Genomic DNA, 57671 nt, shown 5'->3' with positions numbered 1-57671 from the left:
AAATGCAGGAAAATGGTCCATCAGAAAAGAAAAAAACCGGGAACTCCCGGCTTTTTGCTGCAAATCATCAGTAAAAATTATTTTGGCGTAGGGTCGCTGACAAACCCCAGCTTCTGTACACCAGCATTTTGTGCGTAGGCCATCACCTCAGCCAGCACCTGGTAACGTGTTTCCTTATCGGCACGGATATGCAGCTCTGGTTGGGGCTCCCTATCACCGACCTCGTGCAGTTTCACATTCATCTCTTCCAGTGTCACCACTTCGTCATTCCAGTATATGGCACCTGCATTATCAATCGCCACATCGATGATATCCGGCTTTTCCGGCGATGGCTGGCTGGTTGCCTGCGGCAAATCGATCTTGACCGCATGCGTCAACAAGGGGGCGGTAATGATGAAGATCACCAGCAAAACCAACATCACATCCACAAGCGGTGTGGTGTTGATCTCTGACATGGGGCGGGAGTTACCCTCCCCGCCTCCGACTCCACCGCCCGTGATCATGCTGTCACCTCTTTCAGCTTGGCACCAGTGCGCACTGCCGCTGCTCCCGCTGTGGTCTTACTGCTGGGATTCAGCGGTGCGCCAGTGGTCAACAGGATATGCAAATCATTGGCAAAGCCTTCCACCTCACCCAGGATCACGCGGTTGCGGCGCACCAGCGCGTTGTATGCCAATACCGCAGGAATCGCCACTGCCAGGCCCAGCGCCGTCATGATCAACGCCTCACCCACAGGGCCGGCTACCTTGTCCAGGGTTGCCTGGCCACTTTGACTGATGCTAGCCAGGGCATGGTAAATACCCCAAACCGTACCAAACAAGCCGACAAACGGTGCCACGCTGCCAACCGACGCCAGCATGGTCAGGCCGTAATCCATACGCTCGCTTTCAGCGGAAATCTGGCGGCGCATTGCGCGGGCAATGAACTCATCCTTGTTACAGGCCTCTTCCACATTGCTTGCAACATGCGTCTGGTGATGCTCTGCCGCATCTATTGCCTGATTGGCCACACGGGAAACCAGGGTTTCGCCACTATTGTGACGCAATGCCGCTTCAAGCGAAGGCGCTTGCCAGAAATGGTTGCTGTATTCGCGGTTGGCGCTGCGAATGGTCAACGCCTGGTAAAACTTGACTACCATGAGATACCAGCTTGCCACCGACATAAACACGAGCACAACTGCAACCAGGATGGAAACTGGACCACCGTCCAGAATGAAGTCCAAACTGTTAAATTCGTATGCATTTTCCATATTGCACTAATCCTATATATAAAAAGTATGACTAACCTGGTTGAACTTGCTAATCCGCAATGGTGAACCGAACCGGAGCGATTACGGATACCTTCATCGGCTTGTTATTACGCTTGTACGGATTGAACCGGGATTTCTTGGCGGCCTCTATGGCAGCCTTGTCCAGTCGCTCAGAACCACTGCTGGTTTCAATCTGGATAGTCTCGGGTATTCCGGCTTCAGAAATCAGCATTCGCAACATCACTACGCCCTGCTCCCCTAACCGTCGCGACATGGCAGGATATACAGGCAGTTCCTGATGCAGGTACGACACGCCGCTGATCGGAACCTCGGGAATGGGCTGCTCTTTGGGCTCAGGCGGCTTGACTGGCTCAATTCGCTCAGCCACGACAGGCACATCGTTTACCGGCGCCTGTGATGGAGCCTGCTTGATATCTTGCGGCTGTGGCTCGGAAATCTCTTCCGTTACCTCCTGCACCGGCTCCTCAGGCTGCGGCGCCTCTATTGGCACCGGCTTATCCACTACTTTTGGCTTGGGTTTCGGCTTAGGCTTGGGTTCAGGAGGCTTAGGCTGCGGCTGAGGTTCCGGCTCGGTAATCGCGACTTCAGGGATAGGCTCTGGACTTTGCACCAAACTCACCATGATGGGTGGTGCTGCATCTTCCTGATGCGGTTCCCTGGTAGAGGCAACGATCAAGGCAGTAAAAACGGCAGCATGGATTACTACAGTAGCAACCAATGCCTTGGCAGAAAAATCATGCGTGTCTTGTTCGCGGGAAACCCGTTTTGGAACTAAACTGCGAGTTGGTTTTTGACTCAATTGCCCCTCAACATATTGCTTTCCTGAAAGGCGTGCAAGCGAAGACTCAATGGACATTTTTGATGCTGGTAGTAAATTGGCTGTGAGATTTATTTGCGCTATATATTGCCAGTCGGGCAGCCGCTTCCTGAATCATTTCAGCAAGTGAATTGAATGCATGTTCCTCCAGCCTCAAGCTCAATGCGCCGACTTCAACTTCCGCAACATTACATTCTTCACAGTACAGCACCCTGCATCCATCGCCTCCAGCAAGGACTACACGCCTACAATTGTTTGCTGTTTTCATCGTTATCCCGCTCGTTGTTTGACTTCTACGCATGGTATGCAGTCAATATTGACGCAAGGCCAGCTTGCCCTACGCAAGAGCGAAAAATGATAACTATTCTCATATATACAGTCAAGAATAATACGCATTCTAGCAGCTAATTAAACGCGATTCTTATTATTTTTAGCATATGCATCCGCTCGACACCCCAAGCATGTCAGTACAAAAAAAAAGGCCGCATATGCGGCCTTTTCGATGCTGTCAGGATTACAGACGGTTAGCGTAGTACTCAACAACCTGTTGTACATCAACAGGGAATGGTACATCTTCCGCTGCTGGCAGGTGTGCTACCTTGGCTTGCTGGCCCTGCTCAGCCCAGGATATCCATTCTGGACGGGTCAAAGGCAGGTTAGCCAATGTTTCAATCACGATAGGCAGCTTGGTGCTGTTGGATTTCAGGGAGATTTCATCACCCACGCGCAGGCGGATGGATGGAATGTTCACGGACTTGCCGTTCAGCAGGACATGGCGGTGTGAAACCAGTTGGCGCGCCGCGGCGATAGTAGGTGCAAAACCTGCACGGAACACAACGTTGTCGAGACGGCGTTCCAGCAGTTGCAAAAGCGTTTCGCCAGTAGGGGACTTGCCCTTACGTGCATCCACCACCAGGCGGCGCAATTGCTTTTCGGACAGGCCATAGTTGAAACGCAGCTTTTGCTTTTCTTGCAGCTTGACACCGAAATCGGACTTCTTGCGGCGAGTAGCCTTGGCACCGTGCTGACCCGGAGGGGTAGGACGTGCTTCAATGCTCTTGCGTGACAAGCCAGGCAGATCAATACCAAGTGCGCGCATTACTTTAAGACGGGGGCCGGTAAATCTAGACATACTTTAAAACTCCTTTAATTGGTTTGATCAGGCTGGCCTGATAAATATTTTCCTGCATCTGCACTGCCAGGGCGTTAACCCAAGCCTGAAGATGGATAGCTTAGACGCTATCACCATGCAATTGCATGGCATACCTGCAAACTACTCAGATCCCATTGTGGCCGAAAAACACCTAACCACAATCGAGAAGCCGCGGATTATACAATAAAAAACCGGCATTGACCAAACTGGCGATCAATACCGGTTTTTCAGGTGATTTTGATACTTACTGCGCGAGCAAGGCATTCACCCGGCGCACGAAGGCGGCCGGGTCTTGCAGCTGTCCGCCCTCGGCCAACAAGGCCTGATCGAACAGCAAATGCGCCCAGTCGGAAAACTTGCCATCGTCCTGCACGCCAGCCAGGCGCTGCACAATCGCATGTTGCGGGTTGATTTCCAGCACAGGCTTGCTTTCCGGCGTTTTCTGGCCGGCTGCCTTGAGCAGGCGCTCCAGGTTGCCGGAAAGATCATGCGCCCCTGCCACCAGGCACGCAGGAGAATCGGTCAGGCGATGCGTGACGCGCACTTCCTTGACGCTTTCGCCCAAACTGCCCTGGATTTTTTCCACCAACGACTTGTATTCATCCTCGGTCTTTTTCTGCTGCTCCTTTTCGGCCTCGTCTTCCAGCTTGCCCAGATCCAGGTCGCCCTTGGCCACGGATTGCAGTTTCTTGCCGTCAAACTCGGTAAGGCTACCCAACAGCCACTCGTCCACGCGGTCGGAAAGCAGCAGCACTTCTATGCCCTTCTTGCGGAAGATTTCCAGGTGCGGACTATGCTGAGCGGCGGCAAAGCTATCGGCAGTAATATAGTAGATGGCTTCCTGGCCTTCCTTCATGCGGCCGATGTAATCCTTGAAGGAAACCACTTGCGCGTCGCTGTCGGCATGGGTGCTGGCAAAGCGCAGCAGACCGGCGATTTTTTCCTTGTTGGCAAAGTCTTCGCCTGGCCCCTCCTTGAGCACGCGGCCGAATTCGTTCCAGAACTTGGCATAGTCTTCCGGCTTGTTTTCCGCCAGGTCTTCAAGCAGACCCAGCACTTTCTTCACGGAACCTGCCTTGATCGCATCAATGTCCTTGGAATGCTGGAGAATTTCACGCGAGACGTTGAGTGGCAGGTCTGCGCTGTCGATCACGCCGCGCACGAAACGCAGGTATTGCGGCATCAGCTGTTCGGCGTCATCCATGATGAACACACGCTTCACATACAGTTTGATGCCATGCTGGCGCTCACGGTCGTAAAGGTCGAACGGCGCCTTGGCCGGAATATAAAGCAGGGAAATATATTCTTGCTTGCCTTCCACACGGTTGTGGCTCCAGACAAGCGGGTTCTCGAAATCGTGGGAAACGTGCTTATAGAATTCCTGGTATTCCTCTTCCGAGATTTCGCTCTTGCTGCGCGCCCAGAGCGCGGAAGCCTTGTTGACAGTTTCATCCTCGTCGGTCACTACCTGCTCGCCGTCCTTCCATTCGGACTTCTTCATGACGATGGGCAGGGTGATATGGTCGGAATACTTGCGGATAATGGACTTGAGCTTCCAGTCGTTGAGGAATTCGTCTTCGCCTTCGCGCAGGTGCAGCACGATATCGGTGCCCCGGCTGGCTTTTTCCACATTTTCCAGCGTGTAATCGCCCTCGCCCGCTGATTCCCAGCGCACCGCCTCGCTGCTGCCTGCGCGACGTGTCGTCAGCGTCACTTTATCCGCAATGATGAAGGCGGAATAAAAACCGACGCCGAACTGGCCGATCAGGTTGGCATCCTTGGCCTGGTCGCCGGTCAGGGACTGGAAGAATTCTCTGGTGCCGGACTTGGCGATGGTGCCGATGTTATTGATCACCTCTTCGCGGCTCATGCCGATGCCGTTATCGGCAATAGTCACGGTACGCGCGTCTTTGTCGAAGCTGACGCGTATCTTCAGCTCGCTGTCGCCTTCATAGAGGCCGTTGTTAGCCAACGCCTCGAAGCGCAGCTTGTCCGACGCATCGCTCGCATTGGAAATCAGTTCGCGCAGCACAATCTCCTTGTTGCTGTAGAGCGAGTGGATCATCAGTTGCAGCAATTGTTTGACTTCTGCCTGGAAGCCCAGCGTTTCTTTTTGCAGGGTCTCTGTGGACATAACTTAACTCCCGTTATTCATTGGAAAACAATGTTGCGGATATGGGGCTGCCTGGCTGGATTTCAAGCCCCTTCCATAGCTCCGGCTACCGAATTGATCAATTCAAATGTAAAATACAAATAAAAACATAAAGATAATATTTGTCATGCTGTCGCTTGAGGGGATACCCACCTGACACCTTGACAAGGGAGCATTCAAAAACGATGAAATACACCAGCAGCCTGTTGGCGCTGCTTGCTGCCTGCGGCACCAGCCAAGCAGATACCGCAATTCAGCCAGAGCACGACGAACAAGAAATCCACGAGCTTGAAGTCACCAGCGTTACCGCAAGAAGACGGCTGGAAAAAGAGCAGGATGTCCCCGCCGCAGTTTCCGTGGTCAAGGGAGAGCAACTTGAGGCAAGCAGGATTTATCAATTGCAGGACTTGCCGCAACTCATGCCCAGCCTCACAGCGCAATTTCTGCAACCGCGCCAGTCCAGTATTGCCATTCGCGGCATCGGCAACAACCCCGCCAATGAAGGGCTGGAAGGCAGTGCCGGTATTTATCTCGATAACGTATTCCTTGGCCGCCCCGGCCTGGCCGTGTTCGACCTGCTGGATATCGAGCAGGTCGACCTGCTGCGCGGTCCGCAGGGCACGCTGTTCGGCAAGAACACCACTGCCGGCGTGCTCAACATCACCACCCGCAAACCCGTTTTCAGGCCGGAATATTCGGTTGAAGCCAGTTACGGTTCACGCGACTATGAGCAATACAAGGTCATGCTCAACCAGCCAGTCAATGAGATGGCGGCTTTTCGCATCTCTGCCTATAAAACCCATGACGACGGTTGGGTCAAAAACACCTACGACGGCAAGAACCTCAATGAAATCAACCGCACCGGCGTACGCGGGCAGTTGCTGCTGAAACCCAGCGCGTCATTCAACCTGCGCCTGATTGCCGAACACAATGAGGAAGACTCCAGCGTTGGCGCCCTGGTGCCTTACAGCTATGGGCCATGGACACCCAATTCATTTATATTCGCAGGCATACATCCAATAACAGGCCAACCAGTTTTTGCCCCTGACAATTCCCGTAATCTGCCTGCTGGCACCCCAGGCTCCAATGCCACCGATGGTTTGAGCCATGCCAATAACCTGGGCGCAAGCAACCGCAATTACGACCCTAAGGACTATAAGGTCACAGTGGATGGCAAGCAAAGAACGCGCGCCAAGCAAGATGCACTCTCTGCCGAGGCCAACTGGGACTTGAACGGCTACATCCTCACCTCGATTACTGCCTGGCGCCAATGGGAATTCCAGCCGGACAACGACTTGGACCGCACGGACCTTTATGCGGTAAACGGCGGCGTCGATGTGAGGCACAAGCAATATTCGCAGGAAATCCGGTTTGCTTCGCCTTTGAGCGATGTGTTCGACTATGTGGCAGGCGCTTATTACTATTACCAGGATGTCTCCAACCATGAGCAATACGTAACCGGCCCGGATGCATTTGCCCTGACCACCATTTATCCCGACAATTCGGCATTTTCCGGGTCGGGCTACGCCAAGACCCACAGCTACGCACTTTTCGGCCAAGTTACCTGGCACCTGACAGAAAAATTCGACCTGACCGCAGGCCTGCGGGCCACGCTGGAGAAAAAAGAAGCGAGAGTGGTGCAAAACCAGATTACTCCGCTACCGCCGCTCCTCCACCCTTTACTCGACCATTACGATACCGGTGTGCAACGCCAGAAGGATGAAAGCCTTTCCAGCCTGCTGACTGCGAGCTATTGGCTGAATGATCATGTGCTTGGCTACGCCACCTACTCAGCCAGCGAGAAATCCGGCGGCTTCAATATCAATGGCGTAGCTTCTCCCGGCGCGGTGCTGGGCGCGGCTGCCTTGAACATAGACCCGGAAAAAGCCAGGAACCTGGAGCTTGGCATCAAGTCCAGTTGGCTGGACCAGCGCGTTATCGCCAATGCCAGCCTGTTCCTGACCAAGGTCAGTGATTACCAGGCAAGCACTGGGGCTTCCATCAACGGCACTTATACCGGCCTCCTGACCAATGCGGGCGACCTGACCAGCAAGGGTGTGGAATTCGACCTGCGCGCCCTGGTGAACAAGCACCTGAGCCTGGGCTTGAATGGCGCTTATACCGATGCCACTTTTGATCGCGGCACAGCGCCCACCCCTGCCGAAGAATTTGACGGCCCAGGCGGCACCGTCAACAGCGGTTACGGAAAAGGCACCCGCAGCATCGCTGGCAACCAGGTCAACGGCGCTTCTCGCTGGACCCTGAGCAGCAATGCAAACCTGCGCTGGAATGTGGCCGATAACCTGGAGCATTACGGTACAGTCCAGTACAGCTGGCGCTCTGAAAGCTATGGTGACGTCAACAATTCCGAATATTCAAAGATTGCCGGATACGGCATCCTCAATTTCAGCACCGGCCTGCGCGTAACCAACGGAAAACACCGCTGGGATTTGTCCTTATGGGCCAGGAACTTGCTGGATAAGCGCTATTTCCTTGGTGTCACCAATGCAGGCAGCAACCTCTATGTCGGTTCGGCTGGTCAGCCGCGCACGATTGGAGCCAGCCTGCGCTACGACTTTTAGAGCGGCTAACAACACTCTGCCTTTACCACTTACTGCCTGCGACAGAACGCCTAGCCAGGATCGCTTCGCTGAGAGTTGTTGGCCGCTCTTAGCCGTTCTGTCTACACGGCGACCTCTGGCAGGAAATAACCGTGAATGAAAAGATCAACCGCAGACCTGACCAATTCAACCCTTGCTTCAGGCCCCGGCAGAGTTGCCTCGTCACGCAGCAAATAATAATGGCCGGAAACACATAACTGCACAAACTGGATGGTGACAGCCCTGACATCGGAGAATCGCACCAATCCTTTCTGCTTGAGCTGCTCTAGATAACGTTCTATCGGTGTCCGCGTCTGGTTCATCACCTGGTCTACCAGCTTGGACAACCCTTCGACCCGGTCAACCTCTGCGACAATCATGCGGCTGAACTTCACATTGTCATGATTGAACCATTGCTCGGCCATGAAACAGCCTATGTCAAACAATGCTTGCCTGGGCGGCTTATTGGTGTTGGTAGCTGCAGTCAATGCGTCTATATACCTAGCGACATATTTGTTGATCACCGCCATGAACAAGGTGTTTTTATTGGAAAATTGGCGATAAATTGTCAGCTTCGAGACGCCCGCAGCTTTTGCAATGCCCTCGATACTGGCACCTTGCAGGCCTTTCTCCAGAAAAGACGCTGATGCCACGTCCAGGATATGCTGACCAAGCTGTTCCGAAGCTTGCTTGGTGGGTCTGCCAACAATCGCCTTGCTATTCATCCTGTTCCATTCAATTGAGTTTGCAATCGGCAAGGCCTGCATTATGCCACTCCTGTATAACACCCGCCTTTTCCTGTGCCGCGCTTTATTATTCAAAAATAGAATATCAATATTTTAAATAAGTATTTTTCATTCTAAAAAAGATAGGTTAGATTGCGCTGATTAAGTAAACGTTATCGTTCACTTAAATGCAACCCTTTTTTATGCATATTGCACTGTTGCCAAGATGTAGGCACATCGCAACAGGGCAGCACACAAGGACAGTATGGCAACCCAGAAAAGACAAATTAAACTAGGTGCATTCCTGCAAAGTGTGGGACACCACCTGGCCGCATGGCGTCATCCGGACGTGAACCCCGCCGACGCCACCAGCCTAACCCACCTGAAGAACCTGGCAAACATTGCGGAACGGGGGAAATTTGACGCCATCTTTTTTGCCGATGCGCTGGGATTGCCTCAGATAGACAAGCGATTGCTGGCCAAAGGTGCTGTTACCTATTTTTGGGAACCATTGACCGTATTGTCCGCCATCGCTGGCAGCACCGAGAAAATCGGCCTGATCAGCACGGTTTCCACTTCATACCTCCAGCCCTATCACCTGGCAAGGCTGTTTGCATCGCTGGACCATATCAGCGGCGGCCGTGCAGGATGGAACCTCGTAACATCAGGTACGGATTTCGAGGCCAACAACTTCAGCCTGAGCAGCCAGATTCCCCATGCTGAACGCTATCTGCGCGCGCGTGAATACGTGGATGTGGTAAAAGGCCTGTGGGATAGCTGGGATGACGATCCCTACCTGTTTGACAAGGCAGCGGGTAACTTCTTCGACCCGGACAAGCTACACTTTCTCAACCATAAAGGCGAGTATTTTTCCGTGTCCGGCCCCTTGCAATCGGCAAGGCCTATACAAGGGTATCCTGTCATCGTGCAGGCGGGCTCATCAGAGGACGGGCAAAACCTGGCAGCCGCCACTGCGGAAATCGTCTTTACCGCCCAGCAATCGCTTGAGGGCGCGCAAGCTTTCTACAAAGGCCTGAAAGACCGCCTGGCCCAGCATGACCGCTCGCCTGACAGCGTGAAAATCATGCCAGGCGTGATGCCGATCATCGGGGGGACAGAAGAGGAAGCGCAGGAAAAATATGAACAACTACAGGCCCTGATAGACCCGTCCGTGGGCATTGCGTTATTGTCAGCCTTCCTGGGCAATATAGACTTGAGCAAACATTCGATTGACGGCCCGGTTCCCGAATTTCCCAACACAGAGGGTTGGCAAAGCCGCCAGCAATTGCTGGTTGACCTGGCACGCCGGGATAACCTGACCATCCGTCAGCTTTACCAGAAAGTGGCTGGCGCGCGCGGGCACCGCATTATCACCGGCACCGCCAGCAGCATTGCTGACCAATTGGAAATCTGGTTCACCCAGGGTGCGGCGGATGGCTTCAACATCCTGCCGGCGACTTTCCCGCATGGCCTCACCGAGTTTGTTGACCAGGTGATCCCCGAGCTTCAGCGCCGTGGACTTTTCCGCACCGAATACACGGGTAGCACCTTGCGTGAACACCTTGAACTGCCACGCCCCCGGAGCCAATATAAATGAGCAACACTGCTTCTGCATCCAATGAAAACCAGGCCGGCATTCCAGCCGCAGATGACCGCTACCTCTTCGGCAAGCCAGGCACCCTGTGGGTGTTTTCTCTGCTATGCCTGTTGATGGTGTTCGACTTTGCCGATCGCCTGATCATCGCCGGGCTGCTGCCGTATATCAAGGCGGAATGGGGGTTGAGCGACGCCCAGTCGGGGTTGCTCAGCTCGCTGTTGACCTTGGGCATGGTGCTGTTCGCCTTCCCGGTATCGATTGCCATTGACCGCTGGAGCCGGATCAAGACTGCCAGCCTGATGGGCATATTCTGGGGCTTTGCATCCGCCAGCGGCGCATTTGCACAGAACTTTGGCCAGCTGGCCGCCAGCCGCGCCCTGGTGGGAGCCGGTGAGGCGGCTTATGCGCCGGCCTCCTATGCCTGGATCAGTGCCGCATTCCCGCGCCGCAGGCTGCAACTGGCCCTGGGCGTGTTCTCTGCGAGCCAGCCCATAGGCATGGCATTGGGGATTGCGCTGGGCGGCTTCATTGCCGCGCATTACGGCTGGCGCCATGCGCTGGGACTGCTGGCGATTCCGGGAATCCTGGTTGCCATTGCGCTTTACCGTTGCCGCGATTACCGCAATATCCAGCCTGAAGCGCAGGCATCAGGCGAGGAAAAACCTGTCAGCCACTGGCAGGTGATCCGCCACAACTGGTCAAAAATTGTCCGCACGCCATCGCTGCTGCTGGCTTACCTCAGCGGTGCCATGGCTACCTTGCAGTGGGTGCCGATCATCTTCTTCCTGCCGACCTATCTCAACCGTATCCATGGCATCCCCCTGCAGCAGGCCTCACTTATGACCAGCGGTCTCCTGCTGGTCGGCGTCGTGGCCATTCCGCTGGGCGGTTGGATCATGGATACTCTGACCCGCCGCCACCGCAATGCGAAGATTTACTTCTCCACCATTGCCTTTGCTTTATCAACACTTTTATATGGACTCGCATTCGGCCTGGTCCAGGATGCCCACACCCAGTATCTGCTTATCCTGACGGCAAGCTTCTCTGCCGCCGTCAGTGGCTCCGGCCCCTTGAGCATGACACAGGAACTGGCACATCCGTCAGGACGCGCGCTTTCAGGCACGACATCTGTTGTGACCCTGCATCTGCTCGGCTCGGTCCCAGGCCCATTCCTGGCCGGCTTGCTGTCGGATTATTACGGATTGGGGCAGGCCCTGTTCATCCTACCCGTCGTCAGCGGCACGCTAGCCGTCATCCTGCTGGCAACCGCATTGCGCCATTACCAGAATGACCTGGGCAAGGTAGGCAGCTACAGGCTGGAGGCTGGATAAGCATGGATAACAACCACAAACAACGATGTGTTCAATCCAGCCACCAGTTACAAGCAACACCAAATATCATTTAGGGGAAAACCAACCATGAAACTGAGCAAACCATTTGTCATCAGCAGTATCGCACTGGCGATACATGCGGCCTTCAATCCGGCCTATGCCGAGGAAAACGACCCTGGCACAACAGTCGGGCAGGAAGCAGAATCCGGTTACGAGAATCAACTCGGCAGCATCACCGTCACTGCCCGCAGGCGTACGGAAAAAGAGCAGGATGTGCCCGCCCCAATCAGCGTCGTCAAGGGCGAGCAGCTTGAAGCGGCCAAGATATACCAGGTGCAGGACCTGCAACAACTGCTGCCCAACTTCACCTCGCAATTCATCCACGCGCGCCAATCCAGCGTCGCCGTGCGCGGCATCGGCAACAACACTGCAAACGAAGGCCTGGAAGGCAGCGTCGGTATTTATCTTGATAACGTCTACCTCGGCCGTCCAGGCCAGGCAGTATTCGATCTTCTCGACATTGAGCAGATCGACCTGCTGCGCGGCCCGCAAGGCACATTATTCGGCAAGAATACGACGGCTGGGGTGCTGAACATCACCTCAAGGCAGCCCGTATTCAAGGAAGAGCGCACTATTGAAGTCTCAGGCGGTGAGCGCGGTTACCGCCAGCTCAAGGCCATGATCAACCAGCCATTGAGCGACACGGTCGCGGTACGTATTTCCGCCTACGATACCCATGACGACGGCTGGATCAAGAATACCTACAATGGCAAGGACTTGAACGAGATCAACCGCCAGGGTGTGCGCGGGCAGATATTGATCAAGCCCAGCGAAACTTTCAACTTACGCATAATTGCCGAGCACAATGAGGAAAATTCCAGTACCGGCACCTTGATTCCCTATAGTTTTGGACCTTGGCGTCCTAATGGTACAACGTACGCACAAAACGCTACAGGTCTGGGAGCGGTGAATATAGCCCGCAGCCCTTACGACTACAAAGTGGATTTTGATGCAAGGCAACGCTCAAAGGTTAATCAGGATGCACTTTCTGCTGAAGCAAACTGGGATATCAATGGCTATAAGCTGACTTCTATCACTGCTTGGCGAGACTGGAAATTCAGTCCTGAGAATGATCTTGACTTTTCCCGCCTCTCGGGACTGACTGGCGGTTTCAAAGTACAGGAAGAACAATACTCACAAGAAATCCGCCTCGCCTCGCCACTAGGAGAAGTCTATGACTATGTCGTAGGAGCTTATTATTACCATCAAGATATTGATAGTGACAACGGTTACAGGACAGGCCCCATTTCGCTCCCTTTAACTTTCGCCTATCCGGGCAACTCATCCTTGCAAGGCCAAGGTACTGCCAAGACAGACAGCTACGCCATTTTTGGCCAGGCCACCTGGCATACTACGGAGAAACTGGACCTAACAGCGGGTCTGCGTTATACGCTGGAGAAAAAAGAAGGTCGGGTCAATCAACAACTGATTTCACCTGCAGCTAACATCATTTACCATCCGCAATTATTCGGAGCTTATGATTCAGGCACTTTGAGGCGCAAGGACGAAAGCATCGCCGGCCTAATCACGGCAAGTTATCATTTCACAGAGGATGTCTTAGGATTTGCAACATATTCCACTGGTGAAAAATCCGGTGGATTTAACGTCAACAGCGTCGCTTCCCCTGGTTCGATACTAGGCAGCCAAGCTCTCAGCATTGAGCCGGAAAAAGCGCTAAATTTGGAGATCGGCCTTAAGACCAGTTGGCTCGACAATCGTATTCATGTTAATACCAACCTGTTCCTGACAAAGATTTCCGATTACCAAGCTGTCACCAATACTGAATCTGGTGGGGCCTATCTAGCACTCTTAACAAATGTCGGTGACCTGACTAGCAAAGGCGTGGAACTTGACATCAAGGCCCAAGCAACTAGCCATTTGGCCTTAACCTTCAATGCGGCTTATACCGATGCTACTTTTGACAGAGGTACCGCCCCGACACCATTTGAAGAGTTCGATGGTGTAGGTTATGGTCGCGGATTCCGTAGCATCTCTGGCAATCGCGTCAATGGTGCCCCACGCTGGACCGCCAACGCAGGAGTCTTCCATCAATGGAACATCAATGGCAGCGTAGAGCATTACACTTCCGCCAATTACGGCTGGCGCTCTGAAACCTATGCTGACGTCAACAATTCGACCTACTCCAGGATTCCCAGCTACGGCGTGTTCAACCTGACCACTGGCTTCAAAATTCCACATGGAAATAACCAGTGGGATATCTCAATCTGGGCCAAAAACCTGTTTGACAAGCACTACTTCCTTGGCTTGGTCAACTCAGGTTTCGGCATGTACGCCGGTTCCGCCGCACAACCTCGCACCATAGGCGCCAGCCTGCGCTACGACTTCTAAACCCGGCCTGGTCAGTTAAAGGGAAACAGCCACCTGGCTTGTATGGCAGGTGGCTGATTTTTTATGTAAATGAAGAACTTTCAAGCTACACTATGCCCATCTCACATAAAGGCCCTGTTCATAAAAGGGGATGACGATGGCCAAGATCACGATCAACAAGCTTGATGCAAGCATTTTTGAAGTAGCGGTTGAAGCAACATCTTTTACGTCGCATCGCGTCACAGTAGCCCCGGAATATGTAGACAAGCTGAGCCAAGGGCGTTTTGATAGCGAAGAGTTGGTCAGGCGCTCTTTCGAGTTCCTGCTGGAACGCGAACCCAACACCAGCATCCTGCGCAGTTTCGACCTTTCGGTAATTTCGCGCTATTTTCCTGAATACGAACGCAAAATCTCAAGCTAACGCGAACGACTTGCCAGCACCTTGAGCACAACAGCCGCGGCAGCCATACCACAGGGCGCCGTCACGGCAACCGAGGATCCATAGCCGGCACAGTTCAATCCTGTCACCCCGCCAGCATCGGCAACACAGCTGGCATCCGGCTGCTGAACCGGCTCATCGGAATAGATGCAGCTAATGCCAAATTTCTGTACTTTCTTCTTGCCATCCGTACCTTTAGGAAAGCCGTGATCCCGGCGTAACTGGTTGCGCACTTTTGCCAGTAACCTGTCGCCATGGACCTCGGCCAGGTCCGCCACCCTGATGCGTATCGGGTCGACCCGTCCTCCCGCTCCACCGGCCATCACCAGTGGAATATCATGTTGACGGCACCAGGCTGCCAAGGCCACTTTAGCCCGGGCGTCATCTATCGCATCCAGAACCGCGTCAACTTTCGGGTCCAGCATTGCATCCAAATTATTGGGCGTTATGAAGTCCTCGATTTCCCGAGTTTGTGCCAAGGGATTGATGGCATGTATGCGCTCAGCCATGGCGGCCACCTTGGCCTGGCCAAACGCCCCTTCGACTGCATGCAACTGGCGATTGACATTGGATTCGGCAATATTGTCGAGGTCGATCAGGGTGAATTTTCCGATTGCACTGCGTGCCAATGCTTCCACCGCCCAGGAACCCACGCCGCCCATGCCGATGACGCAAACATGGGCTTGCCGGAAGCGCTGCAATGCCGATTCCCCATAGAGCCTGCGCACGCCGCCAAAGCGACGCTCCCAATCGAAATCAAGCGGGCCGGTCATCGCGAATCCTCACATCCGGCAGCGCGAATCTGGCGCTGGTACTGGTCCAGGCTATGGATATCACAGCGGTTTTTTTCGACAGCATCGGCAATGCCGGCAAGTTGATCGAGATATTTCTGCATAGTGTCGCAATACAGAGCACTGGCATCCACGTCGGCCTGCACCCGTTTTTCCAGCGATTGGAGATCGTTCAATATGCCCTTGCAGGCATCATCCTGGAACGGGTTGCGCGCAGGCTTGGCAGGCGGGCTGCAAATCGCCCGGGCAAGCTGCTGGACGGTTGCAGATTTATTCACGGGTGCAGCTGGCTGTGGCTTGTCAAACAAGGCTTCGGTCTTGCCGTCCCGCATTTTTTGCGCCTGCAGCAATTTGAAGGTGTTCAGGCTGCAATCCAGGCGCAGCGTGCTCAAGGTCTGTTCATTTTTATTAAACGGCTTGACCCGTGTATTCACGGTAAATTCATGTGCGGTATGTTGCTGCAAGGAGGCGCGGTCAAATGCAACCTCGCCGGTATTGCTGTTGCTCACGATTTCCCATTGCGTCGATCTTGCTGCCGGTGCAGCCGCAACGCAATATTTCTGCTGTAGCTGGTCCGGCAGTGACCCTGCACTGATCGGCCCTTGCGCGCGCGGAGCATCGAACTTGACTACCTGCTTGCCGTCCTTGAGTTGATAGCCGCTAAGGTAGCTGAACCGCTGTGCCCGGCAATCCACCTGCATGGTAGTAACCCAGATGGCGCTGTCGGGCTGCTCCACTTTGGTATGCATAGTGAACTTTTTCCCGGCAGTATCACGCACCATAGTGCCTGGATCAACATAATGCCTGCCGACATTGCTTTCTCCCATCAGGTCCCATTGCTCGGCATGGGCAGCCACTCCCGCCAGCAACAGAAATCCGAACCATACACTACGCATCACTCAGGCTTTTTCCAATACGACAAAGGCAGCGGCAAGGGCTTTTTCATCACTGATGGAAAGATGCAGGCTACCCACCCCCTTTTCCGCCAGCCATTGCTGCAAGGCGGGGGCGAGCTGGAATTCCGGCTTGCCCAGCGCATCGTGCCCGATGCCGATATTCTCAAAACTGGCAGCACCGCGAATACCCGTGCCCAGGGCTTTGGCAAAGGCTTCCTTTGCCGCAAAGCGTTTGGCGAGGAACCTGGCCTTTACCCGGCTGGACGCATATTCGTGCCACTCGTCGGCATTGAGAATGCGCTTGGCAAACGCATCGCCAAAGCGGCTGAGCGATTCCTCTATGCGCACAACCTCGACAATATCCGTGCCTATCCCGTAAATCATGCCTGCATGCTTAATTTGATTTTTGCACGATCAGGGCCTTCATCTCCCGCACCGCGTATTCCCAGCCCACAAACAGGGCATGCGCGACAATGGCATGGCCGATATTGAGTTCTTCAATCCCCGGAATGCCGACGATCTCATGCACATTGTGAATATTGAGGCCATGACCGGCATTCACTGTCAGGCCCAGCGCCAAACCGTGATCCACCGCCATGCGGATGCGTTGTAATTCAGTGTTCTTCTCCGCTTCTGTCTTCGCGTCGGCAAACGCGCCGGTATGGATCTCTATGACAGGGGCGCCTGCAGCCTTGGCAGCTTCAACCTGCACCAGGTCTGGCCCGATGAACAGGGAAACGCGGATACCCGCATTGTCCAGTGTCGTACAGGCAGACTTGATAGTGCCGAGATTGCCAGACACATCCAACCCACCTTCGGTGGTGCGTTCCTCACGGCGCTCCGGCACCAGACAGACATCCTGCGGCATGACCTTGAGCGCAATGTCCACCATTTCATCGGTCACTGCCATTTCCAGGTTCATCTTGGTTTGCAGCAAGGGACGCAGCGCGAACACGTCGGCATCCTGGATATGGCGCCTGTCCTCGCGCAAATGGATAGTGATGCTGTCCGCGCCGGCTTCCTCGGCGCGCAAGGCTGCCTGCACCACACTTGGGTATTGGGTGCCACGCGCCTGACGCAGGGTGGCTACATGATCAATATTGACGCCTAGTTTCATAATGCCTGCAAATCCATGAGTAATTGTCGCGTATGTAGAGGTTTCTCGCCCAGGTAATGCGCCAGCAAGGCGCGCATCAACTGCTTGCTTTGCTGCTGGGTCTGCGTGTCGGTGTAATCATCCTGCGCCATGTCCAGCAGGGCCTTACCGGACAATTGTACGCCATTTGCCTGTGCCGCATGCTGGCTGCTACGCAATGCGCCCTGCTCGGCCACATAGACATATTGATGCCCAGACTGGATAGCCTCACCGCTGGCATCATGCTCGAGCGGCACGGCATAGCCCAGTTCCTGCAGCATCTTGAGCTCGAAGCGGCGCAAGGTTGTCGCGGGCAGCACTTGGTCCTGCGCCAGGATGCGCAAGGTCTGGCTGTAGTAATCGAACAAGGCATCGTGCCCGTCCTCTCGCAGCAACAGGCGCAGCAGCAATTCGTTAAGGTAAAAACCGCACATCAATGCCTCACCGCGCAGCAGCAACAAGCCGGCACCCCACTCCATGCCGTGCAGATTCTTGAGCTCGGCCTTGCCGGACCAGGTTGCCTGCAAGGGCTGGAATGCCTGCAACATGCCGCGCATCGCCGAGCGTGGGCGCCTGGCGCCCCTGGCAACCGCCGCCACACGGCCAAACTCGCGGCTGAATAATTCCACAACCAGGCTGGTTTCCTTGAACGGATAGGTATGCAGCACGTAAACCGGCTGATTGTCTTGGCGATGAAGATTGCTGGCGGCCATTCTAGCTATTTCAGATAATCGGATGAGAAGCAGGATGCATTTTATCTCAGGGCCGAAAAGACAAGAGAAACCTTTTGCAGCATTACGCTGTCAGGCCTAGTTGATGTATTAAACGTTCAGGCATTTCACTCATGAAGATCAAGCACACTTTTTTAGCTGCCAGCAGCACCTTGCTGCTCCCCTTTTCAGCACAGGCTTCCTGTAATACGGACTATACCTGGGTTGACAAGTCATGTGAGCGTATCACTGACATCTGGGAGACGGGCAGCCAGGATTTATACCTGCCATTGTGGACCCACCATCTCCGGTTTGCCTACGACGACGATAAAATCGATTCGTTCCGCGAATTCACCTGGGGCCTGGGCTATGGGCGCAGCCGATACAATGCGGCTGGCAATTGGGAAGGCCTCTACCTGATGGCGTTCTCCGATTCGCACAGCAAGGTGCAACCCATGTTGGGCTACGGCCATCAATGGATGTTTGGCCCCGTATCAGGCCTGCATGCCGGCGTTGGCTATACGGCCTTTATCACCTCGCGCGCAGATATCTACAGGAATTTTCCCATTCCCGGCGTATTGCCGATTGCATCCGTCAACTACCAGCAATACTCGCTCAACACTAGCTATGTCCCGGGCGGCAGGGGAAACGGCAACATCCTGTTCTTCTGGTCCAGGGCCAGTTTCTAGCCGTCAGTAGCCTAGCGACTTAAGGGCGCGCTCGTCATCGGCCCAGCCGCCTTTGACCTTGACCCAGGTTTCCAGCCATACCTTGCCGCCAAACAGTTTTTCCATATCCTGGCGCGCCTCCGTGGAGATGCGTTTGAGCTTTTCGCCGCCCTTGCCGATCAGCATGGGCTTCTGGCTATCCTTGTCGACGATGATCGCGGCATGGATACGCCGCAGGTTGCCCTCCTGCTCAAACTTCTCGATCTCCACCGCCACGGAATAAGGCACCTCGTCACCGAGCAGGCGGAAAATCTTCTCGCGCAGCATTTCGGCCGCCAGGAATCGCTCATTGCGGTCGGTCAGTTCATCCTCGCCATAAATCGCTGCCTGTTCTGGCAGGTGCTCACGGACGGCGGCGAGTAGCTCGTCGAGATAAAGATTCTTCTTGGCGCTTACCGGAATGATGCCGGTAAATGGAAACTCCAGATCAAAATCCTGAATCAACGGCAAAAGATTGCCCTTGTCCCCCATCAGGTCGGCCTTGTTGACCACCAGGAATACCGGCTGGTTCTTCGGCAGCAATTCCAGCACTTTGCGGTCTGCATCTCCCAAGTGCATGGGCTCTATGACAAACAGCACCACATCCACTTCGCTCAACACCTGCGTCACGGTACGGTTCAGGTTGCGGTTGAGGGCATTGATATGCTTTTGCTGGAAACCTGGCGTATCCACAAACAGGAACTGCGTATCTTCAGTAGTGTGTATGCCCAGCAGGCGATGGCGCGTGGTTTGCGCCTTGCGCGAAGTAATGCTGAGCTTGAGGCCGAGAATATGGTTGAGCAAGGTAGACTTGCCCACATTGGGACGGCCGACAATGGCGACCGTGCCACAACGAAAAGCGCTAGATGATGTCATTTCTTTCCTTTTTCGAGCAATTGCTCGTATGCCGCCTGGGCAGCCTGTTGCTCCGCCGCACGGCGGCTGGAGCCCTTGCCCTCAGTGGTAATCTGGAGTTTGGCAATATGGCAGCCGACACGGAACGTCTGGCAATGCGCCTCGCCTTCCGTCGCCAGTACATTGTACTCGGGCAAGTCGATTTTGCGCCCTTGCAGAAATTCCTGCAGCAACGACTTGGCATCCTTGCCGATAGCCTTGGGGTCGATACCTTCCAGCCGTGGCAGGAACAAACGCTTGACCAGCGCTTCGGCTGCCGGATAGCCGCCATCGAGAAAGACTGCGCCAATAATGGCTTCTACCGCGTCCGCCAGCACCGAAGGACGGCGCCAGCCACCGCTTTTGAGTTCACCCTCGCCCAGCTTGAGAAACTCCCCCATCTCCAGGCTCACGGCAATTTCGCTCAATGTTTGCTCCTTGACCAACTGCGCACGCAAACGGCTAAGATCGCCTTCGGGCAACTTGGGAAATCGCTGATACAACTGATGGGCGATCAGGAAGTTCAACACCCCGTCGCCAAGAAACTCAAGACGCTCATTATTATTGCCGGAATGGCTGCGGTGGGTTAAGGCACGCGTGAGCAGGGTTTTATCCTTGAACTCATATGCAAGCTGCCGCACCAGGCTGCTCTGGCTCATGGCAGCGCCCTAGCGACAGCAATGGGAAGCAGCGACAGGCAGGCTTCGCAAACATTCGCGCAGCCCATGCAACAACGGCGATCAACGTGCATTGTCAGTCGAGGCTTCAAAATCCAGCAAGACACTGATATTGGAAAAGAGCGGCACCACCACCTGATAATCCACAGAAAGAACGGTCTTGCCGTTCTCATCGCGCAAGAATGCCAGATCCTTGGTCTCTACGTTGCGAATGTCATCAATAGTAGCGCTTTTCTGAAAGGCGGTAATCATGTCCGCTTTGCTCATGCTGGGAAACGCCGGATCGTGGGCAATGCGCGCAATCGCTTTCTTGACCGCGAAATACTCGATATAAGAAGGCGTAAGCTTCATCGCCAGCACTGCAAAAAACACGCCGACGGCGATCAGGATCACCAGGCCCAGGAATGTCATGCCTTGCTGTTTTTTCATGCTGGCTCCTTACTTGATCTTGTTGCCGATTCTGCCAAAGTCATCGAAATTCCACCAGATGAAAAACGCCTTGCCCACCAGGTTATCTTCGGGAACAAAGCCCCAAACGCGGCTATCTTTACTGTTGTCGCGATTGTCGCCCATGGCAAAGTAATGGCCCTCCGGCACTTCCACTTCGCCGTCAAATGCCATGCCGTTTTCCTCGATCAGGATATCGTGCTTAGTCTCGCCCAACTGCTCCTGATAACGCTTGGTGACAATCATGTTGAGGCCGGAACCCACATACTTGTAATCATCGACGTAATCAGTCTGTACTGCCTGGCCATTCACATAAAGGCGCTTGTTTCTGTAGGCAATACGGTCGCCCGGTACACCGATGACGCGCTTGATGTAATCGATGGAAGGATCAGGGGGGTAATGGAAAACAAATACATCGCCACGCTCTGGCTTATTGATTTCAACGAACGTCTTGTTAAGAATAGGTACACGCAAGCCGTAAGTAAACTTGTTCACCAGGATAAAGTCACCGGCAAGCAAAGTCGGCATCATGGAGCCAGAGGGAATCTTGAAGGGTTCGACAATAAACGAGCGGATCAGGAACACCGCCAGGATCACAGGGAAGAAACTCTTGGAATACTCCACCAGCACTGGGTCGGCAGCATCGGCAGCACGCTTCTTGCGCCAGAACAGGCTATCCAGCAGCCAGATCAAACCCGTAATTGCCAGCACCGCCAGCATGAACAATGCAAACATCATTTGTCTTCAACCCTCAAAATGGCCAGGAATGCTTCCTGCGGAATTTCAACGTTACCCACCTGCTTCATGCGCTTCTTGCCTTCTTTCTGCTTTTCCAGCAGCTTCTTCTTACGCGTTATATCGCCGCCATAGCACTTGGCCAGCACGTTCTTGCGCATGGCTTTCACGGTTTCGCGGGCAATAATATTGGCACCTATCGAAGCCTGGACGGCAATATCGAACATCTGGCGCGGAATCAACTCGCGCATCTTGGATACCAGCTCACGACCGCGATAAATACTGTTTGCACGATGCACTATCAGTGACAACGCATCGACACGTTCACCGTTGACCATGATGTCCAGCTTGACCAGGTCTGCCGCACGGAACTCAAGAAACTCATAATCCATGGAGGCATAGCCGCGCGACACTGATTTCAGACGATCAAAGAAGTCTAACACTACCTCGTTCAAAGGCATTTCATAGGTCAGCATCACCTGACGGCCCATGTACTGCATATTGCGCTGCACGCCGCGCTTGTTGTTGCACAAGGTCATGACCGGGCCGACATAGTCCTGCGGCATCAGCAGGTTGATGGTGATCATGGGCTCGCGGATTTCCGCCACACGGGAAGGCTCCGGCAAGCGCGATGGATTCTCGATCTGCACCACTTCGCCGGTCTTGAGCAAGAGCTCATAGACCACGGTCGGCGCTGTCGTAATCAGGTCCATGTCATATTCGCGCTCCAGGCGCTCCTGCACGATTTCCATGTGCAAAAGGCCAAGAAAGCCGCAACGGAAGCCAAAGCCGAGCGCAGTGGAATTTTCCGGCTCGAATTGCAGGGAGGCATCGTTGAGGCGCAGCTTTTCCAGTGCCTCGCGCAATGCCTCGAACTGGTTGGACTCAACAGGGTACAACCCGGCAAACACCTGCGGCTTGACTTCCTTGAAGCCAGGCAAAGGCTCGCTCGCAGGCTTGTCGGCAAGCGTAATGGTATCGCCCACCTTGGCGCTGGTCAGTTCCTTGATGCCGGCGATGATGAAACCCACCTCGCCTGCAGACAGCGAGGGACGAGGACGGGACTTGGGCGTGAACACCCCAACCTGCTCGCACAGGTAGGTAGTCTTGGTTGCCATCATGCGAATCTTGTCCTTGGGCTTGAGCACGCCATCCACCACGCGCACCAGCATGATGACGCCAACATAGTTGTCGAACCAGGAGTCGATGATCAATGCCTTGAGCGGCTTTTCAGGATCGCCCACGGGCGCCGGAATCTTGGCAATCATGGATTCCAGCACGTCCTGCACGCCCACACCGGTCTTGGCGGAACAGCGCACAGCCTCAGAAGCATCAACACCGATAACATCCTCGATTTCCTGCATCACGCGCTCGGGATCGGCAGAGGGAAGATCGATCTTGTTTAGGACTGGCACTACTTCAACCCCTTGATCGATTGCGGTATAGCAATTCGCCACGCTTTGCGCCTCCACCCCCTGCGAGGCGTCCACGACCAGCAACGCTCCTTCACAGGCTGCGAGAGAACGGCTGACCTCGTAGGAGAAGTCCACATGCCCCGGCGTATCGATCAGGTTGAGGCTGTAAATCTGGCCATCGACTGCCTTGTATTGCAGCGCCGCGGTCTGCGCCTTGATGGTAATGCCGCGCTCACGTTCAATATCCATGGAATCCAGCACCTGGGCTTCCATTTCACGGTCGGACAGGCCGCCGCACAACTGGATGATGCGGTCGGCAAGTGTGGACTTGCCGTGGTCGATGTGAGCGATGATAGAAAAATTGCGGATGTTTTTCATGTAGTTATTCTGGATTAAGCCAAGTAAAGAAGGGCGCCGAAGCGCCCTTTTACAACATACTAGTTAGTAGCGGATTTTACCGCAAATACCCGCGATTAGCATGTTTTACTTACCAATCTTGACCGGCACATACAAGGTGTTATCGCCACGCTGCACCAGCAACGCCACTGTTTTACCAGCAGGCACCGCATTCACCTGCTTGGCAAACTGCTCCAGGCTTTGCACCTCGGTATTATTCAACGCCAGGACCAAATCACCACGGCGGATACCTGCCTGTGCCGCCGCACCTTGCGCATCCACCACGATCAAGGCATTGCGGCCATTCAGGTTGCGGCGCTGTTGCGGTGTCAATTCGCGCAAGGTCAACCCGAGCCGGTTGGCTTCCGGTTTGGCATTAGGCTGCGATGTTGCCACGACTTCATCCTTGTCAGCTGGCATTTCACCCAGGGCAATGTTCAGTGTTTTGCTTGCGCCTTTGCGCAACACTTCCACAGGCACCTGCTTGCCAGGCTTGGTAGCGCCTACAATCCGCGGCAGGTCCGCGGACGTCACTACAGGCTTGCCGTCGAACTTGACCACGACATCGCCCGCTTCCAGCCCGCCTTTTTCAGCAGGACTGCCCTTTTCCACCCCTGCCACCAATGCACCGCTGGTATTCTTCATGCCGAACGACTCAGCCAGATCCTTGGTGATTTCCTGGATACCGATACCGAGCCAGCCCCGCGCCACGCGACCGGTAGCCTTGAGCTGGTTGGACACGTCAATGGCGACATCGATAGGAATGGCGAAAGAAAGGCCCATGTAACCGCCGGTACGGCTGTATATCTGGGAATTCACGCCGACAACCTCGCCCTTGAGATTGAACAGCGGCCCGCCCGAGTTACCTGGGTTGATCGCCACATCGGTCTGGATAAATGGCACAAAATTCTCTTGCGGCAACGCGCGGCCCTTTGCGCTGACCACCCCGGCAGTGAGGGTACTTTCCAGCCCGAAAGGCGAACCGATCGCCACCACCCACTCACCTACCTTGAGCTGTTCAGGATTGCCGATGTTGACCTTAGGCAAACCTGTTGCATCAATCTTGAGCAAGGCCACATCGGTGCGCCGATCAGCACCAACAATCTTGGCCTTGAATTCGCGCTTGTCGTTGAGTTTAACAATCACCTCATCTGCCTCACGTACCACATGGGCATTGGTCAGGATATAACCATCATTGCTGATGATGAAGCCCGAACCCAGCGACTGGGACTTGAACTCAGGCTGTTGCGGTTCACCCTGGCCACGAGGAACTCCCGGGAATCCAGGAATGCCAAAGCGGCGGAAAAACTCATTCAACGCCTCATCGTCAGGCCCACCCTGAAAAGGAGAACCTCCAGGGCCAGCCTGCACCACCTGCGTCACACTGATATTCACAACCGCAGCGCCCTGCTTTTCAGCCAGTTCCGTAAAATCCGGCAGCTCCTTGGCCAAAGCCGGTGTTGCCGCAGACAGCCCAACAGATAAACAAATTGCTGAAACGGCAATTAGCCTCTTAAACATTGATTCACCTCGTTAACACGTCACACTCATACGCTACTAAGCAATCAGCAGCACACTCTCACACCATCTATCACAATGCTTCCGCCACGCAGCAACCACTCTGCCAGGCCGAAGCCAATCACATGAAGTCTTACTTGCTACTGAAACTGACCGCACTGCCAATTTGCGCCACAGTCGCAGCAGGAACCTCGCCGACTACCAGAATTTGATGCCCTTTGCTGACATTGGCATAAAAATTGGTTGCCCCTTTCGAGGTCTGACCGATCTTAGGACGAATACCTTTGGATAAAGGTTCAATGAAGAGAGACACAGAAGCCAGGCCGTCAGTAAAAATTACCTGGGTCACAGGCGCAGTCTTGCCAGGCACGAGGCGCGTGACCTGTTCTACCTTGCGGTAACCAGCGGGCAAGGCGCCCACTGTCCAGCCAGAACTTTCCTGGGCGGGTTGGGCATTGGCTTCTTCGAGGATGTAATGCTTGCTATGATCGACGTTGGGATGGAACCAGTCCATGCCCTGGTCTTCCAGCATATTCACCTGGCTGAAAGCCATCTTTTCCAACATTTGTTTCTGCTCATTCAGCATCAATGACTTGAGCAACAATCCATATTCGCGATCCGCCCAGAACTTATAGGCATAGCGCAGGCTATCGCGCGGATCAAGAAAAACAACACGTCCGTCACGGCCCGCGACCCGCTCCGTGCCGCCTATCCTAGCTTGGTAACTGGCTTTGAGATGTTCAATATCAACGGGCAGCACAGCTGGGAACAAATTGTGCGCACGCCGTTTTTCCATGATGACTTTTTCGTTCTTGGGACTAAAAATGACAACATCGCTGCCCTGGCTCAGCATTTCGCGCGGTGTGCCGTCAAGCACTACCACGCGCGCATATTCGCCCTGCCCGGAATTCGTGTGGGTAATCTGGACCGACTTGACGTTTTCGCCCGACTGATAAATGAACACTCCGGCATAACTGAGGTCATGTGCGGCTTGTGCCGCTTTTTTCAGCACAAGCCATGGGTCTTCAGATTCAGCATGCACAACTACTATCGGAGTTGCCAGCAGAAAAGCCAGCAGAAAACGCTTCATCTACCGGCTACTCCGAATAGTTGGCTGGCTGGATATAGTAAGCAGAGTTATTGGAAGCTTGAGACTGGTGTGCCAACCAGTAGTCGGCTGGCAAGCTTTGAGCAATTTCCATTGGTGTTGCATCATCATCGATGCCGTTTTGCACTTGTTGCTGCAATACCACCCAGCCCACAAATGCCACCGCGGAAACCGAAGCCGCCACAGACCAGAGCTTGCTGTTCTTCAGTAGCGCCTGTTTACGTTTGACGGCAGGCACGAGCAGAATCGGCTCCTGATCCAGACTGGCCATTAATCGCTCTGTAAAATCGGGGTTGAAAACAGGATTGCCACGCATGGCATCACCAATCAGATGGTAATCGGCCCAAGCCTGCGTGGTCTCGCCACCAGACTTCAAAGTCGTATACAGGTACTCTGCATCCTCAAGCGCCACATCTCCATCCATCAGCGCCGAAATTTGACTTTTCATTACCATCTCCTGTTTTCGGGGGTGTCCAATAAAGGACGCAACTTTTGGGCAATCGTTTCACGTGCGCGGAAAATACGCGAGCGCACGGTCCCTATCGGGCAATCCATCATCGTAGCAATTTCTTCATAGCTCAAGCCTTCTATCTCGCGCAGGGTAATCGCTGTGCGCAATTCTTCCGGCAAGGCCGCCACCGTATCGTTCACGGTTTGGGCAATTTCCTTGCCCATCAACTCTGTCTCAGGCGTATCCATGGTGCGTAACTCGTCACCATCTTCAAAGTTTTCAGCATCCTCGATTTCAATATCGCCTGTCGCCTGGGGCCTGCGCCCCATCGCTACCAGATAATTCTTGGCAGTGTTGATGCCAATCCGGTATAGCCAGGTGTAAAACGCACTGTCGCCACGGAAGCTGGGCAGGGCGCGGTAAGCCTTGATAAAAGACTCCTGCACCACATCCTCGACTTCTGCCGGATCCCTGATCAAACGCGAGAGCAGGCGTCCCAGCTTGCGCTGGTACTTGTCTACCAGCAAGCCAAAAGCACGCTTGTCACCACTTTGCGCACGTTCAACCAACTGCTGGTCTATTTCCCGATTGCCCGCCGGCGGGGTTACTGCCATCGCGGCCATGCTCCCTGTCTGTGTTTTCTTGACAGACGGAGTATACCCGCGCACACCGGTGTCAACGAACCCCAGGCGCGAAAATTCCTCGAAATTATTTGTCTTTATCATGACCTTCCCTTTGCTTTTCATGACTAGCTTAGTAGGAGAGACAGCGCTACACTCGCGAAAGTTCATCCAATTTCGGGTTCTTATGCAGCAATACGACGTTCTTATCATCGGCAGCGGCTTGGCTGGTCTCACACTGGCACTCAAAGTCGGCGCAGACAAGACAGTCTGCCTGATCAGCAAGCGCGGCATCAATGATGGAGCCAGCAACTGGGCCCAAGGCGGTATTGCTGCAGTACTGACAGATAATGATTCAATAGAAGCACATATACAAGATACCCTGACCGCAGGCGCAGGCCTGTGCGATGCAGCGGTAACGCGGCTGGTTGCCGAGCATGGGCGGGAAACCGTGGAATGGCTGATTACAGAAGGTGTCCCGTTCACACGCGAAGACGACGACAGTGGCTTCCACCTGACACGCGAAGGCGGTCACAGCCATCGCCGCATTATTCATGCGGCTGACGCCACTGGTCACGCCGTGCAAAAAACCCTGGCCGAGAAGGTGCGCCAGCATCCCAATATTACCGTCCTGGAAGATCACATTGCCGTCGACCTGATCACCGCAGGCAAAGTCAACATGGAAGGCAGCGCCTGCCTGGGTGCTTATGTGCTCGACAACACCAGCGGCAAGGTTTCCACCATTGCATCACAACATACCGTGCTCGCCACAGGCGGCGCAGGCAAAGTCTATCTCTATACCACCAACCCGGATGTTTCCTCTGGGGACGGCGTTGCCATGGCCTGGCGTGCCGGATGTCGTATCGCCAATATGGAATTCATCCAGTTCCACCCCACTTGCCTCTATCACCCCGAAGCCAAATCCTTCCTCATTACAGAAGCAGTACGTGGCGAAGGAGGTTTGCTCAAGCTGCCTGACGGCTCGCGCTTCATGACCTGGCACGATGAACGTGCAGAACTGGCGCCGCGCGATATCGTCGCCCGCGCGATTGATTTCGAGATGAAAAAGCGCGGCCTGGACTGTGTATACCTCGACATCTCGCACAAGCCTGCGGACTTCATCCTGTCTCACTTCCCTACGATTTACCGCCGTTGTTTCGAACTGGGAATAGACATCACACGCGAACCGATCCCGGTTGTTCCCGCTGCCCACTATAGCTGCGGTGGCATCATGACTGACCATATCGGCCGCACGGACATTCCACGGCTTTATGCCATCGGCGAAACCGCCTGTACCGGCCTGCATGGTGCCAACCGCCTTGCCAGCAACTCGCTGCTGGAATGCCTGGTATTCGGCCAGGCGGTTGCCCATGACATCCTGGCCCAGCCGCCTATACCAGTGGTCAAATTGCCTTATTGGGACGAAAGCCGCGTCACCGACGCAGACGAAGAAGTGATCATCACCCACAACTGGAGCGAGTTGCGGCGGACCATGTGGAACTACGTCGGTATCGTCCGTACCAACAAGCGCCTGACGCGCGCCCTTCACCGTATCCATTTGCTGCGCGATGAAGTACACGAGTTCTACAGCAATTTCCGCATCAGCAACAATCTCATTGAATTGCGCAATTTGCTACAGGTAGCTGAGTTAATCGTAAAAAGCGCTATGGATCGCAAGGAAAGCCGAGGGCTGCATTACAGCAAGGATTACCCATTGCTTGCAGAAGAAGCTTTACCCACGGTATTGGAGCCTTCCAATTATTACAGCCTGCTCGACAGTCACCATGGGCAGCATAGTGCACACCTCACGCCTGAGACTGAGCATACCCACCAACAGCTAAGCTAGAATCTTTCCCTTGCGCGCAAGCCAGTCTTAAAAGAAGCTAAGCCCTGACTTTGGCTTCAATGCTATCGATATAGGCCTGCACGTCCAAAGGCTGGCCTTGACGCTGTGCCTGCCATATTGTCTCAGCCAGGCATTCCATCAAATCATGTTGTGCTGTATATGCATCATCATATTTGCGCCACAAACTGTGATAAGCCGCATTGATCCCCGGTGGCTGGTCTATCGCCACCTGCTCCAGGACGGAAAGATGCAGGCTCATATGCAGGAAAGGATTTGTTTCCCCCATTTCCGGAAAATATGACTGGTCAAGGTAAGTTTCAGGCGCATTCAGCACATGGTGATATTCCGGGTGCATCTGCATCACCTCTACCGCCAGTTTCTCCAGGTCAGTCAACGGTTGTTGGGCATTAAACTTGGCCCAGCTGTCAAAAAAGAACAGGCGTACCTGATCGCGGCTGGGGTTGAACAAGGCCATCAGCTCTCCCACACCTTCATGGCTTGCGGGGCGAAGCCATGATTAAGCGGGCCGACGCCTGCGCCCGTGCGCACATGGGAGCCGGCATAGAGGGCGGAACGCACATAAATTCTGGCGGCCTGCACGGCATCGGGCAGGTTGAACCCAAGCGCCAGGTAGGCAGCCAGCGCAGATGACAACGTGCAGCCCGTGCCATGCAGGTTATGGGTGGAAATCCGCAGGGAATGCAGTTTGTGCACTTCAGCAATCTGGCCGTCGGCATTCGCTCGCACCAGGATATCAACGACATCATGACCAGGCAGATGGCCGCCCTTGAGCAATACAGCATGCGCCCCCTGCTTGAGTAATTCTTCTGCAGCCTGCTCCAGTTCATCCGTGGCAGTCAGCTTTCGTCCAAGCAGCAATATCGCCTCATCCAGGTTAGGCGTGACGACCAGCGCACGGGGAAACAGCTCGCGCACCAATACCGCAACCGCTTCATCCGAAATCAGCTTGGCGCCATTGGCTGATACCATGACGGGATCGAGTACCACTTGTTTAAGGCCATGCGCATCCAGTGCCGCGGCGACGGTCATCACAATCTCCGGCGAATGCAGCATGCCGATCTTGACCGCGTCCACACCGATATCCTCGACTACGGCATCAATCTGGTCGCGCAGCATTTGTGCAGGCACATTATGGATAGCACGCACACCCTGCGTGTTTTGCGCTGTCAAGGCCGTGATTGCCGTCATGCCATAACAGCCAAGCGCAGAAAAAGTCTTGAGGTCGGCCTGGATACCGGCCCCGCCACTGCTGTCGGAGCCAGCAATGGAGAGCACGCGCGGGTAGCGATTGCCTGGGTTCAATAATGTTGGTGTATTCATAATTTCAGCTTTCAGCAGCAAACAAGGCCAGCACGACGGAGTGCTGAAGTAATTCATTGCGGCCATGGACCGGGGCAATCTCGCCATTGCCATAAAACCCGATCACCGGCATGCCAGGGTAACAATGTTTCAATAACGCGATATCACGGTCAATACCGTCGTATAAATGCGGCCCCCGCGCCAGGCAGGAAAACATCAGGCCGAATGCCGGATGGCCCGGTAGCCTGCCACTGGCAGACTCGATCTGGGTGAGCAGGTTTTGCTGCGCCGCTTCAGCATCCAGGATACCCCAGGCCAGCCAGCTGCCAGTGGCTATCTCCTTTGCCAGTGTCACGGACTGTGATGCTGCATCAGCGCCAATGATGGATGCCAGTTGGTAATCCCCTCGTAGCAGCGCAGGCTCATCCTCTGCGAGCATGACCATTAAACGGTGATAAGGCGCGCCGGCAGCGACATCTACTCCATGGATATCAAGAGTATTGTTGAGACTTGCCCATGCCGTTTGGCTGGAAAGCAGCATCACATCATGACCATTCACTTTTTCAATCCGTTGCGGCGCACCAATCCGTTTCACGCTATGTGCGGCAACTACCTCACCGACCGCGCCATGCAAGCCCAACTCACAATAACCACGCGATGCACCCTTGCCGTTTTCCCAGACGGAGAATTGTCCTCGGCCGGTCGCATCGCCAGCCACTCCGCCAAAACGTGCGCCGGACAAGTGCATCCAGGTAGCATTCAAGGCATTCGGTGCGGTCAAGGTAAGCAGCAGGTCGCCTGCTTGTCTTGCACCACTCAACGCCACGCCGTCACCCAACACCATGGCCGCTGCGGCAGGCACATCCAGCACCCACTCCTCTTCCGTGAAAATCCCATGGGAAGAACAACCGCTGACCTGGATAGTACTGGCCTCTTTTGCAGCAGCCTGTAAAGCTGGCTGTGGATTGCCCGCAAAATCCCGACTAAGGAACAACAATACGCTATTGGCAATTTCAAGTTCGGCGTGATCCAGGGCCTGCCTGACTGCTTCTGCCGCAAGTTCCGGCGTGGCCTGATGACCCCGGGCCAGCCCTGTGCCAACCTTCAAAGCGCACCCGCAACGGCAGGAGCTGGCGTTGATTTGGTCTTATATTCGCAGAGATCATAAATCACGCACTCACCGCACTTAGGTTTGCGTGCCACGCAAACATAACGCCCATGCAGGATCAGCAGATGGTGCGCATCATGCAGATACTCCTTGGGCACTGCCTTCATGAGTTTGTTTTCCACCTCGAGCGGGGTCTTGCCCGGTGCAATACCGATACGATTACCCAGGCGGAAAATATGCGTATCTACCGCAATCGTGGGTTGACCGAAGGCCGTATTCAAAATGACATTCGCTGTTTTGCGCCCCACCCCTGGCAGGCTTTCCAACGCTTCACGCGTATCAGGCACCTCACCATTGTATTGTTCAACTAGCATGCGGCAGGTTGCCATCACATTCTTTGCCTTGCCGCGATAAAGCCCTATCGTCTTGATATAGCTTTCCAGTCGTTCCAGCCCCAGATCAAGTATCGCCTGCGGCGTATTCGCCACGGGGAACAATTTGGCGGTAGCGATATTCACGCCCTTGTCAGTCGCCTGGGCGGAAAGAATGACCGCAACAAGCAGTTCAAACGTGCTGTGATGCACAAGTTCGGTGGTAGGTTCGGGAATGGCAATGCTAAGCCTGCGGAATATTTCCTGACGTTTTTCTGCGTTCATGTTTTTTGGGATGTATCTATTTTGACCTGCCGCTGAACACGCGCCATGGCAGCGGCAATCGCTGCCTTTTTAGCCTGCACGGTATTGGATGTATGCTCATCAGCCTGTGCAGTTCTGGGGTCTACCATGCGCTTGGCCGGGATGCGCCCGAGGCGATGCAAGCGGGATTGATAGCGCTCGCGCGCTGCATCCGCCACCTGGCGCGCATGACTTGCCGGCACGGTGTAATCCCACTCCCCATCTGGCAATGCTTGCATACTGATGCAATCCACCGGGCAAGGTGCCACGCAAAGCTCACACCCCGTACACTCATCGGTAATCACGGTATGCATTTGCTTGTGCGCCCCGAGAATCGCATCCACGGGACAAGCCTTGATGCACAGCGTGCAGCCTATACAGCTGGACTCATCAATGACCGCCAGCATTTTGGGGCCAGTCACGCCATGCGTGGGATTCAGCGGCAGATAAGGTTGGTGGAGAATACGCGCCAGCGCATGAATCCCGGACTCACCGCCGGGCGGGCACTGATTGATAGCGGCCTCTCCCCTCGCCAGTGCATCTGCATAAGGGCGGCAACCGGCATAGCCGCACTGCGTGCATTGCGTCTGTGGCAAGACAGCATCAATACGGTCAGCAAGTGCAGAGAAATCCATCATGGCGCCATTTTAGTTCCAAGCTGTGAATTATACCCGGCACTCAGTCTAAATCAGTGTTAACTGCACCCTTACTACTGCAAGTTAGTCAACCATGGCGCTGATATGGCATCAGGCCAGGCTCTGCCGCCGGTCCACCAAGCCCTCATAGACATAATGACGTACGATTAATTGTGTCGTAGGGTCGACGCTGACAAACTCCACCCCGATCAGCAATCGCTGACCATTGGGATCGGAATCATCAAGAATATTGCGGATTTTGGCATTAAGGCTAATGTCAGAGCCATGCTCCTCCCCAAACAGGGGAATATTGAAATTCAGCAATAGCTGGTCGTCCACATGCCCGATCTCTCGACCTACCCTGATTTGGCAACCTGTCGCACTCAAGTTCACTAACCTGGTTTCAACAACCGATTGATCAGGCAGGTTGACCTTGGCGTCAATATCCACCTTCACCCGCATTTCACGCCTGATCTTATTCACCCGGATATTTTCAGGGTAACTGATGCACAGGCAATTCAGCGGGTGATAAAAAGTCTGGATAACGCTGCTGTCAAAGCTACAAATCATGGTGCCGGAAAACACCCTGACCGTGATTTTCTCCCCATCATAGAATGTCATGGCATTGCCTTGTACACGCGGCAGCCGCAACAAAAGATATTCATTATTTTCCATGCCGATGAAAGTGGAAATATGCTGAGTTGGAGTGCGGCCGCGATGCGTGAGCACCTGCAACTTTGCGCCAACCGGCATATTCATGGAATCAAAATCAATCCGGGATACTTCAGGAATACCTTGTTCTTCCATACACGACTCTTGATTGTTGTTAAGTCCAGAAACCCTGGCACGACAAGGCTTCACTTGCCGATCGCAGCAGTTTAGTAAGGAATCTTACCAATAAATCAATCTGTGTAGGATAAATCTTCAAAACCAACCATAACCTTTTTTAAAAAAAGGTCTTTACTCTTTATCGCAAAAGCGTAGGATAACCACATAATAAATATGGTTAATGCTAATTACTTTACTTTAAAGAGGAGACAACCATGCTTAGAGTACTGTTTGGTTCATGGGTGGGCATTGCATCCATCAGCACCATTATTCTGACAATTGCAGTCATCAGCTATTGGGTTGGATTCTGCATCATTAACGCGCGCAAAGAACGAGAAAACGCCACATCGCACTCATAATTCCACTGTCTTGAAACGTAAGCCTTACCTCACAAGTAAGGCTTTTCATTTGCAATAACCCTACTAATACTAGGTGCTATATCTCAATTTGAGGTATGCTTGCGTTGCTTGTATTTTTAACGCTAGACGAGACTGCCATGAAAGAAACACCCTCCAGCCTGCCTTGGCTCAACCTCCCCAATTTACCCACTTCAATCAAAGCCTTGTTTGTTGGTTATCTTCTGGTCATTGGCGTCGGCTTATGCATGGCCGGCCTGCAAATCATGCTGACGCATGGCATGGCCGATGGGAAGTTGGGTTTATCCAAGGACGACATTGTCTATAGCTATTATGGCGATCGTAGCGGCAGTAAACTGGAAAGCAAGCTCAATGGCTCGATGAAGCCGCATGCACCGCCTGAAGTGCGCCTTGATATCATCAAGTGGGTGCGTGACGGCGCACCGGAAGACCAATGGGAAAACCATTTCAAAGGTGTCTTTGCCGAACGGTGTGTCATGTGCCACAGCGTTATTCCAGGTATTCCGGACTACAGGACCTATGAGGGCGTGAAACAAGTATCTGCCGTGAATGAAGGCGCCAGTATTCAGAGCCTGACGCGGGTTTCACACATCCACTTGTTCGGCATCTGCTTTATTTTCTTCCTCATGGCATTCGTTTTCAGTTTTGCCGTCAATGTGCCACGCATCCTGAAAATCCTGGCGATTGCGTTCCCGTTCGCCTTCCTGATCCTGGATGTGCTGTCCTGGTGGCTCACCAAGTGGAACCCTGGCTTCGCCTGGCTCACCATCATCGGCGGTATTGGCTACAGCATTGCTTCCACCTTCATGTGGTTCACCAGCATGTACCAGATGCTGATCCTGTCCCGCAACGGCAAGATTTATGGCAATGCCTGGGAAGCAGATTTGAAGCGTTAAACGGTCAACTCGATCATCCTGCAATAACGGAGGCTCGAGCCTCCGTTCTTTTTTGCACGGCGGCACAAGCCTTGCTTAATAGTAGTCAACATCTCAGGAGGTAAAAGCATGGACACTTCATCAGTCAACGCCGTCCTCTTCGACCTGGATGGTGTCTTGCATATAGGTAACAGCCCGATTCCAGGTGCAATAGAAACCGTGGATCTGCTGCGCATACGCGGCATTAGTTGCCGCTTTGTCACAAACACCAGCACCCTCTCACGCTATTCATTGCACCAGAAAATTCTGGGCATGGGATTTTATGTAGCGCAAGAAGAAATCATCAGTGCGCCCGAAGCGGCGCTGAAATACCTGGAACAGCTCAGCAACCCGGTATGCCGCTTCCTGCTTGCCGACGATGTCAAAAAGGATTTCTCGCACTTTCGCCAATCCAATACCGAAGCGGAATACATCGTGGTGGGCGACATAGGTAGCGCCTGGACCTACGACATCATGAATGAAGTATTCAATTGCCTCAAAAACGGCGCAAAACTGATCGCCATTCACAAAAATCGCTTCTGGCAAACCGAGCATGGCCTGCAAATGGACATTGGTGGCTTTATCACCGGGCTTGAATATGCATCGGGAGCAGAAGCCATGATCATAGGCAAGCCTGCCGCCGAATTTTTCCAGATCGCGCTTGCCGACCTCAAACTGCCTCCTTCCGAAGTATTGGTAGTTGGTGATGATATAGACTCGGACATTGGCGGCGCACAAAAATCGGGCATTCGTGGCGTATTGGTACGCACTGGCAAATTCCGCCAGGAGTATTTCGACGCATCCTCCGTCAAGCCGGATGTGGTGCTGGACTCTGTCGCCGACCTGCCGGATTTACTAGGGCTGCAGATCTGAGATTAAAGAGGATCAGCATTTGAATATCGTCTATATGCCGGGCTTCAACTCCAGTCCGGCAAGCGAGAAATCACGCCTGTTGCGAGAGCATTTCCCCCTGGTGGCCATCCCAGAATACAACACCTGGGATCCAGACATCTCGCACGCACAACTGGGCGAGGTCATCCAGCCATTGGCAAGGGCAGGCGTACTGTTGGCAGGTTCCTCCCTAGGCGGCTTCTGGGCCTACCAGTTTGCCAGCCGCTATCGCCAGCCCTGCCTGCTGATCAACCCCTGCATGCATCCTGAACAAAGCCTGCAGCGCTATCTTGGTGAAGTGGAGAATTTCTATACGCACGAACGCGGCATACTGACTGAAACGCACCTGGCGCAATATCGCAAATACCGCTTTGCGGGCAAGCCCAGCCGCGTCACCGTACTGCACGAACAAGGCGATGAACTGATTCCTTACCAGGAAAGCGTGCAGAATTTCTCCGGCAAGGCCAGGCTCATCCTGCCAGGCGGCGGCAACCACCGTTTTGCCCGTACCAACCTTATCGTGGAGAGTATCAAGCAGATGCTATAACGCTGGAAATCCTATCAAAACGCATAAATCAGCCGCCATGAAGCAATCCATTCGGTTCTCATCTCATCACTGAGCCGTGAAGGGCCAACGCCGAACTGCAAGGTGCGGTTTTTATCAAAGTTGTAATGGAATTGCGGCATCACCCGGTATCTCCACTTCATATGGTGATCCAGCTCATTGTTCACCTCGACACCTAGCACGAGCTGGCTCGAATAGTTATAGAACAGGCTGTTATTGGAAAGAATGACATTTCTGCCATCGCCACCAAACTCTGTGCGGCGTATGCCCAGCATATTGAATGTGCTCCATCTGGGCGCCATCCGGTAACCATGCAGATACAACGCATCAGCCGAGTACACATTTTCATGCGCCTTGCGCTTTGTAATCACCTGCCAACCATGAATCATCCGGTCACTGGCAGGGGAGTCCAACGTGCCTTGCAAAGCTAGTTTGTAGGTAGATAACGACGAATTCTCGAACGGCAGCTCGATCTCTACCGCATAACCATCGGCAAAGGCATATTCCAGTTCTGGCGCCCAGTTGATATCCCCGTTGCGCAAGGAATGCTCAGCTAGGTTGTTCACCTCCAACTCCCCTTTAGGAGAAGCGAGGGGCCGCACCAAATCAAACAACATGGGCTCGGGAATCGCAGGTTGCTCACTACTCAGGGCCGCATCATTGGCCTGACAAAGCAATGGCAATAGCCCCGTGATCATAGCGATCACGGATTTAACACATACATCACACTTCATTAGCCCATCACTTCCTAAAACCGAGCCGCCATTATAAGAAATGCGGCACCTTCACAAAACCCTGCACCATTTGCCAGAAACCGCTGATACTCACAATGATTTACCGCCGTGAAACGGCAAAAATCGTATTATTATCATGCCAGTTTCAGTTAAAATGATCAGGTTTAATCATTATCAGGTCGTATAACCATGCTGCAAGGCAGTCTCGTTGCCATCGCCACCCCCATGCACGACGATGGCAGCCTGGATATCCAGGCGTTACGCTCACTTATCGATTTCCATGTCGCACAAAACTCGGACGGCATTGTGGTCGTCGGCACTACGGGCGAATCCCCCACTGTCGACTTTGATGAGCACGCCCTGCTGATCAAAACTACCGTTGAGCATAGTGCCGGGCGTATCCCGGTGATTGCAGGCACAGGCGCCAACTCCACCAGCGAAGCCATCGCACTTACCCGTAAAGCCAAGGAACTGGGGGCTAATGCCTCCCTGCTGGTTGCACCTTATTACAACAAGCCCACGCAAGAAGGGCTGTTCCAGCATTTCCGCGCTATTGCCGAAGCAGTTGATATCCCGCAGATTCTATACAATGTCCCTGGCCGGACCAGCTGCGATCTCCAGAATGATACTGTGCTGCGCCTCGCTGCAATCAAGAATATCGTGGGCATCAAGGACGCTACCGGAAATATCGAACGCTGCACCGACCTGATCCTGCGTGCGCCAGAAGATTTTGCCATCTACAGCGGTGATGACGCCAGCAGCCTGGCACTATTATTGCTGGGAGGACACGGGGTCATATCGGTAACAGCAAATGCCGCGCCAAAACTCATGCACGAGATGTGTGCCGCGGCCTTGGAAGGTAACATCAAGGCCGCCCGCGACATCAATGCCAAGCTGTTTGCCTTGCACCAGAAGCTATTTGTCGAGGCCAACCCAATCCCAGTGAAATGGGTATTGCAACAGATGGGGTTAATCAAGAGTGGCATCCGCTTGCCACTAGTGCCACTATCATCGCAATATCACGACACACTACGCAGCGCCATGAAGCAAGCTGCCATTTGATGCCACCGTTTATCAGTCAAGAGAAACCATGAATCGATTTACAATCAAACCTGTTTTACTGGCCACATTGCTCACACTAACTGTCAGCGGTTGCTCCATTCCATTCATCAATACCGAATCAGACTACAAGGCAGCAGGCCGCTCACGCCCGCTTGAAGTGCCGCCGGACCTCACCAACATCTCGGCCAGCGATGCTTACGCTATCCCGGGGGCTGCCACCAGCTATTCCGACTACAGCCAAACGCTCAATGAAAGCGGCCAGCAAGAAAACGTGCAAGACAAGTTGCTGCCCAACGCAGATGGCGTGCGTATGGAGCGTGCCGGTGCCCAGCGCTGGCTGGTCGTCAAGGCTGCACCAGAAAAGGTCTGGCCAGTCATTCGCGAATTCTGGACTGACCTTGGTTTTGCCGTACAGGTTGAAAACCCGCAAACCGGCGTGATGGAAACCGAATGGGTGGATCCCAGCTCGCTTGATCCTACCGATAAAAGCTACTTGGAGAAATTCCAGGGTTGGCTGGACAAGCTGAACAGCCTGCAAAACCGGCAGAAATTCCGTACCCGCATTGATCGTGGCATAGAAGAAGGCACCACCGAGATCTACATGAGCCACCGTGCCGTCAGCAATGTGCCTGATGATGGCAAGGTCAAGGTACGCACCATCGCTGGCGAAGTGGAAATGGGTTACGCCCCCACCAAAACCAAGCGCACTGGCGCTGATGAATCCCGCGCCATTGCCGAAGATATTGATGCGGAACTGCTGCGCCGCCTTATGGTGCGCCTGGGCGTTGAGGAGCAAAAATCCCGCACTATCATTGCCAATGCTACTCCCGAATTACGCGCCAGCATCAACAAGGAAGCTGACAACACACTCAGCCTCAGCACCAATGATGCGTTTGACCGTGCCTGGCGCCGCGTAGGCCTGGCGCTGGACCGCATTGGTTTCGTCGTGGAAGACCGCGACCGCTCCAGCGGCATTTTCTATGTGCGTTACACGGATAATGATATTGATGAAGCGCCCAAGGAGAAGAAAGGCTTGCTGGCAAGCCTGAAATTCTGGGGTAACGACAAAGACCAGGATGGCAACAAAAAACGCAAGGCTGGAGAAAACCAATACCTAGTAAAGGTAGAGGATGCCGGTTCAAGCAACTCCCTGGTGACCATTACCGACAAAGATGGCCAGCGCGAGCGCTCAAGCACTGCCAACCGCATCATCAACCTGCTGTTCGAGCAACTGAAATAACCAGGCTCGCCGGCGCTGGCTGATATGCGATTCGCTTCACTTGGCAGCGGCAGCGCAGGCAACGGCCTGATCGTCGAACAGGGTTCCACCCGTTTATTATTGGATTGTGGCTTCGGCCTGCGCGATGCGGTGCATCGTATCACCAGGCTGGGCTTGGAACCCGATGCCATTGATGGCATTCTCGTGACCCACGAACACGATGACCATACTGGCGGCGTGTTCAAGCTCGCCAACAAGTATCGTATCCCGGTGTGGCTAACCCATGGCACTCACGTCATGAGCCAAAAGCTCATACTTACCCAGCAGGGATTTGATCTCCATGTCATCGATAGCCACCAGTCATTCAGCATCGGCGACTTGCAAATCCAGCCGTATCCCGTACCACACGACGCACGCGAACCTGTGCAGTATATTTTTGAAGATGGCCAACACAAACTTGGCGTTCTCACTGATGTAGGCACATCAACGCCGCATGTCGAAGCCATGTTGAATGCTTGCGATGCACTGGTACTGGAATGCAACCATGACCTGGAAATGCTGCAAAATGGTCCGTATATCCGCTCACTGAAACAACGTGTCGGTGGCCGCCTGGGACATCTGGACAATGACAGCGCAGCCAAGCTGCTGGAGAAACTGGATACCAGCAAGCTACAGCACATTGTGGCCGCGCATTTGAGCGAGAAAAACAACCAGCCAACACTCGCAAGTACAGCCTTGAGCCGCACCCTCAATTGCGAGAACCACTGGATAGGCATCGCGCACCAGGCTGAAGGGTTTGACTGGCGCGACATCAGATGACCCAGTGACAAAGCTAGAAATAGATAACAGAAAAGCAAAAAGCCGGCATGCCGGCTTTTTGCTTTTCCTAAACTGAAACCGGCATTAAGCCAGTGTTCGATTAGTTACTTTCAGCTGGTGCTTCTTCTGCAGGAGCTTCTTCAGCTGGCGCTTCTTCAACAACAGGAGCTTCTTCGACAGCTGGTGCTTCTTCAACAATAGGAGCCTCTTCGACAGCTGGTGCTTCTTCAACAGCAGGAGCTTCTTCCTTTTGACCACAAGCGGTCAAGGCAAGTGCGAGCAGAGCGGCAAGCAGAGCGGAACGTGTCATTTTTTATCCCTTAAGATGTAGACAATAAATTAATAAAAACCAGTTACGGTAAGCCTTCTAAACCAACCGAGTGCCAAAAATTCTACCATCTCCGACGAAAAATACCACTGTTTTTTGGGCTGCAAGCCTTATTTGACACAAATTTTCGCGTTTTTTGAATGAAAAAATGTTCTACAAATAACTTAGGGTCTGTTGACGTTATATTCATGTCCGCGTTGCAGTGGCAAATGGTGCCAGGCAAGGCGTGGGACGCAGGCAATGGTCACTCCCTTGCCAAGTCACGCAACGCAGCATGGTGCCATTTGCCACTGCAACCCGAAGGGCCAGGGTCGATTTTCGCACGGGGCTGCGTTATTCGTCGTTCATTTGGAATAACCAAACCTCTCTCATCACGCCTTGCTCCGCACTAAAACCGGTTCCGGCGCTGATATGAATATAACGTCAACAGACCCTAATCAACCTTGATTTGCAGACGATTGATTTTCTCTTCTCCAAACTGGCTGCGCGAAAGAATTTCACGGCTGACTTGGTCGCTGCTTTGCATGATGCCGCCTATATCGAGCCATTGTCCCCTGGAAACGCGTACAGTAGTAGAAAGCTCCTCAAAATCAATAAATCCAAATGCATCAAGACGTGCAATACGCGGCGTAATTTCAACCTCGACCTCATTACCAATCGTTCTTGGCCGCACAGCAAAACCCGTCGTAATGTCATGAAATTCCGTTGTCTGTTGCACATTGAGGTATTGTGCTGTCAATACTACCCATTGCTGGGTAAAAGGCACCGACTGCCCGACACGGATGAACGCGCGCTCCCCGTCCAGCACGGTAAGAAATTGCTCTCCACTGCGGCGCGTTGTGGCTTGGCTTTCATCAAAATTGAAACGCAAGCCTTCGCGCCGTTCAGGCACCCTGTTCACACCAACCTCGATATCGCCATAGCGCACGCTTCCATCTGCGCCAACCTCATTACCGCTCTGGGTGACATGATCATCATGACGCACAGTAATCTGAACATTGCGTTGCGCAGTATCCAGCCTTTCAACCAAAGCTTCGACAGCTTCCATCTGCGCTGGTGTCGCACGCACCACCAAGTGGTGATCTATCGCGCTCACCGAGCCTTCAGGACCGATGATTTGTTGCACTGCGGGCAACAAATCCTGCGGAAAGCGGTGCTGGAGGGTAATCATCTTGAAATCCAATCCTGCAGCCTGTACAGGCAAGCAGAGCAGGCTCATGGTCATCAACAAGGCACGCATCACACTCCTTGGAAAATGAATATTTTAATCAGCGATATAGCCGAATATTACACGCTATTGAAACTTAAACTACGTTATCACTCAATCAAATGCAAATAGCCAGCCAGGTACCAATCATAGAACTGCTGCATCAAGGCGGTATCCTGAAATACCGCTGCACCAAACCAGCTTGGCTCAAGCTGGCGATCATCCGCCAACACCACCAATATCGCCTGATGCGATGCTGGCACGGCGAATTGCTCGCCATTCATGAAAAACTGCGTATCATGAAACAGCATCTGGCTCTTGCCAGACAAGGTGACACCTTGTTTGGCAAGCTGTTGTACAAAGCGTTTCAGACTCAATACCTTGTTGTCCTCAAACACAATATGGGGTTTGGGTTCAGAAAGATAACGGCCAAGAAAGTCTGTCACATCCTCCTGCTGCCAGCGTATCTGGTTCAGCATTTCGCTGACCTTTGCCAGCATGTCACTGCCAATCTCCGCTGGGTGGGCCTGCAATCGCAAATCCGGATCGGCATACATGCCACTCACGCTTAACTTGTCCTGTAGGTAATTGAGGAACTCGCTTGCAAGCTCCTGTGCAGAAGGCGCGCGAAAGCCGATGGAATAGGTCATCGCATTTCCCACTGCGACGCCCCAATGGGCGACATGGGGAGGCAGGTACAGCATATCTCCCGGCTCCAGCACCCACTCCTGCTCAGCATTAAAGTTTTGCAGGATACGTAGCGGCGCCCCTTCGACCAGGGTTAAATCCTCCTGCTCGCTGATCCGCCAAAAACGCTGGCCCTCTCCTTGCAGCAGGAATACATCATAGGAATCGAAATGCGGCCCCACGCCCCCTTCATCCGGGGCAAAGCTCACCATCAGGTCATCCAGTCGCACATATGGCACAAAGGCAAATTGCTGCAACAATTCCACCGCCTCGGGCAGATGGTGGTTGACTCCCTGCACCAGCAAAGTCCAGTCGCGTTCAGGCAGTTTGCCAAAACGCTTTTCATCAAATGGCCCGCTCTCTACATTCCAGCGCCCTCGCTTGAATGAAATCAAGCGTGACTGCACATCATCCTCACAGGCAAGCCCCGCCAGCTCATCCGGGCTCAACAATCCATTGAACCCGGGAATGGCCTGCCTGATCAATAGAGGTTTTTTTTGCCAGTACTCGGCAAGGAATTGTGCCGCGCTCAAACCACCAAGCAAAGTAAGCGGCACATCAGGCACCGCTTTGGGATAATTATTTTTTTTCATCTTCTTATCATAGCGCATTGCTTACGCTGCGAAGAAATTAGGTTAGAATCCTTCCCATCTTCCAAACTGCAAAGCAAGCCATGTTGCAGACAAATACGCCAGCCCCTGATTTTTCCCTGCTTGACGCAGATATGGAAAACATCAGCCTTTCAGCGTTACGTGACCGCAATGTCGTGCTTTATTTCTATCCCAAGGACAACACGCCCAGTTGCACGTTGCAAGCCATTGAGTTCAGCGACCTGGAGGACGAGTTCAAACGCCATGAAACCATCGTAATTGGGATCAGCCGAGATGACTGCATCAGCCATGCCAGCTTTCGCGACAAACATGGGTTGGCGGTGCGTCTGCTTTCCGATGAGGATGGCGAGATATGCGCCCAATATGGCGTTTGGCAGGAGAAGGAAAAAGACGGAATCAAAAAAATGGGCATAGTCCGCTCCACATTTGTCATCGACCGGAATGGAATGTTACGCTTGGCACAATATGGCGTCGCGGCTAAAGGCCATGCCACAGAAATACTCAACTTTATCAAATCACTTTAAAAGAAGGATCTTTCATGCAGATCGCCATGAACACTGTTGTCACCATCACCTACGAACTACGCGATAGCGATGGAAATATCCTGGAGGCCAGCAAGGATCCTGTCAGCTACCTGCATGGCGGGTATGACAATATTTTCCCGCGCGTAGAGGAAGAACTGCACGGCAAGTCCGTTGGCGACTCCATTGAGCTTACACTTGAACCAGCCGATGCGTTTGGCGACTATGACGAAGAACTGGTGCAGATAGAACCCGCATCTGCCTTCCCGACCCAAGAACTGAAAGTGGGTATGCAGTTTGAGGGCGAAGATGAATCTGGCGATGTTGTCCTGTACACCATCACCAACATCGAGGACGGCAAGGTCATCGTTGACGGCAACCATCCCTGGGCAGGCGAGCGCGTGCTGTTCAAGGCATCGGTTACCGCAGTGCGTGCTGCAGGTAATGAAGAAGTAGAGCATGGCCATGTACATGGTGCTGGCGGCCATCACCATTAGGCGAATGTACGTGAAATCCAGCTAGCTGGCCAACAGTTAGCCTGAAAGTAAAAAGGCAGCCATTGGCTGCCTTTTGCTTATCCATTTGCGGCTATAGAAAAGCCGCTTGGCTTATATTATGCGCACGAAATCCTGCGCACTGCCTTTTTAGCACGCGCCTGCTTGCGCTTGGCCAGCCGCTCATTAATGCGCGACTGCCTGACAGAGAGCGACCAGCTATAGCTGGTCCAGCCGATAGACACAGCCAGAGAAACGCCACCAGCAACCATTGCACCCTGCTTTTCACCGACAAACCAGCCGATCATGGCAACAAATGATGCAAACACCACCGGAATCACTATCTTGATGAAATACTCGACAACCATATTTTCCTTTTGGGATCTAAATTGACTAAACCGCAGCCCTGGTAAGAACTACGGTTCATATTATGGCCATCAGTTGTTTCAGAAGTATGTCTAATTTTCAGGTTAATTTTTTCAATTTGTACAAAACGTCCAGCGCCTGCCTCGGCGTCAGTTCATCCGGATCAACCACCTCAAGCTCCAACACCACCGGGTGCATCACCGGTTCCGGCTCAGGATCCGCACCAATGAACATGTCTCCCTGCCATGCCGAGGACTGCTGCGCCACCTGGCTTTGCTCCAACTGGACCAGTTTGCGCCTGGCGGCATTCACCACCGAACGCGGGATGCCTGCCAACTGTGCCACCTGCAAGCCATAGCTCTGGCTGGCTGGCCCTTCCTCCACATTGTGCAGAAAGACAATGCCATTGCCATGCTCCACTGCGTCCAGGTGCACATTGGCCGCATGCTTGAATTCTTCGCTGATCCTGGTCAGCTCGAAATAGTGCGTGGCAAACAAGGTATAGCTGCGGTTCTTTTCCAGCAACTGCCGCGCTACGGCCCAGGCCAGCGACAAGCCGTCAAAAGTGGAGGTGCCGCGCCCGATCTCGTCCAGCAACACCAGGCTTTGCTCTGTTGCGTTGTGCAGGATATTGGCGGTCTCGGTCATTTCCACCATAAAGGTGGAACGCCCGCCGGCCAAATCATCGGAGGCGCCGATTCGGGTGAAAATGCGGTCTATCGGCCCTATCCGCGCCGATTTTGCCGGCACCAAGCAGCCGCAATGCGCAAGCAGCACAATCAATGCCGTTTGCCGCATATAAGTCGATTTACCACCCATGTTCGGGCCGGTGATTAGCAATAACTGGCGATAGGGAGAAAGCGCGACGCTGTTGGCGATGAAAGGCTGGGCCAATTGCTCGACCACCGGATGGCGGCCATCCTCGATGGCGAGCCCGGCCTCGTCAGTGAACTGGGGCGCAACATATTTCAGCACATCTGCGCGCTCGGCAAAGGTGGCGAGCACATCGAGCTGGGCCACAGCCTCAGCATTGCGCTGCAAGGCGAGCAATGCGGGCTGCAAATTATCCAGCAAGGCTTCATACAGGATTTTTTCACGCGCCAGGGCGCGCTCGTTGGCAGAAAGCACCTTGTCCTCAAAAGTCTTGAGTTCGGGCGTGATATAGCGCTCCACGTTCTTCAGCGTCTGCCGCCTGCGGTATTCCGCAGGCACGTTTTCCGATTGCGCGCGGCTGATCTCAATATAGAAGCCATGCACGCTGTTATATTCCACCTTGAGGTTGCTGATACCGCTACGCTCACGTTCCAGCGCCTCGAACTTCAGCAAGAACTCGCCACAATTGCTTTGTATGCCGCGCAGTTCATCCAGCTCGGCATCGAAGCCATCGGCGATCACGCCGCCCTCGCGCAACACTGCCGCCGGTTCATCCTTGACTGCCGCCAGCAGCATTTCCAGCGCTGATTGCGGCACATCCAACTGCTGCTGCAATGATTGCAACAGCCCCGAACCTTCCGCGATCAATGCCTGCTGCAACACCGGAAGCTGGCGCAAGCTGTCACGCAAGCCGGACAAATCGCGCGGACGCGCGGTCTTCAAGGCGACCCGTGCTGTAATGCGCTCTATATCGCTCACATTGCGCAATACCGGACGCAACGCATCATATTGGGACTGCAAGCTTGCCACCGCCTGCAAGCGTGCCTGAATATCAGGCTGGTGTTGCAGGGGATGGTGCAGCCAGCTCCTGAGCAAGCGCGCGCCCATGGCCGTCACGGTGGTATTCAGCAAAGAATACAATGTGGGCGATGGCTCCCCGCGCAAGGTCTGGTCAATTTCCAGGTTACGGCGTGTTGCGGCATCCAACTGGATGAATTGGCTGCCTTGCTCTACCGTCAGCCCCTGGATGTGCGGCAGGCTGGTGCGCTGCGTATGCTTGACGTAATCCAGCAAGGCGCCAGCCGCCATGATGGCGGCCTGCATATCAGCGCAGCCGAACCCATCCAGGTCGTAGGTGCTGAACTGCTTGGCCAGGGTCTGGATTGATGAATCCAGGTCGAACTGCCACGGTGCCAACCTTTTCTTGGAACATTTCACCTGCTCCAACGCAACATGGGAAAAATCATCTGGATAAATAATTTCAGCCGGACTGATGCGCTCCAGTTCCTGTCCTAGCAGCCCTGGCGCAACCTCGCTCAGCACAAACCGGCCCGAGGCAAGATTGATACGCGCCAGCCCGAGTACGCCTTCCGCGCGGGCAATCGCCAGTAACAGATTGTCGCGTGTATCGTCCAGCAAGGCAGCATCTGTCAAGGTGCCAGGCGTGAGGATGCGCGTGACTTGGCGCTCCACCGGTCCCTTGCTCGTGGCCGGATCCCCCACCTGCTCGCAAATCGCCACTGCCTCGCCCAGCTTGGCAAGCTTTGCCAGATACTGCTCAGCCGCATGGTAAGGCACACCCGCCATGCGGATGGGCTCGCCATTGGAACTACCTCGCTTGGTGAGCGTAATGCCGAGCAGGCGCGATGCTTTCTCCGCATCATCATGAAACAGTTCGTAAAAATCCCCCATGCGGTAAAACAGCAGCATATCTGGGTATTGCGCCTTGATACCCAGGTATTGCCGCATCATGGGAGTGTGAGCAGAGTTGTCTATCTTATCCATGTACATTCAACAGTTATAAACTATTCCACTCCCCAGCTTCTCCAGGGAAAAACTTGAGTGCAATGTTTGTGGCACAACCGCGTCAGGCGTGCCTTGGATCATAGTGAGCGGCAGGTTGTCGTAAAAAAGCCAGATGCTTGCATCCACGAACGACCATGCCTTTCAAAAGAAAGGAGTAGGAAACGCTCGACCGCAATTTAACTTCCGAAACAACTTGAATAGGTCTGGTGTATGCATGGCCTGATTGCGGTTTTCCGGCACAGGCCAAGTCCATTGCCTTGGCGCAAGATTATACGCTCAAATATACTTATCGAGACCAGCATCCCATGCGCTATCGCAAGCGTGTATACAGCTGTTCCACTATCGGTTTAAGGCAAACCGCAGCACACGGCCGCCAGAAGTCAGAACTCTTCGTAGCGCGCCGGATCCTGATCAGCGATCCGGCCATCCGGACGGGCCAGCGTAGCGATTGTCGCCATGTCCTCAGGCAGGAGCTCGAAATCGAAAACCGAGAGATTCTCTACCTGACGTTCCCTGCTGGCCGCCTTGGGCAGCGGAACAGCGCCGAGCTGAACATGCCAACGCAGAATCACCTGGACGACTGTCTGGCCAAGGCGCTCGGCGATCGCTTTGATCGTCGCTTCCTGCAGCAGGTGGTTGGCGCGCCCGAGCGGGCTCCAGGATTCGGTAACAATGCCATGGACCTGGTCGAAAGCACGTTGCTCGGCCTGGGGAAAGTATGGGTGCAGCTCCACTTGGTTGACGGCGGGTGCCACGCCGGTCTCGCTCATGATCTTTTCAAGATGCGCCGGCAGGAAATTACAGACACCGATCGATCGAACCAACCCGCGCTGGCGTGCCTCGATCAAAGCCTGCCATGCCTCGACATAAAGCCCCTGGCCCGGATTAGGCCAGTGGATCAGGTACAGGTCGTAGTAGTCGAGCTGTGCGCGGTAGAGTGACTCCTCGATAGTCGCAAGTGCCTCGTCAAAGCGCTGATGGCGGCCCGGCAGCTTGGAAGTAACCCGCAATTCCTCCCGTGGAATGCCGGCCTTGCGGATCGCGGCACCAAGCGCGCCTTCGTTCTCGTAATTGAAGGCCGAATCGAGCAATCGGTATCCAGACTCAATGGCAGTCACGATACCTTCCACGCCAGCAACGCCGTTCAGCTTGTAGGTGCCGAAACCTACCCGGGGAAGGCAGATACCATCGTTGAGGGTAATTGAGGGGATGGTTATATGGGACATCTGACACTCCTTTGCATATCTTTCGCCTGATGATCTTGCAGCCAAGATCAGCACCGGTCTTGGTCCAATAAGCTGTAGACCACGATACGCTGGATTAAGAGATGAACAAAATGAATTATCCGACTTTAACAAAGTCGGCCATTGGAATATGGAGCTATTCCGTGCCGTGAATCTCGCGCACGAGCTCCAGCCATGCCTTGGCAGCCTCTGAAAGGTAGGCTCCCCGGCGCCAGGCCATGGCCATGATCCACTCCATACCCGGCTCGTCCAGGAGCACATGACGCACGCCTGGGTGCCGGCGCTGGTTAGCGATCATGCGAGGCAGGAAGGTAACGCCAACGCCGGCACCAACAAGCTCGATCATGAAATCGACCTGGCTGCTGCACGCCACCACGTTCGGCTCAAAGTTCGCATGCCGGCTGGCGTCGATAATGATGCGATGAAGGGCGAAGCCGCTGTCGAACAGGATAAAGGGCGTATCCTTGAGTTCCGCCAGCGAGACTGAACACTTGGCCGAGAGAGGATGGTGGTAGGCCAGCAATACAACCAGCGGCTCACGCCGGATCGGTTCCCAGCCGAAGTCTTGTGATGTGGGAAGCAAGGCAGCAGCGAAATCAATCTCGCCGGTTCGCAGGCTTTCTTCGAGCTGGTCGCTGCCATGCTCGACGAGACGGACCTCAATGCCGGGATAGCGCTGGCGATAGACCGCGAACAGCGGTGCAAACAAGGTGCTGCTGCCGACCGGCGGCAGGCCCAGGCGCAGAATGCCTCGCTTCAGGCCGCGGACCTCGTCAAGCTCGGCAAGCAGGTCTTCGCGGTCTGCGAGGAGCTTGACGCCCCGGCGGTAAACGACTTCTCCGGCGGCAGTGAGAGTGCTACGATGACCAATCCGGTTAAGCAAGGGGACGCCGAGTTCGTCCTCAAGCTGTTTCACCGCCTTGCTGACAGTCGATTGGGTGGAGAAAACAGTCTTGGCAGCCTGGGAGAAACCGCCCTGGCGGACAACCTCGACGAATACGCGGAGCGGCCTGAATTCCATATTGGAATAATACCTAGTCCATCAATTCATTTCCATCATCGTGCAATGCGGGATAACTTATTGAACTGGAAATTTTCTCGATGAGCAACCGCCAGGTTCTCGTGATGATGCATCGCAACCTCTTGTTTAGGTTAGCCTCATCACCACCTTCGTGGCGGGCAATCTTGTTTGCCCGTTGACGCTTAAGCGCGCTCAACATGAGAAGCGATGCCGGATGGCTCCCCTGCTCATCACCAACCGCCGGGGATAAGAGGATATTGTTATGTCGCCTGGAAGCCTGCTGAACACATTGACCAGCCGCTTTGCGACAGCCTGGCGCGATGCCGTGGCCTCGGCTGTTGCTGCCGGCATTGCCTGGACGCTGGCGGTATGGCTTTTCGGCCACTCCCATCCTGTGTTTGCCGCCATCAGCGCCATCATCTGCCTGGCACCAGGCCTGCCCAATCACGGCCGGCAGGCGCTGGGGCTGATCCTCGGTGTCGCAACCGGCATCGTCATCGGCGAGCTGGCCTTGATGCTGCCAGAAAGCCTGCTGATGCCAGAAGGTATGTCCCTGCTGCGCCTGGTGCTGGCGACCCTGTTCGCCATGCTGGTAGCCACCGCATTCGGCGGCGTGGCGGTCGTACCGATCCAGGCGGGCGTGTCTGCCGTGCTCGTACTCGCACTCGGTCCGCATAGTGCCGGATTGGTCAGGTTGGAGGACGTCGTGGTGGGCGTCATGGTCGGCCTGCTTTTCAGCCAGGTGCTGCTCACGCCCGACCCGGTCCGGCAGATTGATGCCGCTGCCGACGACTTGCTGCTAAGGCTGGCAAAAGCGTTCAGGATATGTGCCGAGGCTCTGAAGCATAGGGATATGCGTAAGGTTGAAGTGGCGCTTAAAGCATTCTCCGCTACGCATGCAAGCTTGATTGCGCTCGGCGAGGGCATCGGCGCCGCACAACATGCCGCCCGCTGGTCCGTGCGCGGAAGGCTGACTGCGCGTGCTGTCGCTGAAACGGCGGCACGCTACGACCGGCACGCCATCCGGCTCTATGCATCCTCCCTGCTGTTCGGCGAAGCCCTGGAAAATGCATTGCGCAAGCAAGCGGAGTCGGTACCGGAAGAATTGGCCGCGCGCATCCTGGATGTGGCGGCACGGTGCACGGACCTGGCAGAAGAAAAACCAGCGGCAGTACCTGCCATTATGCAGGAGGCAGACTCCAGCGCCATTGCGCTGGAATGGAGAACCGCTATTGATCATTTGCAGTCGGTATCCAATATCCTGGCCGACCTGGAGGCGCTGGCCCCCACGTCCCCTTCAAGAGCATACAAATGATGAAATCCGCTGCCGATCAACAGCACATTTTTGATATACGCAAGACAATCCACTATTTTAAACGGAGGAGAATCAAATGGCCTATGCCACTATCAATCCCTACACCGGCGAAAAACTGAAAACCTTTCCGGACGCCACTGATGCCGAAGTGACCGAAGCGATCAGCCAAGCGCACGACGCCTTCCTGGCGTGGCGGGAGACAAGCTTCACAGAACGCGCCCGCATCCTGCAAAATGCTGCCGACCTCCTGCGGCGTGACAGCGATGCCTATGCCAGGCTGCTAACGCTGGAGATGGGCAAACTTTTCACCGAGGCCAAGGCCGAAGTCGAGCTTTCGGCGAAAATTTTCGAGTACTACGTACGCAATGCCGAAACCCTGCTGAAACCCGAGAAACTTCCGGTACTCGACCCTGCCGAGGGCGATGCCATCCTGGTTCATGAGCCGCTAGGCGTACTGCTGGCCATCGAGCCCTGGAACTTCCCCTACTACCAGATCGCCCGCATTCTTGCCCCGCAGCTCAGCGCGGGCAACACACTACTGCTCAAACACGCCTCCAACGTGCCGCAGAGCGCTGCAGCCTTCGAGAAGCTGATGAAGGAAGCGGGGCTGCCCAATGGCGCATTCCGCAATCTTTACGCCACCCGCTCGCAGATCGAGTTGATCCTCAACGATGACCGCGTGCATGGCGTTGCCTTGACCGGTTCGGAAGCTGCGGGTGCCATCGTCGCCGCCCAAGCCGGCAAGGTGCTGAAGAAATCGACCATGGAGCTTGGCGGCGCGGATGCCTTCGTGGTGCTGGCCGACGCCGATCTCGACAAGGCAGTGGACTGGGCGGTGTTCGGGCGTCACTGGAATGCCGGCCAGGTTTGTTGCTCCTCCAAGCGCCTGATCGTCGTCGATGCAGTCTATGACGAATTCCTCGCACGCTACCGCGAACGTGTGGCTGCGCTCGTCGCTGGCGACCCATTCGACGATAAGACCACACTGGCACCGCTGTCTTCCCAGGGGGCAGCGGACGAGGTGAAGGAGAAAATCCGTGAAGCAGTGCTACTCGGCATCAAGGCCGAGGAAGTCGGGCCGCCCGTGCCAACGCAAGGCGCCTTCGTGCAGCCGACGCTCCTGACGGAAGTCGGCGAAGACAATCCCGCCCGCTACTGGGAGTTCTTCGGCCCAGTCTCCCTGTTGTTCCGTGCCCGCGACGAGGAAGATGCGATCCGCATCGCCAACGATTCGCCGTTCGGCCTGGGCGGTTCGGTCTTCACTTCCGATACCGCTCACGGCGTAGAAGTGGCCAAGAAGATATCCACCGGCATGGTATTCATCAACCACCCCACCAAAGTCGAAGCGGACCTGCCTTTCGGCGGCATCCGCCGTTCCGGCTATGGCCGCGAACTGATCGGTCTCGGGCTCAAGGAGTTCGTCAATCACAAGCTTATCGACGTCGTCGATATCGACGCCCGGTTCTGACGCTGCAAAGGAGGCCTCGCCATGCATGCCATGATGCTGAACGCCATCGGAACACCGCTGGCCTGGACCGAGTTGCCGGAACGGCAACCAGGCCCGGGGGAAATCCGGGTAAAGGTCACTGCCTGCGGTGTATGCCGCACGGACCTGCATGTCGTCGATGGCGAACTGGCCCATCCTCGGGTACCGGTCATTCCCGGCCATGAGATCGTCGGCCGCATCGACGCCATCGGGCCTGGGGTCGAAGGGCATCGCATCGGTGAACGTGTCGGCGTGCCATGGCTGGGCCACACTTGCAGCATCTGCCCCTATTGCCGAAGCGGGCGCGAGAACCTGTGCGATGCTCCCGGGTTCACCGGTTATACGCACGATGGCGGCTATGCCACCGCCGTCATCGCCGACGCGCGCTTCGCATTTCCTCTCGGCGAACAGGGAGACGACGTGGCGCTCGCTCCCCTGCTGTGCGCAGGCCTGATCGGCTGGCGTGCGCTGGCCATGGCCGGCGATGCACGGACGCTCGGGCTGTATGGTTTCGGTGCCGCAGCGCACATCATTGCCCAAGTGGCACGCTGGCAAGGCCGCTCGGTCTTCGCTTTCACCCGCCCGGGCGACACAGCCTCGCAGGATTTCGCCCGGCAATTAGGGGCAGCCTGGGCCGGAAGCTCCGACGACACGCCGCCCGAAGCGCTGGACGCGGCGATCATCTTCGCGCCGGTCGGCGCGCTGGTGCCTGCCGCCTTGAAAGCGGTACGCAAGGGCGGACGCGTAGTGTGCGCCGGCATCCACATGAGCGACATTCCCAGCTTTGCCTATAGTCTGCTCTGGGAGGAGCGCCAGCTTGTCTCGGTGGCCAACCTCACCCGCCAGGACGGGATCGAGTTCCTGGGCCTGGCGCCCAATATAGGCATCGTCACCCGCACCACCACTTATCCATTGCAAGAAGCCAACCGGGCGCTCTCTGACCTGCGGGAAGGCCGCTTCGACGGCGCAGCGGTGCTCGTGCCATAAGTCATTCCGCTGCTTCACTTTGTTCTGCGCTATTGACACCTTGGACGAAAGGAAGAAAACAATGCATATACAACCCGTATTCCTGTTTGATCTCGACGGAACGCTGGTGGATAGCGTTTACCAGCACGTACTCGCCTGGAAAGAGGCACTTGACGCCGAAGGCATCGAGCTTCCAGTCTGGCGCATCCACCGCAAGATCGGCATGAGCGGCGGACTGTTCACAAACCAGCTCCTGCGCGAAACCGGGATCGAGATCAGCGGACCTCTTGTAGAGCGGTTGCGGCGAAACCATGCCGAAGCCTACCGACGCCAAGCCGATAGCGTTCGTCCCTTGCCGGGGGCACGAGAACTGCTGGCCTGGCTGACGCAGGCAGGAATTCCCTGGGCAATCGCCACAAGCGGACGTATGGAAACCGCAGCCATCAATCTCGCCGCGCTTGGTGTCGATCCGAACCAGACGCCAGTCGTCACTCGCGACCAAGTGAAATATGCCAAGCCAGACCCAGATCTGTTCCTGGCTGCGGCAGAGCGTCTCGGCGTGCCGATCGAAACGGCCATCGTGGTTGGCGACAGCATCTGGGACATGCTCGCAGCAATACGCTGCAGGGCGCTTGCAGTGGGTTTGCTCAGCGGCGGCTACGGGATCGACGAGCTGCGCGGCGCTGGCGCATTCCGGGTCTATGAGGAGCCGGGCGACTTGCTACGGCACATCGACGAGGTCGGAGGGCGACGCTAGGCGCCAGCTTCGTGGCCATCTGTATGTTCCGCACAAAAAAACGCCCCGATAAACGGGGCGTGTCACAACAACCCTGGCAAAGCCAGAGGAAGGATTCAGCTAAACATTAGAAATCGTAACGGACACCACCAAACACCTGGCGCTGACGACCTGCCACCATGCCATCTACACGGCTGGCAAGATACTCCTTGTCACCCAAGTTGTGGCCGCTGACGAAAAAGGTAGCCTTGCTGCCGACTGGACGATAGCTTACGGAGGCATTGAGCAAAGTGTAGGACGGGATTTTTCCACTTTGGCCTCTCAATATATAGTTTGTACTGCCAACAATTCCGGCTCTAAATGCAGGATCTTCTTCTTGTTGGCTAACATAATCGACTCCGATGCGGGCATCAATTCCAACTGGATGAGAATAACCAAAATTAATCGAAGCAAGATGGCGCGGCGCATAAGGCAAACGATCGCCACTTACAATGCCGTCCGCAACTCTCTGACCGTCCTTTTTGAATTTAGCTGTAAACAGATTGGTGTAAGTACCGCTGACATAGAAATTATGCGGTGTGTTGTAAACCTGCCCCAAATCCACACGCCCAGCAAACTCAATACCAGACTGTTGAGATTCACCACCATTGACAAAACTGCCTGGATTAGCGCCATTGATTACAATTTCATCAAATTTGGTATGGAACAGAGTGGCCTCATAGCTCAACCCTTTGAAGTACCTTGATCGCACACCAAGCTCCCAGTTGGTACTTTCTTCAGGCTTTGTTTTAGACACCACAGCAGTATTTGCACCACCTGCAGAATAATCACGATCAGGACGGGGAGGAGCAAATCCTCTGTGCACGCCCGCAAATAAAGTAGTGTTCTCAATGCCATTCCATGCTATGCCAAACCCAGGCAGAACTTTAGTCTGGTTATTAGTCAACGATGACTCCGGATTATTATGATCCGCGCCCTCAGCCCGTAAAACATTAGTAGAAATCCGAATATCCTCTACACGCACACCTGGCGTTAATGACCAATTACCAACATAGAAAGTATTTTGTGCATAATAGGATTTGGCTTCGACATCAATATCAATGCTCTCACGATGATCCCCGTTTGCAATTACCCAGCCAAGATTTTGTGCCAGCGGATTGCTCGCGCGATATTGATTACGTTCCTGATCTTCTCTGTGGTAACGGAAACCAATTACAGCATCACTTTCTATCCCAAATAGACTATGACTAATATCTAGTCGAGGCTCGACTCCCCAATATTCAAACTCTCGCGGACGCCAACGCCCTCCGCACTGAGCTGAATTTGCTTCTGTTGCCACGACACCTGAGCATCGATCCATCTCTGACCGACCACCCAAAGTACCCGGATCATTAATTTGCCGGAAAGATGCCCGATCAGACTTAACGTAGTAAAACTGTGTACTGAATTTAGCTTTATCATTTATTTGAAAAATATGCTGCAACTGCAACGACTTACGCGTATGATTGAAGCTGTCTTGATTACCAGTCGGTGCCTGATACTTGTCTTCGTTATATTCAACAAGACCCAAGCCAGTTTCCGAAATACTGGAATTCTCTTCATACCAGCCTACCTTGGCAATCAGCGTATTACGCTCATCAAGATTCAGTTGCCCTTTAAGCGTCAGCTCGTTAATTTCGAAATCGTGATTATCACGAATGCCGTCACCCTTACGATTCACGGCATCCAACATAATGCCACCCCAGTCGCCGCCAGTGCCGATATTGACATGACCACCACTAAAATTGTTGTTGCCGATAATGGCGCTCACGCTAGCCTGGAATTCCTTGGGAACCGGCTTGGTCACAAAGTTGATCATGCCCCCCACAGTTTGCGGACCATACAAGGTTTGGCCTGAACCTTTAACGACCTCGATACGGCTTACACGATCCAGCGGTGTGGAATAATGCGCGGAAGGATCGCCATAAGGTGCAAGGAATAAGGGCACACCATCTTCCAGTAGCAATGTGCGTGAAGTACGGCGAGGATTAAGGCCGCGAATACCGATATTAGGGGCCAGCACAAAGGCATCTTCGCCAACAATGTTGACACCAGGCGTTTGGTTCAATGCTTCCCGTACACTGAACGGCTGGCGGGATTTCAACTCTTTCTCATCTATCACATTGAAAGAGCCAGGCACCGACTCTAGGCGATCCGGCAGGATGCCTGTAACCTTGACTTTATCCGCAACCACACTCTCCTCGCTGGATGCAGAAGCAACATCTTGTTGGCTTGCCTGTTCTGCCGCAAATGCTGGCATGGTCAGGATCAAGGCTGCCATCCCCATCATTGGTTTTTTAATCACTTTTGAATTCCCTCTTAGTCTCATTAATGCTGGGGAATCACCAATCCCCCCCCAGCTCTTCTCCATAAATATTACCGGTATTTTTTAATTGTAAAAATTTGTAACCAGCAATAGGTGAGAGTTTCCAAGGATTGCATCAATCCAAGAAGAGGAATTAATCACGAATTATATTGGGAAAAAATCCCAAATATATTTTGAAAATATTTCAATGTTAATAAAAACTAATCATGCATAAAACCGGGAAAAACTCACAAACCCAAGTCTGGCAAGCGATTTCAGGAAAAAATCACTTCCACAGAATGAATCATATCTTCACAATATTGTGATAATGAGTACCAGTCAAAACTCCACTCCCGTGATCACATTCTGGACGCGTATATCCCAGTCTTCCCGTGATCTTGTTATTGCCTTAATTGTGATTGCCAGCGTTTTCCTGCTCTCAGCAAAACTGGATCTTTCAGAAAAATTCATTGAATGGGCCCTGGCACATGAATCATTGCAGCTAGATGAATTTCCACTGGTACTTTTTGCGGCAGCCTTTGTTTCTATCTGGTTTTCACGCCGACGCATGCGTGAAATGATTTCGGAAGCCAATCGTAGAATAAAGGCAGAGCATGCCTCACAGGAAAGCCAGCGCATGTTTAAAACCCTTTTCGACCAAGGGCTATGTGGCAATTTCATTGCAGACATTAAAGGCAATATCTTACTTTGCAACCAATCCTTTAGTGCCATGTCAGGCAACAGTGAATCCACCCTTAACCTCAAGAAAGCCATTGGCGCACGCTGGGATGAACTTTGTAGCAAATTGCAATCCGTAGAGAAGGTAGACATTCCTGAACTTACGGTAGCTCGTCCTGACAATGCACCCTGGATCGTGATGGCCCGGCTGACACGCGCCCTGGACAATCCGCAATCGCAGGAAAAAAAGATCCACGGTTTTTTTACCGACATTACTGAACAGCATCTAGCTGAACGTGAACTTGCGGTGCTGCTCAAGGAAAATCAGGCGCTTGCCCGCCATGCAATGCAGGTGCAAGAGGAGGAGCGCCGTAATATAGCGCGTGAAATTCACGACGAAATGGGCCAATACTTAACCGCAATCCGCCTGGAGCTGGCCAGCCTGCCCAAGGATAAGCAGCATCCACTGACAGAGTTTGCAGTCCGTATCAATTCTCATGTGGAACACATCCAGCAGGCAGTGCGTGGCTTGATTCATCGCCTGCGTCCTACCGCGCTGGACGCCCACGGAATTGCCGAAGCAATCGAGCAACTGGTTAATGAGTGGAAAAAACAGCACCCGGCAGTGGACTGCCAGCTTGCGCTGGATAAAAGCTGCCTAAGCCTACCGGAAAAAATCAGCATTGTTGCTTACCGCATTGTGCAGGAGTCACTGACTAATATCGCGCGCCACGCCCATGCCAACCACATATCAATCAAGCTGATCGGTACCCGGGGCATCCTCTCGGATACCTTGACAATTGAGATTCGAGATGACGGCGTTGGCTTCAACCCGCACACTCCCAGAGCTGGCTTTGGCCTATCCGGGATGCGTGAACGGGTTGAAGCCGAAGGCGGCACTTTTAACGTGCAAAGTCAGGGAAAAGGTGTCGTCATTTCGGCCAATCTACCTCTCAGCACAGAACCCAAGGCAATTCAGGAAAGTTAATACATGGCTCAAAAAATACTGTTGGCAGATGACCAC

At 54.1% G+C, this 57671-nt stretch carries 57 protein-coding genes; 21 read left to right on the top strand and 36 right to left on the bottom strand.

Features of this window, described 5'->3' with window-relative positions:
• Positions 1–77: 77 nt before the first annotated feature.
• The 6 genes from LG198_RS13205 to htpG all read right to left on the bottom strand — a co-directional run bounded on the left by LG198_RS13205 (position 78) and on the right by htpG (position 5374).
• Entirely contained in the window at positions 78–503 is a 426-nt protein-coding gene (locus LG198_RS13205) for an ExbD/TolR family protein (RefSeq protein WP_230343646.1), read from the bottom strand.
• A complete protein-coding gene (locus LG198_RS13200; protein ID WP_230343645.1) occupies positions 500–1249 on the bottom strand; it encodes a MotA/TolQ/ExbB proton channel family protein in 750 nt (249 codons plus the stop codon). The genes LG198_RS13205 and LG198_RS13200 overlap by 4 nt, the downstream gene beginning before the upstream one ends.
• 49 nt (positions 1250–1298) lie before the next feature.
• Positions 1299–2126, bottom strand: coding sequence for an energy transducer TonB (locus LG198_RS13195; RefSeq protein ID WP_230343644.1), 828 nt, complete (start codon positions 2124–2126; stop codon positions 1299–1301).
• Positions 2116–2355, bottom strand: a complete 240-nt coding sequence (locus tag LG198_RS13190; protein WP_230343643.1) for a hypothetical protein — start codon at positions 2353–2355, stop codon at positions 2116–2118. The genes LG198_RS13195 and LG198_RS13190 overlap by 11 nt, the downstream gene beginning before the upstream one ends.
• 246 nt (positions 2356–2601) lie before the next feature.
• On the bottom strand, positions 2602–3219 hold the full coding sequence (rpsD, locus tag LG198_RS13185) for a 30S ribosomal protein S4 (RefSeq protein ID WP_230343642.1): 618 nt from the start codon (positions 3217–3219) through the stop codon (positions 2602–2604).
• A 265-nt stretch (positions 3220–3484) separates the two neighbouring features.
• Positions 3485–5374 (bottom strand): molecular chaperone HtpG, encoded by a 1890-nt coding sequence (gene htpG, locus LG198_RS13180; protein WP_230343641.1) that lies wholly within the window; start codon positions 5372–5374, stop codon positions 3485–3487.
• A 203-nt stretch (positions 5375–5577) separates the two neighbouring features.
• On the opposite strand from htpG, the gene LG198_RS13175 reads away from it, so the two are divergent.
• Positions 5578–7974: a TonB-dependent receptor gene (locus LG198_RS13175; RefSeq protein ID WP_230343640.1), complete on the top strand. Its 2397-nt coding sequence runs from the start codon at positions 5578–5580 to the stop codon at positions 7972–7974.
• A gap of 101 nt (positions 7975–8075) precedes the next feature.
• On the opposite strand, the gene LG198_RS13170 is transcribed toward LG198_RS13175, so the two are convergent.
• Positions 8076–8717 (bottom strand): TetR/AcrR family transcriptional regulator, encoded by a 642-nt coding sequence (locus tag LG198_RS13170; protein ID WP_230343639.1) that lies wholly within the window; start codon positions 8715–8717, stop codon positions 8076–8078.
• 265 nt (positions 8718–8982) lie between these two features.
• Between LG198_RS13170 and LG198_RS13165 the strand changes: the two genes are divergently transcribed.
• The 4 genes from LG198_RS13165 (at position 8983) to LG198_RS13150 (ending at position 14454) form a co-directional block, all read left to right on the top strand.
• A complete protein-coding gene (locus LG198_RS13165; protein ID WP_230343638.1) occupies positions 8983–10314 on the top strand; it encodes an LLM class flavin-dependent oxidoreductase in 1332 nt (443 codons plus the stop codon).
• Positions 10311–11645 carry an MFS transporter gene (locus LG198_RS13160; RefSeq protein ID WP_230343637.1) on the top strand — a complete coding sequence of 445 codons (1335 nt, stop codon included), beginning with the start codon at positions 10311–10313 and terminating at the stop codon, positions 11643–11645. Before LG198_RS13165 ends, LG198_RS13160 begins: the two co-directional genes overlap by 4 nt.
• An 87-nt stretch (positions 11646–11732) precedes the next feature.
• Positions 11733–14054 (top strand): TonB-dependent receptor, encoded by a 2322-nt coding sequence (locus LG198_RS13155; RefSeq protein ID WP_230343636.1) that lies wholly within the window; start codon positions 11733–11735, stop codon positions 14052–14054.
• Between the two features lie 136 nt (positions 14055–14190).
• Entirely contained in the window at positions 14191–14454 is a 264-nt protein-coding gene (locus LG198_RS13150) for a hypothetical protein (RefSeq protein ID WP_230343635.1), read from the top strand.
• Here LG198_RS13150 and LG198_RS13145 read toward each other — a convergent pair.
• The 5 genes from LG198_RS13145 to recO are packed head-to-tail and all read right to left on the bottom strand — an operon-like array spanning position 14451 to position 18007.
• Positions 14451–15245 (bottom strand): tRNA threonylcarbamoyladenosine dehydratase, encoded by a 795-nt coding sequence (locus LG198_RS13145; protein WP_230343634.1) that lies wholly within the window; start codon positions 15243–15245, stop codon positions 14451–14453. The genes LG198_RS13150 and LG198_RS13145 overlap by 4 nt on opposite strands.
• Positions 15242–16159: a surface-adhesin E family protein gene (locus LG198_RS13140; RefSeq protein WP_230343821.1), complete on the bottom strand. Its 918-nt coding sequence runs from the start codon at positions 16157–16159 to the stop codon at positions 15242–15244. Before LG198_RS13140 ends, LG198_RS13145 begins: the two co-directional genes overlap by 4 nt.
• Positions 16160–16162: 3 nt before the next feature.
• Positions 16163–16543, bottom strand: coding sequence for a holo-ACP synthase (gene acpS, locus LG198_RS13135; RefSeq protein ID WP_230343633.1), 381 nt, complete (start codon positions 16541–16543; stop codon positions 16163–16165).
• A gap of 10 nt (positions 16544–16553) precedes the next feature.
• Entirely contained in the window at positions 16554–17279 is a 726-nt protein-coding gene (pdxJ, locus tag LG198_RS13130) for a pyridoxine 5'-phosphate synthase (protein WP_230343820.1), read from the bottom strand.
• Entirely contained in the window at positions 17273–18007 is a 735-nt protein-coding gene (recO, locus tag LG198_RS13125; protein WP_230343632.1) for a DNA repair protein RecO, read from the bottom strand. Before recO ends, pdxJ begins: the two co-directional genes overlap by 7 nt.
• A gap of 131 nt (positions 18008–18138) precedes the next feature.
• Here recO and pagP point away from each other — a divergent pair, with 131 nt between their 5' ends.
• Complete coding sequence (gene pagP / locus LG198_RS13120; protein ID WP_230343631.1) at positions 18139–18693, top strand: lipid IV(A) palmitoyltransferase PagP; 555 nt, start codon at positions 18139–18141, stop codon at positions 18691–18693.
• Positions 18694–18696: 3 nt separating this feature from the next.
• Here the strand turns inward: pagP and era are convergent, their stop codons facing one another.
• The 9 genes from era to rpoE all read right to left on the bottom strand — a co-directional run bounded on the left by era (position 18697) and on the right by rpoE (position 26966).
• Positions 18697–19587 (bottom strand): GTPase Era, encoded by an 891-nt coding sequence (gene era / locus LG198_RS13115; RefSeq protein ID WP_230343630.1) that lies wholly within the window; start codon positions 19585–19587, stop codon positions 18697–18699.
• Positions 19584–20264 (bottom strand): ribonuclease III, encoded by a 681-nt coding sequence (gene rnc, locus LG198_RS13110; protein WP_230343629.1) that lies wholly within the window; start codon positions 20262–20264, stop codon positions 19584–19586. The genes era and rnc overlap by 4 nt, the downstream gene beginning before the upstream one ends.
• An 81-nt stretch (positions 20265–20345) precedes the next feature.
• A complete protein-coding gene (locus tag LG198_RS13105; RefSeq protein WP_230343628.1) occupies positions 20346–20711 on the bottom strand; it encodes a DUF4845 domain-containing protein in 366 nt (121 codons plus the stop codon).
• 9 nt (positions 20712–20720) lie between these two features.
• Complete coding sequence (lepB, locus tag LG198_RS13100) at positions 20721–21467, bottom strand: signal peptidase I (RefSeq protein ID WP_230343627.1); 747 nt, start codon at positions 21465–21467, stop codon at positions 20721–20723.
• Positions 21464–23257, bottom strand: coding sequence for a translation elongation factor 4 (lepA, locus tag LG198_RS13095; RefSeq protein ID WP_230343626.1), 1794 nt, complete (start codon positions 23255–23257; stop codon positions 21464–21466). Before lepA ends, lepB begins: the two co-directional genes overlap by 4 nt.
• Positions 23258–23362: 105 nt before the next feature.
• Positions 23363–24796 carry a DegQ family serine endoprotease gene (locus tag LG198_RS13090; protein WP_230343625.1) on the bottom strand — a complete coding sequence of 478 codons (1434 nt, stop codon included), beginning with the start codon at positions 24794–24796 and terminating at the stop codon, positions 23363–23365.
• Between the two features lie 130 nt (positions 24797–24926).
• On the bottom strand, positions 24927–25883 hold the full coding sequence (locus tag LG198_RS13085) for a MucB/RseB C-terminal domain-containing protein (RefSeq protein WP_230343624.1): 957 nt from the start codon (positions 25881–25883) through the stop codon (positions 24927–24929).
• Between the two features lie 7 nt (positions 25884–25890).
• On the bottom strand, positions 25891–26349 hold the full coding sequence (locus LG198_RS13080) for a sigma-E factor negative regulatory protein (RefSeq protein WP_230343623.1): 459 nt from the start codon (positions 26347–26349) through the stop codon (positions 25891–25893).
• Positions 26349–26966, bottom strand: a complete 618-nt coding sequence (gene rpoE, locus LG198_RS13075; protein ID WP_230343819.1) for an RNA polymerase sigma factor RpoE — start codon at positions 26964–26966, stop codon at positions 26349–26351. Before rpoE ends, LG198_RS13080 begins: the two co-directional genes overlap by 1 nt.
• Positions 26967–27159: 193 nt before the next feature.
• Here rpoE and nadB point away from each other — a divergent pair, with 193 nt between their 5' ends.
• Positions 27160–28818 carry an L-aspartate oxidase gene (nadB, locus tag LG198_RS13070; RefSeq protein ID WP_230343622.1) on the top strand — a complete coding sequence of 553 codons (1659 nt, stop codon included), beginning with the start codon at positions 27160–27162 and terminating at the stop codon, positions 28816–28818.
• Positions 28819–28855: 37 nt separating this feature from the next.
• Here the strand turns inward: nadB and LG198_RS13065 are convergent, their stop codons facing one another.
• The 6 genes from LG198_RS13065 to LG198_RS13040 form a co-directional block, all read right to left on the bottom strand.
• The gene (locus LG198_RS13065; protein ID WP_230343621.1) at positions 28856–29293 is read right to left on the bottom strand and encodes a DUF1841 family protein; all 438 of its coding nucleotides are present in this window, start codon (positions 29291–29293) and stop codon (positions 28856–28858) included.
• The gene (thiD, locus tag LG198_RS13060; RefSeq protein WP_230343620.1) at positions 29293–30159 is read right to left on the bottom strand and encodes a bifunctional hydroxymethylpyrimidine kinase/phosphomethylpyrimidine kinase; all 867 of its coding nucleotides are present in this window, start codon (positions 30157–30159) and stop codon (positions 29293–29295) included. The genes LG198_RS13065 and thiD overlap by 1 nt, the downstream gene beginning before the upstream one ends.
• 4 nt (positions 30160–30163) lie before the next feature.
• Positions 30164–31246, bottom strand: coding sequence for an FIST C-terminal domain-containing protein (locus LG198_RS13055; RefSeq protein WP_230343619.1), 1083 nt, complete (start codon positions 31244–31246; stop codon positions 30164–30166).
• Positions 31243–31902: an endonuclease III gene (gene nth, locus LG198_RS13050; protein WP_230343618.1), complete on the bottom strand. Its 660-nt coding sequence runs from the start codon at positions 31900–31902 to the stop codon at positions 31243–31245. The genes LG198_RS13055 and nth overlap by 4 nt, the downstream gene beginning before the upstream one ends.
• A complete protein-coding gene (rsxB, locus tag LG198_RS13045; protein WP_230343617.1) occupies positions 31899–32558 on the bottom strand; it encodes an electron transport complex subunit RsxB in 660 nt (219 codons plus the stop codon). The genes nth and rsxB overlap by 4 nt, the downstream gene beginning before the upstream one ends.
• Before the next feature lie 108 nt (positions 32559–32666).
• Entirely contained in the window at positions 32667–33362 is a 696-nt protein-coding gene (locus LG198_RS13040; RefSeq protein WP_230343616.1) for a flagellar brake protein, read from the bottom strand.
• Positions 33363–33598: 236 nt separating this feature from the next.
• Between LG198_RS13040 and LG198_RS13035 the strand changes: the two genes are divergently transcribed.
• The 4 genes from LG198_RS13035 (at position 33599) to LG198_RS13020 (ending at position 36112) form a co-directional block, all read left to right on the top strand.
• Complete coding sequence (locus LG198_RS13035; protein WP_230343615.1) at positions 33599–33742, top strand: DUF3149 domain-containing protein; 144 nt, start codon at positions 33599–33601, stop codon at positions 33740–33742.
• Positions 33743–33879: 137 nt separating this feature from the next.
• Positions 33880–34656 (top strand): elongation factor-1 alpha, encoded by a 777-nt coding sequence (locus tag LG198_RS13030; protein WP_230343614.1) that lies wholly within the window; start codon positions 33880–33882, stop codon positions 34654–34656.
• A 108-nt stretch (positions 34657–34764) separates the two neighbouring features.
• Positions 34765–35547 (top strand): TIGR01458 family HAD-type hydrolase, encoded by a 783-nt coding sequence (locus LG198_RS13025; protein WP_230343613.1) that lies wholly within the window; start codon positions 34765–34767, stop codon positions 35545–35547.
• Between the two features lie 19 nt (positions 35548–35566).
• Positions 35567–36112 (top strand): YqiA/YcfP family alpha/beta fold hydrolase, encoded by a 546-nt coding sequence (locus LG198_RS13020; RefSeq protein WP_230343612.1) that lies wholly within the window; start codon positions 35567–35569, stop codon positions 36110–36112.
• Positions 36113–36126: 14 nt separating this feature from the next.
• Here the strand turns inward: LG198_RS13020 and LG198_RS13015 are convergent, their stop codons facing one another.
• Entirely contained in the window at positions 36127–36828 is a 702-nt protein-coding gene (locus LG198_RS13015; RefSeq protein ID WP_230343818.1) for a hypothetical protein, read from the bottom strand.
• Positions 36829–37053: 225 nt separating this feature from the next.
• Here LG198_RS13015 and dapA point away from each other — a divergent pair, with 225 nt between their 5' ends.
• The 3 genes from dapA to LG198_RS13000 are packed head-to-tail and all read left to right on the top strand — an operon-like array spanning position 37054 to position 39964.
• A complete protein-coding gene (dapA, locus tag LG198_RS13010) occupies positions 37054–37926 on the top strand; it encodes a 4-hydroxy-tetrahydrodipicolinate synthase (protein ID WP_230343611.1) in 873 nt (290 codons plus the stop codon).
• Positions 37927–37954: 28 nt separating this feature from the next.
• Entirely contained in the window at positions 37955–39166 is a 1212-nt protein-coding gene (gene bamC / locus LG198_RS13005) for an outer membrane protein assembly factor BamC (RefSeq protein WP_230343610.1), read from the top strand.
• Positions 39167–39190: 24 nt separating this feature from the next.
• Positions 39191–39964, top strand: coding sequence for an MBL fold metallo-hydrolase (locus LG198_RS13000; RefSeq protein ID WP_230343609.1), 774 nt, complete (start codon positions 39191–39193; stop codon positions 39962–39964).
• A gap of 100 nt (positions 39965–40064) precedes the next feature.
• On the opposite strand, the gene LG198_RS12995 is transcribed toward LG198_RS13000, so the two are convergent.
• The 3 genes from LG198_RS12995 to LG198_RS12985 form a co-directional block, all read right to left on the bottom strand.
• On the bottom strand, positions 40065–40274 hold the full coding sequence (locus LG198_RS12995; RefSeq protein WP_230343608.1) for a hypothetical protein: 210 nt from the start codon (positions 40272–40274) through the stop codon (positions 40065–40067).
• A gap of 451 nt (positions 40275–40725) precedes the next feature.
• Positions 40726–41532: a secretin N-terminal domain-containing protein gene (locus tag LG198_RS12990; protein ID WP_230343607.1), complete on the bottom strand. Its 807-nt coding sequence runs from the start codon at positions 41530–41532 to the stop codon at positions 40726–40728.
• Between the two features lie 77 nt (positions 41533–41609).
• Positions 41610–42779, bottom strand: coding sequence for a cupin domain-containing protein (locus LG198_RS12985; protein ID WP_230343606.1), 1170 nt, complete (start codon positions 42777–42779; stop codon positions 41610–41612).
• An 80-nt stretch (positions 42780–42859) separates the two neighbouring features.
• Here LG198_RS12985 and LG198_RS12980 point away from each other — a divergent pair, with 80 nt between their 5' ends.
• Together LG198_RS12980 and LG198_RS12975 are read left to right on the top strand one after the other, a co-directional pair.
• Entirely contained in the window at positions 42860–43321 is a 462-nt protein-coding gene (locus LG198_RS12980; RefSeq protein WP_230343605.1) for a peroxiredoxin, read from the top strand.
• A 14-nt stretch (positions 43322–43335) separates the two neighbouring features.
• A complete protein-coding gene (locus LG198_RS12975) occupies positions 43336–43815 on the top strand; it encodes an FKBP-type peptidyl-prolyl cis-trans isomerase (RefSeq protein ID WP_230343604.1) in 480 nt (159 codons plus the stop codon).
• Positions 43816–43931: 116 nt separating this feature from the next.
• Here LG198_RS12975 and LG198_RS12970 read toward each other — a convergent pair whose 3' ends face one another.
• The 4 genes from LG198_RS12970 to LG198_RS12955 form a co-directional block, all read right to left on the bottom strand.
• Positions 43932–44180 carry a hypothetical protein gene (locus LG198_RS12970; protein ID WP_230343603.1) on the bottom strand — a complete coding sequence of 83 codons (249 nt, stop codon included), beginning with the start codon at positions 44178–44180 and terminating at the stop codon, positions 43932–43934.
• 97 nt (positions 44181–44277) lie between these two features.
• Entirely contained in the window at positions 44278–46836 is a 2559-nt protein-coding gene (gene mutS / locus LG198_RS12965; RefSeq protein ID WP_230343602.1) for a DNA mismatch repair protein MutS, read from the bottom strand.
• A 401-nt stretch (positions 46837–47237) separates the two neighbouring features.
• Positions 47238–48083 carry an aldo/keto reductase gene (locus tag LG198_RS12960; RefSeq protein ID WP_230343601.1) on the bottom strand — a complete coding sequence of 282 codons (846 nt, stop codon included), beginning with the start codon at positions 48081–48083 and terminating at the stop codon, positions 47238–47240.
• A gap of 154 nt (positions 48084–48237) precedes the next feature.
• Complete coding sequence (locus LG198_RS12955; RefSeq protein WP_230343600.1) at positions 48238–49122, bottom strand: LysR family transcriptional regulator; 885 nt, start codon at positions 49120–49122, stop codon at positions 48238–48240.
• Positions 49123–49384: 262 nt separating this feature from the next.
• Between LG198_RS12955 and LG198_RS12950 the strand changes: the two genes are divergently transcribed.
• The 4 genes from LG198_RS12950 (at position 49385) to LG198_RS12935 (ending at position 53646) form a co-directional block, all read left to right on the top strand.
• The gene (locus LG198_RS12950; RefSeq protein WP_230343599.1) at positions 49385–50437 is read left to right on the top strand and encodes an FUSC family protein; all 1053 of its coding nucleotides are present in this window, start codon (positions 49385–49387) and stop codon (positions 50435–50437) included.
• A 76-nt stretch (positions 50438–50513) separates the two neighbouring features.
• Positions 50514–51905 (top strand): NAD-dependent succinate-semialdehyde dehydrogenase, encoded by a 1392-nt coding sequence (locus LG198_RS12945; RefSeq protein ID WP_230343598.1) that lies wholly within the window; start codon positions 50514–50516, stop codon positions 51903–51905.
• 21 nt (positions 51906–51926) lie between these two features.
• The gene (locus tag LG198_RS12940; protein WP_230343597.1) at positions 51927–52910 is read left to right on the top strand and encodes a zinc-dependent alcohol dehydrogenase family protein; all 984 of its coding nucleotides are present in this window, start codon (positions 51927–51929) and stop codon (positions 52908–52910) included.
• Between the two features lie 61 nt (positions 52911–52971).
• Complete coding sequence (locus LG198_RS12935) at positions 52972–53646, top strand: HAD family hydrolase (protein WP_230343596.1); 675 nt, start codon at positions 52972–52974, stop codon at positions 53644–53646.
• Positions 53647–53752: 106 nt separating this feature from the next.
• On the opposite strand, the gene LG198_RS12930 is transcribed toward LG198_RS12935, so the two are convergent.
• Positions 53753–56035 (bottom strand): TonB-dependent receptor family protein, encoded by a 2283-nt coding sequence (locus LG198_RS12930; protein WP_230343595.1) that lies wholly within the window; start codon positions 56033–56035, stop codon positions 53753–53755.
• A 262-nt stretch (positions 56036–56297) separates the two neighbouring features.
• Here LG198_RS12930 and LG198_RS12925 point away from each other — a divergent pair, with 262 nt between their 5' ends.
• Entirely contained in the window at positions 56298–57635 is a 1338-nt protein-coding gene (locus tag LG198_RS12925) for a histidine kinase (protein WP_328485625.1), read from the top strand.
• Positions 57636–57671 lie beyond the last annotated feature (36 nt).

The organism is Methylobacillus arboreus (genome assembly GCF_020532725.1).
In the GTDB taxonomy this organism is placed as follows: Bacteria; Pseudomonadota; Gammaproteobacteria; order Burkholderiales; family Methylophilaceae; genus Methylobacillus; species Methylobacillus arboreus.
The sequence above is the reverse complement of the archived record's forward strand: the minus strand, read 5'-3'. Positions and strand labels throughout refer to the sequence as shown.

Coding starts and splice junctions, on each gene's coding strand:
- LG198_RS13160 (WP_230343637.1), top strand. CDS start 10,311: ATGAGCAACACTGCTTCTGCATCCAATGAAAACCAGGCCGGCATTCCA.
- thiD (WP_230343620.1), bottom strand. CDS start 30,159: ATGAATACACCAACATTATTGAACCCAGGCAATCGCTACCCGCGCGTG.
- LG198_RS12970 (WP_230343603.1), bottom strand. CDS start 44,180: ATGGTTGTCGAGTATTTCATCAAGATAGTGATTCCGGTGGTGTTTGCA.
- LG198_RS13065 (WP_230343621.1), bottom strand. CDS start 29,293: ATGGCCTTGTTCAACCCCAGCCGCGATCAGGTACGCCTGTTCTTTTTT.
- LG198_RS12975 (WP_230343604.1), top strand. CDS start 43,336: ATGCAGATCGCCATGAACACTGTTGTCACCATCACCTACGAACTACGC.
- LG198_RS12985 (WP_230343606.1), bottom strand. CDS start 42,779: ATGAAAAAAAATAATTATCCCAAAGCGGTGCCTGATGTGCCGCTTACT.
- LG198_RS13175 (WP_230343640.1), top strand. CDS start 5,578: ATGAAATACACCAGCAGCCTGTTGGCGCTGCTTGCTGCCTGCGGCACC.
- LG198_RS13140 (WP_230343821.1), bottom strand. CDS start 16,159: ATGCGTAGTGTATGGTTCGGATTTCTGTTGCTGGCGGGAGTGGCTGCC.
- LG198_RS13030 (WP_230343614.1), top strand. CDS start 33,880: ATGAAAGAAACACCCTCCAGCCTGCCTTGGCTCAACCTCCCCAATTTA.
- bamC (WP_230343610.1), top strand. CDS start 37,955: ATGAATCGATTTACAATCAAACCTGTTTTACTGGCCACATTGCTCACA.
- LG198_RS12955 (WP_230343600.1), bottom strand. CDS start 49,122: ATGGAATTCAGGCCGCTCCGCGTATTCGTCGAGGTTGTCCGCCAGGGC.
- LG198_RS13145 (WP_230343634.1), bottom strand. CDS start 15,245: ATGACCGGCCCGCTTGATTTCGATTGGGAGCGTCGCTTTGGCGGCGTG.
- LG198_RS13085 (WP_230343624.1), bottom strand. CDS start 25,883: ATGAAGCGTTTTCTGCTGGCTTTTCTGCTGGCAACTCCGATAGTAGTT.
- LG198_RS13090 (WP_230343625.1), bottom strand. CDS start 24,796: ATGTTTAAGAGGCTAATTGCCGTTTCAGCAATTTGTTTATCTGTTGGG.
- LG198_RS13105 (WP_230343628.1), bottom strand. CDS start 20,711: ATGAAAAAACAGCAAGGCATGACATTCCTGGGCCTGGTGATCCTGATC.
- LG198_RS13015 (WP_230343818.1), bottom strand. CDS start 36,828: ATGATCACGGGGCTATTGCCATTGCTTTGTCAGGCCAATGATGCGGCC.
- LG198_RS12980 (WP_230343605.1), top strand. CDS start 42,860: ATGTTGCAGACAAATACGCCAGCCCCTGATTTTTCCCTGCTTGACGCA.
- LG198_RS12945 (WP_230343598.1), top strand. CDS start 50,514: ATGGCCTATGCCACTATCAATCCCTACACCGGCGAAAAACTGAAAACC.
- rpoE (WP_230343819.1), bottom strand. CDS start 26,966: ATGGCAGTAACCCCGCCGGCGGGCAATCGGGAAATAGACCAGCAGTTG.
- acpS (WP_230343633.1), bottom strand. CDS start 16,543: ATGATTTACGGGATAGGCACGGATATTGTCGAGGTTGTGCGCATAGAG.
- LG198_RS12940 (WP_230343597.1), top strand. CDS start 51,927: ATGCATGCCATGATGCTGAACGCCATCGGAACACCGCTGGCCTGGACC.
- nth (WP_230343618.1), bottom strand. CDS start 31,902: ATGAACGCAGAAAAACGTCAGGAAATATTCCGCAGGCTTAGCATTGCC.
- lepA (WP_230343626.1), bottom strand. CDS start 23,257: ATGAAAAACATCCGCAATTTTTCTATCATCGCTCACATCGACCACGGC.
- LG198_RS13040 (WP_230343616.1), bottom strand. CDS start 33,362: ATGGAAGAACAAGGTATTCCTGAAGTATCCCGGATTGATTTTGATTCC.
- LG198_RS12925 (WP_328485625.1), top strand. CDS start 56,298: ATGAGTACCAGTCAAAACTCCACTCCCGTGATCACATTCTGGACGCGT.
- LG198_RS13165 (WP_230343638.1), top strand. CDS start 8,983: ATGGCAACCCAGAAAAGACAAATTAAACTAGGTGCATTCCTGCAAAGT.
- LG198_RS12930 (WP_230343595.1), bottom strand. CDS start 56,035: ATGGAGAAGAGCTGGGGGGGGATTGGTGATTCCCCAGCATTAATGAGA.
- LG198_RS13025 (WP_230343613.1), top strand. CDS start 34,765: ATGGACACTTCATCAGTCAACGCCGTCCTCTTCGACCTGGATGGTGTC.
- pagP (WP_230343631.1), top strand. CDS start 18,139: ATGAAGATCAAGCACACTTTTTTAGCTGCCAGCAGCACCTTGCTGCTC.
- dapA (WP_230343611.1), top strand. CDS start 37,054: ATGCTGCAAGGCAGTCTCGTTGCCATCGCCACCCCCATGCACGACGAT.
- LG198_RS13200 (WP_230343645.1), bottom strand. CDS start 1,249: ATGGAAAATGCATACGAATTTAACAGTTTGGACTTCATTCTGGACGGT.
- LG198_RS13195 (WP_230343644.1), bottom strand. CDS start 2,126: ATGTCCATTGAGTCTTCGCTTGCACGCCTTTCAGGAAAGCAATATGTT.
- rsxB (WP_230343617.1), bottom strand. CDS start 32,558: ATGATGGATTTCTCTGCACTTGCTGACCGTATTGATGCTGTCTTGCCA.
- LG198_RS12935 (WP_230343596.1), top strand. CDS start 52,972: ATGCATATACAACCCGTATTCCTGTTTGATCTCGACGGAACGCTGGTG.
- LG198_RS13155 (WP_230343636.1), top strand. CDS start 11,733: ATGAAACTGAGCAAACCATTTGTCATCAGCAGTATCGCACTGGCGATA.
- LG198_RS12960 (WP_230343601.1), bottom strand. CDS start 48,083: ATGTCCCATATAACCATCCCCTCAATTACCCTCAACGATGGTATCTGC.
- nadB (WP_230343622.1), top strand. CDS start 27,160: ATGCAGCAATACGACGTTCTTATCATCGGCAGCGGCTTGGCTGGTCTC.
- LG198_RS13035 (WP_230343615.1), top strand. CDS start 33,599: ATGCTTAGAGTACTGTTTGGTTCATGGGTGGGCATTGCATCCATCAGC.
- LG198_RS12995 (WP_230343608.1), bottom strand. CDS start 40,274: ATGACACGTTCCGCTCTGCTTGCCGCTCTGCTCGCACTTGCCTTGACC.
- LG198_RS13150 (WP_230343635.1), top strand. CDS start 14,191: ATGGCCAAGATCACGATCAACAAGCTTGATGCAAGCATTTTTGAAGTA.
- LG198_RS13000 (WP_230343609.1), top strand. CDS start 39,191: ATGCGATTCGCTTCACTTGGCAGCGGCAGCGCAGGCAACGGCCTGATC.
- LG198_RS13080 (WP_230343623.1), bottom strand. CDS start 26,349: ATGAAAAGTCAAATTTCGGCGCTGATGGATGGAGATGTGGCGCTTGAG.
- lepB (WP_230343627.1), bottom strand. CDS start 21,467: ATGATGTTTGCATTGTTCATGCTGGCGGTGCTGGCAATTACGGGTTTG.
- LG198_RS13190 (WP_230343643.1), bottom strand. CDS start 2,355: ATGAAAACAGCAAACAATTGTAGGCGTGTAGTCCTTGCTGGAGGCGAT.
- recO (WP_230343632.1), bottom strand. CDS start 18,007: ATGGCCGCCAGCAATCTTCATCGCCAAGACAATCAGCCGGTTTACGTG.
- rpsD (WP_230343642.1), bottom strand. CDS start 3,219: ATGTCTAGATTTACCGGCCCCCGTCTTAAAGTAATGCGCGCACTTGGT.
- rnc (WP_230343629.1), bottom strand. CDS start 20,264: ATGAGCCAGAGCAGCCTGGTGCGGCAGCTTGCATATGAGTTCAAGGAT.
- mutS (WP_230343602.1), bottom strand. CDS start 46,836: ATGGATAAGATAGACAACTCTGCTCACACTCCCATGATGCGGCAATAC.
- LG198_RS12950 (WP_230343599.1), top strand. CDS start 49,385: ATGTCGCCTGGAAGCCTGCTGAACACATTGACCAGCCGCTTTGCGACA.
- LG198_RS12990 (WP_230343607.1), bottom strand. CDS start 41,532: ATGCGTGCCTTGTTGATGACCATGAGCCTGCTCTGCTTGCCTGTACAG.
- LG198_RS13170 (WP_230343639.1), bottom strand. CDS start 8,717: ATGAATAGCAAGGCGATTGTTGGCAGACCCACCAAGCAAGCTTCGGAA.
- era (WP_230343630.1), bottom strand. CDS start 19,587: ATGACATCATCTAGCGCTTTTCGTTGTGGCACGGTCGCCATTGTCGGC.
- LG198_RS13205 (WP_230343646.1), bottom strand. CDS start 503: ATGATCACGGGCGGTGGAGTCGGAGGCGGGGAGGGTAACTCCCGCCCC.
- htpG (WP_230343641.1), bottom strand. CDS start 5,374: ATGTCCACAGAGACCCTGCAAAAAGAAACGCTGGGCTTCCAGGCAGAA.